Source organism: Pedobacter panaciterrae, assembly GCF_013204795.1.
In the GTDB taxonomy this organism is placed as follows: domain Bacteria; phylum Bacteroidota; class Bacteroidia; order Sphingobacteriales; family Sphingobacteriaceae; genus Pedobacter; species Pedobacter panaciterrae.
This window is the reverse complement of record NZ_JABMKW010000002.1, coordinates 1-57,671: the sequence shown is the minus strand read 5'-3', so window position 1 is coordinate 57,671 and position 57,671 is coordinate 1. Positions and strand designations below refer to the sequence as shown.

Below are 57,671 nucleotides of genomic sequence, written 5' to 3'. Positions count from 1 at the left end.
TCAGCAATGTTATAAAAGCCCTGCTTTTTTTCAAGCCATTCGGCAGCTACTACTGCACCTAATGCAAACCCTGAACGATTATGAGCAGTGTGTTTAAATTCGATCTCATCTACCTCAGAACTATAAACCACTGTATGTGTACCTGGTATATTTTCTATTCTATGCGATTCAATCAGTAATTGTTCTTTCTTTAATACATCATCGAACTCTGTACCTACAAGTTCATTTACCCATTCACGTTTTCTGTCAACATTCTCGATAATGCCTTCGGCGATAGTCATAGCTGTACCACTTGGTGAATCTAGTTTCTGCGTATGATGTATTTCCTCTACCTGGACCTCGTATGCAGGGAAGTCGTTCATTAACTTCGCCAATACCTTGTTCATGTGAAAGAAGATATTAACCCCAATGCTAAAGTTTGACCCATAAAGAAGTGCATTGTTACGCGTAAGGCACTCATTTTTTACTTCCTGCAATTGGCCATACCATCCCGTAGTACCTACAACAACAGGAACATTTGCATCAAAACAGGTATAAATATTATTTATTGCCGCATCAGGAGCACTAAAATCGATAGCTACATCGGCCTTTCGCAGATTAGCAACCGTTAAGTCATCAAGATTATCAATGCTGATTTTCAAAACTACCTCATGTCCTCTTTCTAAGGCAAAACGTTCGATAATCTGACCCATTTTGCCATAGCCTAGTAATGCTATTTTCATTGGTTTTATTCTTTTATTTGTTACAAACCAGACTTAAACATAAGACTGAATCATCTAATTTTTTATTTTTTTGCTAAAGGTATTAAAAGCCCTCATATACGAGTTCAAACTTGCGTAAAAATATACTATAATCTGATAGTAAGTTTTATCCCAGGCGTTACATTATTAAAACCATACATGGTATCAGTGTTGATTAGACCAGGAGAAATTTTCATCCCTATATCGTCTACATTAAAATATTTCAGGCGGGCATCTATATAGGCCTCGACTACATTAAGTAGATACAACCCAACGTATGAGAAAATAATTACCTCTTTATTTCTTCTGAAAAGATCCTTTGCAGTAATTAATCCAGCCTCATCCATGTTGTTATATGGGAAATCGGCACTTTTCTCATTATTATTCGCTCTACGATAAATGATTTCATCATAAAAAAGCTTGTAATTCTTACTATTGTCTATAAACGAAATCGTAAGAAGCGTTATCCCTGTATAAAGACCGGCAACTTTTGCCAGCCTATAAACGGTAACCCCATTTCTGATTTGTCCAAGTCCGGGAAGCATAAGTGAACTTAGTGCAGCTCTTCTGCCTGCAATTTTACCAAGATTTACGTAGGCCGGTTTTTTAATTGTATCTACTTTTTGAGCCCTTACAGGTTCTACTACTGGTTTTGCTTTAATCACCAGGGTATCCTTTTTAACAACAGGAGTTTCCTGGGCACGAGCTAACGCTGTCACAAAAAGAAACAAAACCGATAGCAGCAGACTTTTGTACATTACCAATCTAATAATTCCAGAATACGGCTTAGGTCATCCTCAGACATAAATGGGATCTCTATAGCCCCTTTCCCATTTTCACCGACTTTCAGCTTAACTTTAGTGGCAAATTTAGATGCTAGATCTCTCTGTAGTTTTTGATATTCAAATGAAACACTAACAGGCTGTCTGCTTGGTTTTGCTTTTACCTGAACACTATTTATGCTTCTTACTAACTCTTCAACCTTGCGCACCGACAGTCCCTTATCAATGATCTCATCATGAATAAAGAGCTGTTTTTCTGCCTGTTCTACATTTATCAGTGCACGTGCATGTCCCATAGAAATCTTTTGATCTCTTATAGAAACCTGTATTGCTGGTGGCAATTTCAGTAAGCGAAGATAATTGGTTACCGTAGTACGATTTTTACCAACTCTTTCACCTAATTGCTCTTGTTTCAAATTACATTCATCTATCATCTGCTGAAAGCTCAGTGCAATCTCAATTGCATTAAGATTTTCACGCTGAATATTCTCAATAAGAGCCATCTCCAGCATTTGCTGATCATTGGCACTGCGGATATATGCAGGAATTTCGGTTAGGCCTGCTAACTTAGAAGCGCGCAATCTTCTCTCTCCAGAGATCAACTGATATTTACCTCCAGGCTGTTTTCTTACCGTAATTGGCTGTATTAAACCTTGAACCCTGATAGATTCAGAAAGCTCATTTAAAGCAACCTGATCAAATTCAGTACGAGGTTGATACGGGTTAGTTTCAACATCATTAATATTAATATGCCCAATATTATTGTTGTTACCGCCCTCTTGCTTTGTTTCGCTTACCGGGTTCACCCCGTTCTTTGGCGGGTTTACAGCATCTGAGTCATCCAAAAGCGCACTTAACCCTTTACCTAAACCTGTTTTTCGCTGAAAAGATGTCATTAAAAATATTTTTAAATAATTGCTGTAGTTGTATTCTGTACTTCCTTAACCATTCCGTTTTTATGAACAATTTCACGGGCAAGGTTCAGGTAGTTAATTGCGCCTTTACAAGTGGCATCATGCATAATTACTGAAATACCGTAACTTGGGGCCTCACTTAAGCGCGTATTACGCTGAATAATTGTGTCAAAAACCAACTCCTGGAAATGGGTCTTAACCTCTTCTACAACCTGATTTGACAGTCTTAAACGCACATCATACATCGTAAGTAGAATTCCTTCAATTTCCAATTCAGGATTTAAACGGTTTTGAACAATTTTAATTGTGTTCAAAAGTTTCCCTAGTCCTTCAAGTGCAAAATATTCACATTGTACAGGGATAATTACTGAATCAGCAGCTGTAAGTGCATTAATGGTAATTAAACCTAAAGATGGTGAGCAGTCAACAATAATAAAATCATACTGATCTTTAACTTTTTCAAGAACAGCCTTCATCTTATATTCCCTGTTGTTCAGGTTTATCATTTCGATCTCTGCACCTACCAAATCGATATGTGCCGGAAGCAGATCAAGATTAGGAGTTTCAGTTTTCTGAATGGCGTCTACCGCATCGATATCATTAATGATACACTCGTAAATGCTATTTTTGATGCTTCTTGGGTCAAAACCAATACCAGAGGTAGAATTGGCCTGAGGATCAGCATCAACTAATAATGTTCTATATTCTAGTACGGCTAAACTTGCGGCTAAGTTAATTGATGAAGTAGTTTTCCCTACGCCACCCTTCTGATTTGCCAATGCAATAATTTTACTCATCTATCTAATTAATAATTACAATTATTCTCTAACGGCTTGTATTTACTCGACGTAAATCTATAAAAAATGCTATTTTTGTGTTTATTTAGGCATATTTTAACGAATAGCTAAGATACAAACTAAATGGCAAAATTAGTATTAAAGCCTTAAGTGTTTTAAACATCTTATTAACAATTTATACATGGTAACCATCATATCCGGAACCAACAGACCTGAAAGTAATACGCTAAAAGTCGCTAAATATTATCAGAAAACTCTGGCATTAAAAGGCTTAGAATCTACCATTTTCAATCTGGAAGATTTACCCGATAACCTTATCGCGTCTGATTTGTATGGAAAACGAAGCCCTGAATTCCAGATTATTCAGGAAATGGTAACCCAAACTACCAAGTTTCTTTTTATCATACCAGAATACAATGGAAGTTTCCCCGGAGTATTAAAAGTCTTTATTGATGCCTGCAACTTTCCAGAAAGCTTTTACGATAAAAAAGCGGCCCTTGTAGGTATATCATCCGGTAAATACGGAAACATACGTGGTGTTGATCATTTTGGTGGTGTATGCAGTTACCTGCATTTAAATGTGCTACCCCTGAGGCTCCACATTGCAACCATTAAAGCCGAGTTAAATGAACAGGGCGATTTCTTTAAAGAGGATACCCTTAAATTTACCGACCAGCAGATAAATAAGTTTATTGCGTTTTAAAACTCATCCAGGTTTTACCTTCATTTCCAAAAACAAAGTATCCCGGATATAGCATTTCCGCTAAATCTTCTAATGCGTTTACAGCCACGTCTGCCTCATCTGCCATTGCAGCTTCATCATCCCAAAGATATATTCTGTCGTACTCAACAGCAGGCCAACCCTTATCCAACAACGAGGGCACAACTCCCATCAACTGCAACATACTGGTGCTTTTTTCATAATAAATAACTACTCTGGCTGTATGAACATCATCTTGTAAGACCCCACCAGCTTCGGCAATAAGTGCTTCCAAATCTTTTTTAAGATTATTCCTGGTATCAAGACAAGCCACGGCAACTTTGTCCATAAACTTAATTTTATGCTGAATTATGTCTACTCGTTCCTGAAAATTTTCACGTAATTGTTCGTCCCCAACCCTATTTATAACCGCATTTAAAAAAGACATATCGATTTATTTATTACTTTGTGCAAAATTAGTATTCCTAAACTGATGCATCGTATTATAATAAATATTTTTTGCATACTGCTTCTACCTATTGTCTTTTCGTGCAATAGCTCTTCCTCCAATAAAGGAAAAAAGGTATTCAGCATGAACCTGGACCAGAATTTAACCTCTCTGGATCCCGCTTTTGCACGCAACCAAAATGCTTTATGGATGATTAATCAGGTATTTAATGGATTGGTACAGGTTGACAGTAACCTTAACATAATGCCTTGTATCGCAAAAACGTGGCAAATATCTACAGATGGACTAACATATACTTTTAACCTCCGCAACGATGTGTATTTTCACAACGACCCCATTTTCCCCAACGGAAAAGGCAGAAAAGCCATAGCTGCTGATTTTGTTTATAGCTTTTACCGTCTCATCGATCCTAAAGTTGCGTCTTCAGGTGGCTGGATATTTAGCGACAAAGTAAAAGACATCAATAATTTTGTAGCAATAAATGACAGCACTTTTCAGGTTAAACTCATAAAGCCATTCCCTGCTTTTATGAAATTACTTACCACTCAATATTGTTCGGTAGTGCCAAAAGAAGTTGTAGATCATTATGGCAAAGATTTTCGAAGCCATCCAATTGGAACAGGGCCTTTTAAATTTAAATATTGGAAAGAAGATGAAATACTGGTATTGCTCAAAAATGAAAATTACTGGGAAAAAGCAGGCAATACCAAACTACCTTATCTCGACGCAGTAAAGGTCTCCTTTATCACAGATAAGCAAAGCGCATTCATGAACTTCCTTAAAAAGGATCTCGACTTCTTTGACAAGGTAGACGGCAGCTATCGCGATGACATCTTAACAAAAAGCGGAAAGATGACTGCAAAATATAAAGGCAAATTCAACCTCAGAAAGAGCCCTTACCTTTGCACAGAGTATGTAGGAATACTTGTCGACACCAATATAGCCATTGCCAAACGCTCTCCATTAAAATACAAAAAAGTAAGGCAGGCCATAAATTACGCCATTGATAAGCCTAAACTAATCAAATATTTACGTAACAGCATAGGCATACCGGCAACTTCTGGCTTCATTCCTCAAGGCATGCCCGGGTTTGACAGCACAGCAGTAAAGGGGTATCACTATGAACCAGAAAAAGCTGCAGTGCTGTTAGCAGAAGCCGGCTTTCCAAATGGCAAAGGGATGCCACAGGTTACCCTCAGCACTTCTACTACTTATAAAGATCTTATAGAATTCATACAAGGTGAATTGGCCGCAATCGGTATTAAGGTAAAAGTAGATGTAAGCCCCAATGCAAGCTTAAGGGACCTCATGTCAAAAAACGAAGTGAATTTTTTCAGAGGTTCCTGGATAGCAGACTATCCGGATGGCGAGAATTATCTTGCCATGTTTTATTCTAAAAACAAAGTCCCTAATGGTCCAAATTACACAGCCTACTACAATAACGATTTTGACAGGTTATTTGAACAAAGTTACTATGTTAGCGATAATGCAAAACGCTATCTTCTTTATCAAAAAATGGATCAAATGGTAATTGATTATGCAAACATAGTTCCCATTTATTATGATCAATCAGTAATTATGACGCAAAATAACATTAGTGGGTACAATATGAATCCGCAAAACCTAATGATTCTTAAAACGGTAAAAAAGAATTAAGAACCCCATCATCTCGCTACCTCGTTAGTCCGTCATCTCTCCTATCGTCGAGATGACGGCAACTTTACACAATTTGCAATTCGCAATATCAATTATTGCACACCACCTCCCATTCCGCCTTGCTCTTCTTTCTTCAAGTCGTCATTTTTAATAGATTTCTTTTGAGTAAACTTAAGCTTACCAAAGTTATAGCTAAAGTTTAAACCAAAAGAGCGCAACGGATAATGGATATCAGTATTCTGTGTTGATGTTGCAGTATTATTTACAGTCTTAATATTCAAATCTCTGCTAAACGGATTCAATACATTTAAGCCAATAGTTGCTTTTTTATTAAGAATCTCTTTTTTCACGGCACCACCATAAAAATACATTGCATCAGTTTTTCCCTGAAAAGTCCTTCTTGGCGAGTTAATTACCCCCCAAAGTTCAGTACTCCACCCTCCAGTCAAAGCATATGCTGATCTGGCAAAAGCAGTATAATTAACAAAAGTTCCGGTATTTATATTATTATTTGCATTGCTTACATCGTAGGTATTCATTCCAAAATTGGCCATTAAGGTCCATTTCGGTTTAGGGTTGTATGAACCGAAAACGTTAAAACCATACGATTGACTGGTACCTACGTTGGTATAAGATGTTAAGTTTTTGTTTACCCCATCTTCTACAATCGGACTGATAAAACTTTCAATCACATTCTTTGTATTGCGGTAAAATACTGAGGCATTAATTACAGAACCTTTAATAAAGGTTGAGTATCCCACTTCAATGTTATCACTCAACTCTGGCGACAATTCAGGGTTACCCTGCATCGGATTATAAATATCACTTTCATTTCTAAAAGGATTCAAATAAAACAAACTTGGTCTCTGTATCCTGCGGTTATAACTCACCTTAACAGTGGTCATCCCCTTTAAAGTCTGCGATAAAACTAAGCTCGGGAACAGGTTAAAATAGTCATTTTTAAAGGGCAAAATGTTACCAGCCAATCCATCAATTTTAGTGTACTCAGCTCTTAAACCGGCTTTGGCAGTAATTTTTTTAGTTAGTTTAAAACCAAGCACACCATAAGCAGAACCTACATTCTGATCGTAGTCAAAATCCTGGGCATTCTGATCATAGTCACTTATAATGTTCCTAAAAATACCTTTCAACCCGGTTTCAAGTGTGGTTGTTTTACTAAAAGGATAAGTATAATCAGTTTGCAAAGTGTACTCATTATTTTTACCCGTATTGCCTCCAATTAAAGTAAAATCAGGCACACCCTCGCTTACAAATCTATTGGTAAAATCACTGGTATTTCTTCCTCGCGAAAGCTGTGCAGAAACACTCAATTCTTCACCTTCCTTTTTACTTGTTTTCCTGTAATCTACGTTCCAGTCCATGTTATTGAACCCCATATCCATATCTCTAATATTCTGAGAAAAAACATTATTGGTCAATATATCAGAGCTGCCTGGCCCTCCATTAGAGAATCTGTTAAATTTAACCGTAGAACTAATGTTGTGGTAACTGTTAAAATCATAATCCAAACCAGCACTCCCGTTGTATCCAACTCTGGACCATTTAGAAAAACCATTCTGCGAAACGGTATTTGTAACCCCATCTACAACAGAACTATTAAACACAACAACCTTCGAATTCTGTGGATAAGCATGATTTACACCTAGATTACCTGTTAACGATAAACGGCCTGTTTTAGCATTTAAATTAAACGCGCCATTATTTGAACGTGTACCGGCCGATGTATTTATACTTCCACTGACACCTTCAGCAGTTTTCTTTTTTGTGATGATATTGATGATACCACCCGAGCCTTCAGCATCGTATTTTGCAGAAGGGCTTGTAATTACTTCCACACTTTTGATCTGCTCAGCAGGAATCATTTTCAAAGCATCAGCCACACTGTTTGCCATTGTTCCTGAGGGTTTTCCATTTATCAAAACACGAACTGCACTTCCGCGCAACTGCACATTTCCGTTTATGTCAACAGAAAGCATAGGTACTTTACGCATTACATCAGTTGCATCTCCACCGGCATTGGTAATATCGGCCTCAGCATTGTAAACCAATTTATCAACCTTATTCTCAATCAAAGATTTTTCTCCCACAATTGCAACCTCTTTCAGGTTACTTTCTGTAGGGCTTACATAAATAGTTCCTGCGTTTAAATCAGGTTTTTCCGGGCTCGTCTTAACCGATATAGATTTTGTTTTATAGCCCATAAACCCAATAGAAAGCTTATATTGGTCGGGCGCAACATTTTGCAAAACTATTTTACCTTTCTCATCAGTTACCCCTCCATTTACAGATTTATTATCAGCTGTTTTTATTAATGATACTGTTGCATAGTCAATAGGTTTTTTGGTAAGCGAGTCTAAAATCAATGCTGTAATACGTCCAGTCACTTTAGGTTTTTGTGGTGCCCCACCCAAAGAAAACTGCGCATTAGCATTCAGCATTAACCCCAATCCCGCAAATAGTAGTATAATTCGTTTCATAAAAATTTTATTTCTTCAATTAGTCTGCGCAAAATCGGTTTTGTTACACTTTTTATCAATAGAAATTAGATTATCTGCAAACGGGAAGCGGTGAAATGCTCTTTTTTATCGGCCAAAAGCTTCAGCCAACAATTCATAAGAGCGTAATCTGGCATTATGATCAAAAATATGTGACGTAGCCATAATCTCATCAACTTCTGTCTGATCCAGAAATTGCTGCAAATCCGCTTTTATCGTTTCCTTGCTTCCTGTAAAAGTACAAGCCAGCATTTGTCCTGCCTGCTCTTCCTCATAATCTGTCCATATTCCCTCCATGCTATCAACAGGAGGTTGCAAAAGTCTGCGCTTTCCGGTTACAATTCCTCTAAACAATTGATACAACGAAGTGGCAAGTTTATTAGCCTCCGCATCAGTATCTGCAGCAACAACGTTTACACAAGCCAATACATATGGTGCAGCCAAATGCTCAGAAGGTTTAAAGTTCTTTCTGTATATATTTATTGCCGTAAGGAACTGAGCCGGGGCAAAATGACTTGCAAAGGCATACGGCAAACCCAATGCAGCAGCCAAATGTGCACTATCAGTACTCGATCCCAATATCCATATCGGAATATCAAGTCCTTCACCAGGAATTGCCCTTACATTACTTCTGTGATTATCTGGCGATAAATAGGCTTGTAACCTCAGTACATCTCCCGGGAAATCCTGAGCAGCATGCATACGCTCACCTCTAATTGCCGCGGCCGTTGCCTGATCTGTGCCTGGTGCTCTTCCCAATCCTAAATCTATTCTATCAGGATATAGTGAAGCAAGAGTACCAAATTGTTCAGCTATAATTAAAGGCGAGTGATTCGGCAACATTATACCACCAGCACCTACTCTTATTTTTTTTGTTCCACCGGCTATGTGGCCTATTACTACCGATGTTGCTGAACTGGCAACACTAATCATATTATGATGTTCGGCCAACCAATACCGGTTATACCCCCAATCTTCAGCATGGCGGGCAAGGTCTAAACTTTTCTTAAAGGTATCGGCTGGGGTCTTGCCCTCAACAACAGTTGCAAGATCTAATGCAGAAAAAGGAATGGTGTTCAGTAATTTTTTCATATTGCTTAAAAGTAGGCTGCAAAACTACACCCTATTTAAGCGAAACTTCATTTTCTAATCACTATATGACTTTAAATCCACGGAACTTCCAAAAGCAGGCAACTATTTAAAAGCCGCTAACGTATCTGTGAATATAAAGCTTAAGTAAAACCTAAATTACAAACATCATGAAAACTTATCTAACAAGTCGTGTTTGCATTTTTATAGCCATAACCGGGATCTTTTTTCTGCTTTTCTTTATCTGCAAAGTAGGTTAAACCATGCCTAACTCAATAAGCGCTTGTACTAACCTGAATTTGCTCTTATTCACAAAATATCTTTCAACTAATTCTTTTGCTTGTTGCCTATCCATTCAATTTTAGTGTTCATCAATAACTAAACGAGTGAAGGGATCCTTTAGGATAAAGAAATTTAAAAATTAGAATTACAATGTTAGAAATCCAAATGTTTATATATTTGCAACTATTTATAATAAGTCTAAATAAAATCTAATATGTATGCTTAAATCTCTAACTCTATTTTTATCTATCCTTACAGTGCAGGCATTTGCCCAAACTGGTACCATTAGAGGCACAGTAACCACTTCTGATGGTAAACCTGCTGAATTTGTAAATGTTGTTCTGGCCGGAACAAATAAGGCCAGCATAGTCAACGAAGCTGGCAATTATACCATCAACAAAGTTCCTGCAGGAACTTATACGTTAACTGCAAGTTTTACCGGGCTTCTCACACAAAAAAGCACAGTAACAGTAACAGCCGGAGAAACCAGCGTAGTCAATTTTACTTTGACAGAAGACAACCGGCAATTACAGGAGGTTGTTGTAAACAGCAACAGCCGGCAAACAAATAAGGAAACCGATTATGTTGCCCGGATGCCATTAAAAAATCTCGAGAATCCGCAAGTATATAACGTTGTCGGCAAGGAGTTAATGAAAGAACAGCTGATGACCGGCGTTAAGGAGGTTTTCAGGGCTGCCCCCGGCGTTGCGCCAACTGAATATGTTACCGGAAGCTTTGCTGTCTTATTCAGAGGCTTCACCAACTTCGATTACGCAAGGAATGGAATGGCAACATCAGTTTACAGATCTGGAACAGAAATAGCAAATCTGGAACGCGTAGAATTAATTAAAGGTCCATCAGGTACGCTGTTTGGCTCGCAAATATCCACATTTGGTGGTGCAATAAATCTGGTCACCAAAAAACCTTATGCAGCCTTTGGAGGCGAGATAGATTATAGCATGGGAAGCTTTGATCTAAGCAGGGCTACTATTGATCTGAATACACCACTAAATAATGAAAAAACAGTATTACTGAGATTCAATGCCGTAAAGCATCAGCAAAACAGTTCAAACGAATATGGCAAAAATAAAAGATACGTTATTAGCCCCAGTCTATCTTACCAGGCCAGCGACCGCCTTTCATTCCTGTTCGATTTTGAATATTTTAACAGTGATGCAAACCGCCTGGCATATACATTACTTTTTGGAGATCAAGTGCCTTTTAAATCTGCAAAAGATATTCCGCTTGGCTTTAAAAAATCTTTTTTCCAGAATGATCTGCTTAGCGACGCAGAGGCCACAAAATATTTTGGACAGGCCAAATATCAGATTAGTAAAAACTGGACATCAACTACAGGCGTATCTCATGTAAATGAATTTTTAAACCACAGCTATCAACCTTATGTAGAATGGACTAATGCGACCACGGCCGAAACCAGTATCAGGCATTTTGGTCCAAGAGAAAGAACTTACGCAAATATCCAACAGAATTTTAACGGAAGCTTTAATACCGGTAAAATTCATCATAACATATTGATTGGTGCCAGTTATGAATTCAACGATGAAACACTTACTTACAAAGCCCTTGAGCTCGACGAAATAGACATTACCCAGCCTTTCGAAAAATCGGGCCTGAGCAGGGTAACCGGTCTTTTGGCAGATAATTCAATAGCCTCATCTACTGATGCATACGGAGGAAACTCTTTTGGTGCATACGCTTCTGACGTGATCAACTGGACCGGCCGTTTGTCTACCATGTTAAGCTTGCGTTTTGATCGTTTTAAACAAACCTACGAAGGGGGCTTTGTTCAGCCATCACTTTCTCCCAAGCTAGGAATTGTGTATCAGCTGGTGAAAGACAAAGTATCTCTATTTGGGAACTTTATGAATGGTTTTCAAAACCAGGGTCCACTTGAACAGCCTGATGGCAGTCTGTTTAAACCTAAACCCGTTTTTGCCAACCAAATGGAAGGCGGTGTAAAAGCCGAATTACCGGGCGGTGTGCTTGGTGGGAGTATTAGCTACTATCATATTGGTATCGACAATGCTTTGCGTACAGATGATGCACTATATAGTTTTCAGGATGGCAAGCAAGTGAGCAAGGGAGTAGAAGTAGAGCTTACTGCTAACCCTCTAACCGGCCTGAGCATTGTAGCCGGATACGGATATAATGAAAATAAATATACTAAGGCTGATGCATACGAAGGTAAGCTTGCGACTCAAGCACCCAAACATATCGTTAACTATTGGCTGAACTATCGTCTGCCTTTTGAAAGTATTAAAGGTATTGGAGTGGGTTTTGGAGGAAATTATATTGGCGATTCGTATCTTAATTCAAGCAATACTTATACCATTCCGGCGTATCATATTATTAATGCTGCTGTTTCTTACCAAAAGGAGAAATGGAAATTTGGTTTTAAATTAAACAACATCTCTAATGTACAATACTGGGATTTGGTAGGAAACCCCCAATTTACCAGAAACTTTGCAGCTAACTTCTCTTTCAAATTTTAAGTTACTTTTAGACTCATTGACCCTTTTTTGGGCAATTTACAATTGTCATCTCCTTTGGTTACCAAAGGAGATGACAATTGTAAATTAATAAATTGCTTCGAAGTCTAGCATAACTCCATTCTTGTCATACCTGCCCTTACTGTTAAAAACCTGGAAGAACTTATTCACAGCGCCGGATATGATTGTGCCGGCATCGTCCGTTTGAATCTTTACACCACTTCTGTACAAGAATTTTTTAGTACATGCACAGACGTATACAAGGATTTTTTGCAGAAGTATGGCATAAGGCAAGCTACAACCTTACTGGAAGTCAAAGGTCTTTTTGCAACCCTAACAGTCGAACTAGAAGCTACTGTAGTAAAATAGAGAAAAAGCCAGCAAGTGTACGCTCATTTGCTGGCCTTTCCTTTTTCTGGTGTTTTTACAGCAAACTAACCAGCTCTGCAATCCTGTTGGAAATTCCAACTTCATTATCATACCAGGCGACCACTTTAACCAATTTACCGTTAGTTTTGGTCAAACTACCATCTACAATCGAAGAATGTGTGTTTCCTAAAATATCTGAAGATACCATCGGTTCTTCTGTATATTCCAGTATACCTTTAAAAGTGCTTCCTGCATAGGATTTAAATAAGTTATTCAATTCATCGGCAGACACCTCCTTATTTAAATTTACCGATAAATCCACGATAGATGCATCAATTACCGGAACACGATAAGAATATCCATCCATTTTACCTTTTAAGTTAGGAAGCACATCACCAATAGCTTTGGCGGCACCCGTAGTGGTAGGGATAATAGAATATGATGCTGCGCGTGCTCTTCTTAGGTCTTTATGAGGTGCATCTTGCAAGTTTTGATCAGCAGTAAATGCATGAACAGTTACCATATACCCAGATTCGACACCAAATTCCTTATCCAGAATTGCTAATATTGGGGCAATGCTGCCTGTGGTACACGATGCTGTAGAATAGATCAGGTCGTCCCCTATCAGCTCATTATTCACCCCGTGTACAATCGTTTTCACCCCTCCTGTGGCAGGTGCTGTAATCAATACTTTTTTTGCACCTGCATGGATATGTGATTGTGCAGAACCCTTATCGGTAAACCTGCCTGTCGATTCTATTACCACATCTATAGCCAGGTCTTTCCATGGAAGCTTTTCAGGATCTCTTTCACTCAATAACTGTATGCGTTTTCCATTTGCAATGATCATATCCCCATCACTGGTTACCTCTCCGGGGAACCGACCATGTGCCGTATCATATTTAAGTAAATGGGTAAGTGTTTTGATGTCTGTAAGGTCATTTACTGCGACAACTTCTATTTCTGGTCTATTTTGTAATGCCCTAAGGGTCATTCGGCCGATGCGTCCGAATCCATTAATTGCTATTTTCATGTTGTTATGATTAATTTGTTCTATATAAATTCGATTGAGAACTATCATTAATGCCAGGAGATTGAAGTGATGTCCTGAATGCGCGGCGATAATCGGATGGTGTAGTCATTAAATGCCTCAGAAATGTACGCCTCATGGAGACAAGATTATTAAGCCCGCATTTTTCAGCTATACTTTCAATAGAAACATCGGTATCTTCCAAATATTTCCTGGCCATTTCCACCCTTAGTTTTTCTATGAACTTGGCAGGTGGCAAACCTGTTTGCTTATGAAAAACCCTCGTAAAGTTCCTTGGGCTCATATTTAAATGTTCGGCCATCCGCGCTACATCTAAAGGCTGAGCCAGGTTCTCATTAAGCCATCCATATAATTTCTGTGCAATATTGGTGCTTTCGTAAGCTGGCAATAGGTTGCCAAACTGGGCCTGAAAACCAGGTCTCGACAAGTAAAACACCAATTTGCGTGCTACTTGAATAGCGATATCCTTGCCGTGATCTTCCTCTACTAAAGCAAGAGCGAGATCTATGCCTGAAGAGACCCCTCCTGAAGTATATATCCTCCCATCCCCCATATAAAATGGATTAGTATTGACCTCAACAAGTGGATACTCTTTCTTTAACCGATCACTCAACTGCCAGTGTGTGGTTGCTTTTTTTCCATTTAACAATCCTGCTTCAGCTAAAACAAAAGCACCACCGCAAACTGACCCAATCCTGCTGTTACTTTTTTCATTGATGGCCGATAGCCAATTACAAAAAGTAGCGTATTCTGATTTTCCTAAAGTTTGAAAGTCATTTCCAGCTACGATAACAATGTCGATAGGTGTTGTAATTTCCAGGGCACTCTGCTGGCAAACCAGTTCCGCCCCGGCTAAAGTCGGTATGTGCTTCTTTAAGGTTGGAGATGCGATTACAACATCATAACCATGTTTAGAACCAGATAAGTATAAACACTTGTCTGCATTGGTAAAAACATCTACAGGACCCGAAAAATGGAGTAAGGTACGACCAGACATCGGTACGATTACCACTTTTTTCTTTAACTGATTCCTAATGAGAGCAGATTCATCGTCATTCATATAACAAATATACAGGGTAATATATTTGTCTCAAAGGACATATTTTATACAATTTAGGACAAAAAAATTTATATATCAGATATGGATATAGGCTGTTAATATGAATTTCTCCATCGTTTTACTTTAGAAGCGCAATGCTTGCTTCAAGTTCAGATATTTCTTTTTCTCTCTCTTCAATTAAAGTTGTTTGGTTATTAACATCTTTCTTCAGATCAGATATTTCGAGTTTTATTTCAAATGTCTGAGTTTCCTTTCCCAGGTCATTAACGAGATTTTGAACTTGTTTCAAGTTACGTTGTTGATCTGCCAAACTCGTCTTTGCCGCCCCTAATGACTCGGTTAACTCCTTAATTTCCATGATTTTTCAATTAACTCACAATGTACGCATAATAAACCGTTAAAAAATTAAGGTAAAATTCTATCTTGCATTATGAGATTACTTTTTAAATACCTGCTTTTTTTTGCTGTAATCCAATTTACAGCAGTTGTACAGCCTTTATTTGCCCAGGAAATAACAGCAGTTATCCCAGGAGATTTTGCCGACCCCTCAATTATCCGAAAAGGCAATGAATACTATTCCATCGGTACTTCCTCAGAGTGGGGCCCACACTTTCCAATATTTAAATCCACCAATTTAAAAACCTGGAAACAAACAGGCTATGTTTTCAAACAAGCTCCTGATTGGGCAAATGCTTCTTTCTGGGCTCCAGAATATTATTACCACAATAAAACCTATTTTATATATTACACGGCACGACGTAAAAAAGACGGTGTTTCTTGCATCGGAGTGGCCACTTCCAAATATCCTGATAAAGATTTCAAAGATCACGGAATCATTATTGAGTATGGTAAAGAAGCTATAGATGCGTTCGTATTTAACGACAAAGGCCAGCTATACATAACCTGGAAAGCCTATGGTTTAGACGGTAGGCCAATAGAAATACTTGGCAGTAAGCTGACTAACGATGGACTATCCTTAATTGGCGATGCATTTACAATGATGAAAGACGAGAAGGGCATCGGTCTTGAAGGACAAAGCTTCCTTAAAAAAGACGATTATTATTACATGTTCTACTCTGTTGGAAATTGCTGTGGCAGTAAATGCGATTATAATGTTAGAGTCGCCAGATCTAAAACCTTTCAGGGACCATATGAAAACCATCCAAGAAACCCACTATTATATGAAAATGAATGGTGGAAATGCTCCGGACATGGCACTTTTGTAAACAGTCCTGATGGGAAATACTACTACATTTACCATGCTTATAATAAAGCCAGCAGTGTTTTCACCGGACGCCAAGGTATGCTTGCAGAGCTAACTTGGTCAGGCAAAAATGAGTGGCCAGAGTTCAAAGAATTATCACCTGCGCCAGGTAACCCGTCAGCCAATAATTTCAAGGCTAATTTCTCTACACAAAATCCATCTGTAGATTGGCAATGGGATTTCAGAAACTCCACACCTAAATTAGCACAACAAAAAGGGAACCTTTATTTATCAGGCAATATTAAAAAAGAAAACAATGCTGGTATTGCGCTAACTATCCGTCCCGCTCATTTGAACTACGAAATGACCACGACCGTTGTGAATCGCAACAACGCTTTAAAAGGCCTGGTAGTTTATGGAGATGCAAATGCCGCAACAGGCATTGGAGTAGTAGGCAATAAAGTTCAGTTCTGGATGGTAAAGGATAATAAAGAAACTGTTTTAAATACAGCTACAATTGACAATCCTGAAACCCCTATTCAATTAAAAATGCTGGTAAAACCTGACTTCACCTGTCGTGTATACTGGAGACAAAAATCGAAAGACTGGAAAGAATTATCCGTAGATGATAAAGCATATTCAATAGATTTTCTTCCCCAATGGGATAGAAGTCCGCGACCTGGCCTAAATTTCAAAGGAGCCTCTACAGCAAATGCCCAATTCTCGTCCTTTGAACTTAACTATTTAGAAAAATAATGGACTTACTTAACTCCATCCGGAAAATTGATACAAGCTCCCTGGTAGATCGCGTGGAGACAAAACTTGTTGAGCTTCTTCAGGCGAAACAACTTAAAATTGGAGATAGTATTCCTACCGAGCTCGAGCTTTGCTCTTCTTTGGGTGTAAGCAGAACTGTTGTAAGAGAAGCGTTATTACGATTAAGAATGATGGGCCTAATCGACACTAAAAAGAAAAAAGGCACCGTAATTACAAGCCCTGATATTTTTGGCATACTCAGCAAAAGTATGAACCCATATATTCTGGACGAGGAAACTTTAAAAGAAATCTTTGAGATAAGATTAACACTTGAAATTGGAATGGCCGACTTCTTATTTCGAAACATCACACCTAAGGACATCAAAGAATTAAAAGCCATTGTCGAAAATGAGCCGGCAATGGCCAAAGATTATCTTTTTGAAATTGATCATGAAATAGCCTTTCATTCAAAACTTTATGAAATAACGGGGAACAAAACCATGAAGAAATTTCAGAAAATGCTACTCCCAATATTTGACTACGTAAACAACAGTGGCATGCTCAAGAAACCAACTACTTATGGAAAGTTTGTTTCGCACAAAGGGCTGGTTGATATCCTGGAAAACGGTTCTCCTGAATTATTCAGAAATGCGATGCGCAATCATCTTGAAAACCATTTTCTAAGATTATCTTAATTACTTGCTTCTTTAGGTGCCTGCTTATAAAGGCCTATTTCCGCAATAGCAGGATTTAACCTCGATGAAACAATCCTTAATCTTATTTCAGAAGCTGTAACAGGAGCAAAACGCAACAGGCGCTTATAACCTATGGTAGTGCCTTTTGCAGCTTCCTTCCACTCATCCCCTGCTTTATATTCTAAAACAAAGTTTTCTACTCGCTGTCCTATTCTCAAATTCTCCTGCAATAGCAACAAATCAAACTTCTTTGATTTTGATAATTTAAGATCAATAACAACCGTACTGTCACCAGGTTTGGTAGCCCAAACTGTATTATCTTTACCATCAAACAATACACTTGATTTTTTTGCATTACTGCCTTTAACTACTGCACCTGCCAGCAAGTTTACTGCAAATGTATTGTCCTTTTGTTTCTTAAAACCCTGCAACGACTTAATATCGCTATCACTAATCAAGCCTCTGGTATCTGGAGGTATGTTCAATAGCAAAACGCCATTCCTTCCAACCGAGCTGTAATAGATATCCATTAATTTCTCCGGAGATTTAACATCCTTGTCTTCGGTAGTATGATAGAACCATCCTGGACGGATTGAAACATCGATCTCTGCAGGGTACCATACCAGACTTTTTGCTTTTGCAATTTTTGATCTGCTGCCCAAGTCATTTGCCATCATATCTCTCGGTGCGAATTCAACTTTCTGCTGCGAGTTTTCAGCTATTTTTTCGGTCTTTAGTTCATCACCAGGCACAACACTCCATTCAGTCTCCCTGCCATAGCCGCTTTCCGTTCCTACCCATCTTACATCTGGTCCTGAAACCGCAATAGTAGCCTTAGGTTGCAGTTTACGAATCAACTCATACCATCTGTTATACTCATAAACCTGTTTTTTACCGGAAGGGCCCTCGCCGTTTGCACCATCAAACCAAACTTCATCTATCTGTCCATATTGAGTTAACAATTCCGTAAGCTGGTTAATGAAATAGTTATTGTATTCCATGCTACCAAAATATTTCGAATTGCGATCCCATGGGGACAGATAAATTCCAAATCCGACACCGAATTCCTTACATGCATCAGCGGTTTCCTTTACAACATCTCCTTTCCCTTCTTTCCAGGGACTATTTTTCACAGAATGTTCTGTGTATTTACTTGGCCACAAACAAAAACCATCGTGGTGTTTTGCTGTTAAAATAATTTGCTTAAAACCGGCTTCCTTACAAACCTTAACCCACTGCCTCGCGTCCAGATCTTTCGGATTAAATATTTTAGGGTCTTCAGATCCATCCCCCCATTCTTTATTGGTAAAGGTATTTATCCCGAAGTGTATAAAAGCAGTTAATTCTAATTGCTGCCACCTTAATTGCCGGGCGGCAGGAACTACATTAGCAGCTTTTTTTACAATATCCTTTTCAGTATCTCCAGGATTAATTTCAACATAGTTTTTATTGGTAAAGATCTGAGCAGAACTACTGTTTGGTAAGCCCGCGCAAACAACCAACTGAAGTCCTATTAATAGAATCCAGTTTAGCCTGTTAAAATAATACCTCTTCTTCATAATCTGATTAAATTGAATAATGATCAACTTCAAAGAAAGCTTGATTTTCATTATCAATAGTGTAATTTTTTGTCAAAACATTAAGTGATTTTGTCAAAAAACAGCTTAGTCTATTTACTTAGCAAAGTATTCATAACCTCTTCAAATTCCTTTTTATACTGCACAAAATACTCGCCGGTACCAGGGCCATAAAATGAAGTGTTGATATGATTCACCAAGCCGTTTTTATCTAATATGATACTTGTAGGGAAAACTTTAATGGCGGTTAACTGAGGTAAAGTCTTTTCTGTTTTTTCAGGATCTCCGGCAGTAACGCCAGTAATTAGCATTGGATATTCAACCTTAAACTGTTGCTGAAACTTTTGCAGGCTTTTTCTCGACCTTGCCTCATCTGTACTTAATTCATAAGCTAGTGCAATCACCTCTACACCGCGGTTTTTATTCTTGCGGTAATAGTCGCTTAAAAAAGCCATTTCGTCCATACAGTTAGGGCACCAGGAGCCCATTAGCTGTAAAACAACCACTTTATCTTTAAATCTTTTATCATTTATAGATACCACATTACCTTCAAGGTCTTTAAAACTAAAATCCAGTCGGCCACTTTCTCCTTCCTTAAGCGCAGTTACTGGAGCTTCCAATTTAACATTGGAGTCCTTTACGGCAGTCCATTTTTCTAATGATGTAGCACCGCTATACAGTGTACCCTTAATGCTATCTCCCTTAATTTTAGCAGAGAAAACAAGCGCGTGTATACCATCAAAAGTTGAGATCATTAGGGAATCACCGATTATGGTGCCATCAAGATAACGGTAATCGCCAGAAGGAGTTAGCACTGAACCACCTACTTTCTGACCATTTTGCGTGAACTCTCCAATTGCCAGTCGCTCAGACTGATCAGCCCTGGTAAACTCAATCTTCCATTTCCCTTTAACAGATACCTTACCGGCACTTCCTTTTGGAAAACGGCTGGCTTTTGAGGTGGCAGAGAACGGCATAACCACATCTTTAACAGATCCGCCCTTTATCCATACACCATTTAAACTGTCCTTATTGATAATTTTAACCCTAAACGACGACTCGAATACGGGCATTTTTATTAAAAGCGAATCTTTAGAGATCCGTGTCATTTCTGTTTTAAGTCGTTCAGTATCATTTACCACATAGCAAATTGTAGTATTACCTTGCTTTTGAATTCCTAGTTCAAAAGGTATTTCGTTTCCATCTGCCCGATGCAATACTGCTTTCCATTTTCCTTGTTGCAAATTAATCTGCGCATTGCAGAATAGAGAAAAGGCCGTTAGAACAGCCAATAATGCATATCTTACCATATTTCTAGTACTCTTAGTCCATGCAAAGGTAGCTGAATCGGTACTGACGAGGGTAAAAATATTTCATACGAAAGTAAAAAACAGCCATATGAGAGAAAAAATCTACAAAAAGACTAGAGTATTAAACCTTAATAACAATCTTTCCCTGAGTTTTTCCGGTTTCGAGTGAGAGGTGCGCTGCCTTCATCTGGTCAAAATCAAATACTTGCGACACATGAGATTTGACGGCACCACTTTCCAATAAAGCGGCAATTTTTTTCATCTCCTCGCCATCGGATTGTACCATAATCGGATAACCAATCATCCCCTGTGCCTTAGCTTTTTCGGCTACTGCATCATTTTGTCCAGATGGAATGCTAATAATTGTCCCTCCCTTTTTCATTACTTTTAAAGAGTTGTCGATATTCTCGCCCCCAATTGCATCAAGTACAAAATCAATATTACCTGTAGCATCTTCAAAAGCCTGGCTTGTATAATCAATATGTTCATCAGCCCCCAGGCTTAAAACAAAATCTCTTTTAGCAGCAGATGAAGTTCCTATCACATAAGCTCCAATATGTTTTGCAATCTGCACAGCATAGTTTCCTACCCCACCCGCAGCCGCATGAATTAGTACACGGTCGCCCTTTTTTATTTTTGCATGATCAACAAGCGCTTGCCATGCCGTTAAGGCAGCTAAGGTAGCCGCAGCAGCTTCTTCGTGGGTAACATTAGCAGGCTTTAAAGCAAGATGACTTGCAGGAGCAGCTGCATACTCAGCATAGGCCTTCCCATGTCCCGGGAAATTTATCATTCCAAATACCTCATCGCCTTCTTTAAACAATGAAGATTTAGATAAACTAACAACCCCCGATACATCCCAGCCCAGAACAATAGGATTCTCGTCTTTTAGCTTTGCGGCGCGTCCTTTACCTATGCGCGTTTTAACATCAACCGGATTTATACTAATGGCCTTTATTTGTATAAGCACTTCTCCATCGTTTATTGATGGCACTGGCAACTCGGTATAAACCAAATTATCTACACTGCCAAAATCCTTTAACATGATACTTCTCATTTGCTGAACCAATTTATATTGCAAATTACAAAAATTGAGTAGGTTTGAGTTCCTATGAGATCATAAAATCAATGCAGGTATTGTCTGATCTTAGAATGCAGCTCTGTGGGACTAAATGGTTTTGCTACATAATCGTCAATGCCAGCTTCTAAAATCTGTTTATTAATTTCTGTGAGCAGAGATGCAGTTAAAGCGATTATTGGAAGCTGCTTAAATTTATCATCGCCGATAGACCTTATTACTTTTGTTGCCTCATATCCATCCATTTTTGGCATTTCCAAATCCATCAATACAAGGTCATAATGGTTGTCTATTACCTTCTCAACTGCTTCAGTACCATTTACTGCGCAGTCTATGTGGAGCCCCCATTTTTGCATAAACTTACGGGCAACAATTACATTTATCTCGTTATCCTCAACCAAGAGTATCTTATAACCCGCAAGGCTCGAAAAATCAGAGACTACCCCAGGCACAGAAATATCGCCTGCCTTCTTTTTGCTTTTCTTAAATTGCAGATTAAATAAAAAACTAGCTCCCATGCCAACAGTACTCTTAACAGAAATACTTCCACTAAGCAACTCTATTATCTTTTTTGTTATTGCAAGGCCTAAGCCTGTTCCGCCAAAAACTCTGTTTGTATCGGAACTTGCCTGGGTAAAACTCTCAAAAATATAATCTTTCTTATCTGCATCAATACCAATTCCGGTATCTGTTACCGCAAAATCTATATCCACCAAATTACCCACTGCCCTGTTCAATGATAAATCAATAATAACAGAACCCGAACTTGTAAATTTAATGGCATTGCTTACCAGGTTATTCAATATCTGGGTTAGTCTTGTTGGATCGCCAATTATCATAGTTGGCAAATCTGAGTCTACCTTTACTTTAAACTTTAGCCCCTTTTCTTTTGCTGCCAAACAATGCGTTTCTTTAACATTATTTACCAGCTCTATTAGGTTAAAGTCAATCTGCTCAAATGAAATTTTTCCGGATTCTATTTTACTATAATCCAAAACATCATTTATCAGGTCCAAAAGATTCTCACTAGAGAACTTTAAAATCTTTAAACTATCTATCTGATCGGGCTTTGGGTTTTCCTGCAATAGCAAATTGGTCATACCTATTACCGCGTTCATTGGGGTTCTTATCTCATGGCTCATGTTAGAGAGGAACTGTTGTTTAGCCAGAGCCGCATTTTCGGCTACTTGTTTTGCCATCAGAAGCTCTCGTTCTGCCTGTTTTATTTCGGTGATATCTGTTACAGCTCCAACAACTCTTATTGTTTTACCATTCTCAACTATTGGAATACCAATGCTCCTAAAACACTTCTGCGTACCCTTAGGTATAAGTTCAATATTATATGGCAACTGATTTTCAATGGCATTTTTCATTCCCTCCCTAATTAACTCTGCACCATTGTCTTCATACAAAATTGCAGCATCATTTAGGGAAGTTGTTTCCTCATTAATCCCCAGTAATAGCTTCATGTTTTTTGTTCTGTAAACCAGGTCTGCTTCTATATCGTACTCCCACCCCCCCGTCTTACTTATTTCTTCTCCGGTATTTAGCAACTCAACTGTCTGCCCCAATTTTATCTTAGCCTTTCTTAGTTCCTGCTCCACATCATTTTGCTGAGTGATGTCTAAAATGGAACCGATGACACCTCCCAAATCAAATGGATCCGGGCGAAGTGTAACATCAAGGAGTATAACTCTCCCTTTAATTTCCATGTCAGTGATAAATTTAAGCGATTCGCCTGCCAATGCACGACGCATCCGGGTGCCAACAGCCGGGTATAATTCAAAGATATTTTTTCCTACAGACTCATTGTCTTTAACTCCAAACAGCTTTAAACCCAGGCCTACCGAGCGCGTAAATATGCCTTCTTTATTTATTCTGAAAATGACAACAGGAACGTTGTCGAGTAACATTTGAAAAAGATAAATCTTTTCTTCTATTGATTCTTGCATTGTTAGCGGCCAGCAAATAACAGTTTTTTATTGAACCATATTGCAATTTGCCCGCCAAAGTTTTATAAACACAAAAGCCGGCTTTAAGAAGCTGGCTTTTGTACCTTCTGTGTATGCTGTGCCTGCCCTTCGCGGATCACCCACTCACAGGACTTTTTTGTCAAAACAGACTTGAATTATTTTATAATCTAATTTAACGAATCTTATCCCAGCTTCTAGCAAATGTTATAAACAAATTAACATTTTTAAAGTCATAAAAAAAGCAGGCGCTCCATCCGGATACTGCCTGCTTTTGAACCTAAATTTACCAATTACTTCTAATTGTATTTTCTTTATGGATATACTTCAATATTACTAAGCATATCTTTCACCATTTTTTGCAAATCAAATGCAGGTTTCCAACCCCAATCTTTACTCGCTACACTATCGTCAATGCTTTGAGGCCAGCTGTCGGCAATCTGTTGACGGAAATCAGGAACGTACGAGATCTCAAATCCAGGCACCTCTTTAGCTATTTGTTCATAAATTTCTTTTGGAGTAAAGCTCAGAGCACTCAGGTTATAAGCCGTACGTACAGACAAAGACTCCGAAGGAGCATCCATAAGCTCCAATGTTGCACGTATTGCATCATGCATATACATCATTGGCAAAGCCGTATCTTCTTTCAAAAAGCAGGTATACTTTTCGCCCTTAACTGCGCTGTGAAAAATATCTACAGCGTAATCAGTTGTTCCACCTCCCGGCGCACCTGTATAACTAATAAGCCCCGGATAGCGCACACTGCGCACATCAAGTCCATGTTTTTCAAAATAATACTTGCACCAATACTCTCCGGCAGCCTTACTGATACCATAAATTGTACTTGGCTCAGTAACGCCCTGCTGAGGGCAATTTTGTTTTGCAGAATCAGGGCCAAATACAGCTATGCTGCTCGGCCAGAAAACTTTTCCTACTTTATATTTAACAGATAAGTCCAGAATACTTAATAAGCTTTCCATATTCAGGGTCCAGGCCGCCTGAGGATTACGCTCTCCGCTTGCCGAAAGCATTGCTGCCAAATGATAGATCTGCGTAAACTTATTTTCAGCGATAAGGCTTTCAAGTGCCTCCTTATCCATCACATTTAATTGTATATAAGGCTGTTTCTCAAAAGAAACATCTTCTTTGGGTCTGATGTCCGCAGCTAATACATTTTCCTTTCCGTATCTCTCTCGTAGTTCATCGGTTAGCTCCCTTCCAATTTGTCCAAGGGCACCAATGATTAGTATATATTCTTTCTGTTTCATGTTCATTTATAAATATTGTCTGAGGCGTTTTGCTCCCTCCTCCTTACCAAGGTTATGTAACGCTTGATATTTGATCTTTCTAACACTTTCTTTACTAAGGTCAAAAAGATCAGCAATGTCTTCAAGGTGCATTGCTTCGTTACCTTGCAGTCCAAAACTGAGCTGGATTATTCTGCGCTGTCTGTCTGGCAGTTGATTTAACAATTTCCTGAGGCTGTACTTTAGATCCTGAGATTGCAGTACTGTATCTGGCGCATCTATAGTAGTATCCTCAAGAAACACCAGCAAACCAGGTTTCTCTTCGTCATCACCTGCGGTATCCAAAGAAACTGCATGGCCCGGACTGTATTGATAGGCTTTTAATTTATCAAGTGCTATTCCGGTATATTCAGAAAGTTCCTCGTCGGTAGGCAACCGTTCTAGTTTCTGCTCCATCTCCATTTCCGATCGCCACAATTCCTGTATATCATTAACCTGGTTCATCGGAAGTCTGATCATACGCTTGTAAGTACCAATGGCCATCATCATAGACTGGCGGATCCACCATACCGCAAAAGAGATAAACTTAAACCCCCGGCTCTCATCAAACCGTTCGGCAGCTTTAACCAAACCAGCATTACCTTCCGAAATAAGATCAGCAAGAGGCAAGCCCTGTCCTTCGTATTTTTTTGCTACCGAAACAACAAATCGAAGATTCGAATTTACAAGCCTTTGCAATGCTGAAAGATCTCCTGCCTGAATCTTACGTGCCAGCATTACTTCCTCTTCTGCACTCAACAATGGATACCCCGCAATATCATTCAGATACCTGCGAAGGGAATCATGGTCTCGTTTAGTAAAGGATTTCTCTATCTTGATTTCTCTCATGCTTAGCACATTGCAGCCTGCGGTTGCATGGGCTAAAGTTCTAAAGTTGATTTGTTATAACCTTGGATATTGGATTTATCCGCAAATTATTCATAACGCGCCCTTATCATCAGAATTAAATTTTGCCCTTAAAAAAAACTGTAAGTAATCCCCAAATTTTGTTGTCTTCCATTTGTTAATATGAGCTGAATGTTCTTTATTTGTATCACATCTAAACGTATATAAAGCTGTCGTGGTTATATGAATACAACCATCTTAGATCAGACCGATCTGGATATTCTTCGCCTGCTGCAAAAGGACGCAAGGCTTACTAATAAAGAATTAGCCCTTAAATTACATAAGGGGAGCAGCACTATGTTTGAGCGTGTGAGTCGGCTTAAAGATCTTGGATATATTACCGGAAGTGTCACACTAATAGACCGCAACAAATTCGATGAACTTTGGATATCCTTTACTCAGGTTCAGTTAAACGACCATAGCGGCGAAGCACTTATTGCGTTTCAAAACGAAGTAATCCGTTTTCCCGAAGTATTAGAATGCTACCATACAACAGGGGCTTTTGATTTCCTGTTAAAAATTGTGGTAAGTGATATGGCAGGTTACAATAAGCTAATTGTAGAGAAACTGGCAAAGCTTAAAAATGTAGGTTCGTTACAGAGCTGTTTTGTGGTTAATGAAGCGAAAAGAGAATTGGCCTATCCGTTAAAAGACCGAATATAAAGCCTTCGTCGAGATGACGAAGGCAGCAGAATGATGATAGCCACATTAGAACTAAGAAGGGCGTCGTATTACTCTAAATCACAATATTTACAATCCGCCCTTTTACTACAATTACCTTTTTAGGTGCTTTACCCTCAAGGTATTTCTGCACGTGTTCATCAGCTAAAACAGTTTCTTCAATCTCTTTAGGCTCTAATGCAAGGCTCAAGTTCATGTTTAAACGGGTTTTACCATTAACCGAGATTGGATAACTGAACTCGTCCTCTACCATATACGCAGGGTTAAACTCAGGATACTTAGCATAAGACAAACTTCCTGCATCGTGACCTAATAAAGCCCATAGTTCTTCACAAATGTGCGGTGCATAAGAAGCAAGTACAACAACCAAATCTTCAAGTACCTGGCGGTTCTTGCATTTTAAATCTGTAAGCTCATTAACGGCAATCATAAAGCTCGACACAGAAGTATTGAACGAGAAACGGTCAATATCATCCTGAACCTTTTTAATGATCTTGTGCAAAGCTTTCAATTCTGCTTTTGTTGGCACAGAATCACTAACATTAAACTGCCATGCCTCGTTATGGAATAGACGCCAGAATTTACGTAAGAACTTAAACACACCTTCTATACCATTAGTATTCCATGGCTTGCTTTGCTCCAATGGTCCAAGGAACATCTCGTACATCCTTAAGGTATCTGCCCCGTAGCTTTCGATCAGCACATCGGGGTTTACCACATTAAATTTGGATTTAGACATTTTCTCTACTTCCACTCCGCAGATGTATTTTCCATTCTCAAGGATAAACTCTGCATCAGCAAACTCAGGTCTAAACAACTTAAATTTCTCAATATTCAGAATCTCATTCTCTACAATATTTACATCAACATGCAAAGCAGAGGTTTTGTAATCCTTCTTTAAACCATGAGAAACCAAAGTATTGGTACCACGGCCTTCATCATCAACCACGCGGTATACAAAGTTACTTCTACCTTGTATCATCCCCTGGTTAATCAGTTTCTTAAAAGGCTCCTCTTCCTGCACATATCCTAAATCCTTTAAGAATTTATTCCAGAAACGGCTGTATAATAAATGGCCGGTTGCGTGCTCAGCACCACCAATATATAAATCAACATCTTTCCAGTAAGCAATTGCTTCTTTAGATGCAAAGTCTGAATCATTTTTAGCATCCATATAACGATACCAATACCAGCTAGACCCAGCCCATCCCGGCATAGTACTCAACTCATATTCGTACTGATCATCATAGCTCCAATCTTCTGCACGGCCCAATGGTGGCTCGCCTGTTTCAGTTGGAAGGTATTTATCAATTTCAGGAAGCATTAACGGCAGTTCCTCTTCTTTAATCAAATATGGCAGACCATTTTTGAAGTAAACAGGAATTGGTTCGCCCCAATAGCGTTGTCTGCCAAAAATAGCATCGCGCATTCGGTAATTTATCTTGGCTTTCCCTACTTCTTTTTCCTCTAACCAGGCATTTAAAGTTTGGGTAGCCTCAGTATAATTCATTCCGTTTATAAAACCAGAATTGATGTATTTACCCTCTTTGGTGGCATCTGCCTGATGCTCGATATCTTTTTGTGCATCAAGAATCTGTACAATAGGCAAATTAAAATGAGTAGCAAAAAGCCAGTCGCGCTGATCGCCACTAGGCACGCCCATTACGGCACCGGTTCCATAACCAGCAAGTACATAATCTGCAATCCAAAGTTGGATTCGTTCCCCACTTACCGGATTAATCACATAGCTACCTGTAAAAGCGCCTGATACGGTTTTTGTATCGGCCATTCGATCCAGCTCTGATTTCTTTTTTGTTTTAGCGATGTAAGCATTAATATCATCCAGTTGTGCTGCTGTAGTTAATGCAGTAACAAGTTCATGTTCTGGCGCTAAAACCAAATAAGACACACCAAATATTGTATCCACACGTGTGGTAAAAACTTCTATATAGTCTGCAATACCTTCAGGAGCATTTTCTATAGCAAATTTAACACTTGCCCCAACGCTTTTTCCAATCCAGTTACGTTGCATCTCTTTAACCGGCTCTGGCCAGTCAATTGTATTTAAGCCTTGCAGTAAACGCTCCGCATATGCAGAAATACGCATACTCCACTGCATCATTTTCTTTTGCTCTACCGGGTATCCGCCTCGTTCAGAATATCCGTCTTTCACCTCATCATTAGCAAGCACAGTTCCCAATGCAGGGCACCAGTTTACAGTACTTTCTCTTAAATAAGTAAGGCGATATTTTAATAATTCTTCCTGCTTCTCTTCGCTGGTCATAGTTGCCCAGTCACTAGGCAGGAAAGATTTAACCTCTTCATCGCAAACCGCTTTCACATCGGCACTGCCCGAAGCATTAAATTTCTCAATTAACGTAGTGATATCTTCAGCTCTGTCTGTTTCCAGGTTATACCAGGAATTAAACAATTGCATAAAGATCCATTGAGTCCATTTATAATATCCCGGATCGCTGGTACGTACTTCTCTGCTCCAATCAAAAGAAAAACCAATTTTATCCAATTGCGCTCTGTAGGTATTGATATTCGTTTCGGTAGTTAAAGCCGGGTGCTGACCGGTTTGTATAGCATATTGCTCTGCCGGCAACCCAAAAGAATCATATCCCATTGGATGCAATACGTTAAATCCTTTTAATCTTTTATACCTGGCAAATATATCGGAAGCGATGTAACCGAGTGGATGACCCACGTGTAAGCCTGCCCCTGATGGGTAAGGAAACATATCGAGAACGTAAAACTTAGGTTTTGTTGTATCTTTTTCTGCTTTAAACGTTTGATTTTGAGCCCAGAACTTTTGCCACTTCTGTTCTATTTCTTTAAATTGGTAATCCATTACTGCTAATTCCTTTATATCCCGCGAAAATAAAGAAATTAAGGTGGTTACAGAAAAGTTTGGCTAAGAAGTTTTTATTTGCCTTCGGCGATGTACATCTGTAAGCGAAAATTTACCGAACAAAAAGTGCTTTGGCGCTTTGTTTTCGGAGGCATTATAGATGCTGTGCGCTCCTGAAATAAGGTATGCAACCACACAGGCCACAACAACATAAATGCCACAGGAAATTCCAAAAAGTTCCATCGCCATTGCACAGCAAGCCAGCGGAGTTTTTGCAGCACCGGCAAAAACAGCTGCAAAACCCATACCTGCCAGGAGCCCAACAGGCAAAGGCAGCCAGAATGAAAGTGCACTGCCTAGCGTTGCGCCAATAAAAAAGAGCGGAGTAACCTCGCCACCTTTAAAGCCTGCACCAAGCGTAACTGCTGTTAAGAGTATTTTTAAAGCAAAGTCCTGAGGTTTTGAACTTTGCAAAAAAGACTCAACTATGGTGGGTATACCTAAACCAAGGTATTTATAAGAACCTAACAACGAAACAATAGCAATAACCAATAAGCCCCCTGCAAAAGGGCGCATAGGTGCGTATTTAATATTTTTAAATATCAGAGATAATTGATGGGTCAATTTTACAAATATTACCGCAGCGATGCTGAAAAACACCCCTGCAATAGCGCTGTAGGCAATTCCTGTTAAAGAAAGCCGGGGAATTGAATCGATATGATAATGGGTATGCCCCACTCCCCATAAACTGGTAACATAAGCCGCTAAAAAAGCTGTTGCAAGTGCAGGTATAACTGATTTGTACGGAATTTTGCCTAGTAACAACACCTCAACACCAAAAATGGCCCCGGCAATTGGGGTTCCAAAAACTGAGGCAAAACCAGCACTTAGACCTGCAATAAGAAGCACTATCCGCTCTTGCTTGCTCAAATGAAAAATTTTATGAAACTGATCTGCCGCAGCAGCCGACATCTGCAAAGCTGTGCCCTCCCTACCTGCAGAACCGCCAAAAAAATGTGTGGCAACAGTACCGATGAGCACCAGAGGAGCCATCCTGAATGGAATAATATCCTTAGGGTTATGGATGGTATCAAAAACAAGGTTATTACCCCGTTCAACACTTTTACCCGCATAATGGTAAATCAAACCAATTGCCAACCCTCCTAAAGGCAGTAAGTAAAGAATATACGGATGTTTGGTTCTAAAATTTGTTGCCAGATCTAATGATGTTAAAAATATTGCTGACATTGTGCCTGCCACGAAACTAAGTAAAATGATTATTAGCAACCACTTGCCTAATTTATAGATGAATTTCTTATCAATCATAATGCAAGTCAAATATAATACATTTAAAATTCTTAGGGGTAGGTCCACGTTGAGTCCACAGTGAGTCCACGTTTTTCTTAAGGAACGGTGGACTCATCCTCGAACAAGTGTAGAACCAACGTAAACTCAACACTATTTAAACACAAATTCCGTTATAAGTTTTTGAAGTTTTGAAGTATAAAAGGCATATAATTTAAATTAGTTGCTTATATTTTTTATTTTCGCAAAACATAAAGACAAATACATGGAAGAATTTGAAGTGAGCGATGCTTCTAAGAAGACAAAAACCATTTATATTTCTACAATCTTCAGTATTGCATTGGTTTTATTAATGCTGGGCATGTTGGGCTTGATATTGGTACACGCAAAAAACCTTTCCAATTACGTGAAGGAAAATATTGTGCTAAACATAATTGTAGATGAAGGCGCCAAAGAAACAGATGTGTTGCAGTTTCAAAAGGAACTTAATGCCAATCCGGCTATTAAGACCACTCAATATGTAAATAAGGAAATGGCAGCCAGAAACTTAACTAACGACCTTGGCGAAGATTTTGTTAATTTTCTTGGTTACAACCCTTTACTGTCAACAGTTGATGTATACTTAAAAGCAAATTACGCAAACAACAAAAGTATCGACACATTAAAGGCAAGTATAGCTAAAAACCCTGTGGTTAAAGAAGTCATTTACCAGAGCTCATTAATTGATATGGTAAATAAAAACATCAATACCATAGGATTAATTATTCTGGGCTTTGCTGCTATTTTGTTAATTATATCTGTTGCATTGATCAACAATACAATAAGACTTGCCATTTATTCTCAGCGTTTTTTGATTAAAAGTATGCAACTGGTTGGGGCTACAAGAAGCTTTATCCGCAGACCTTTTATTTTATTAGCTGCTTTACACGGATTAATTGCGGCATTTATTGCCATCCTGATCTTACTAGGCATATTATATTATGCGCAGAGAGAGATCCCGGAAATTGTAATTCTTAGAAATTATACTGAATTTGGTATTGTTTTACTTGGCCTTGTGGGGGTAGGTATTTTTATTACTGCTATAAGTACCTCATTTGCCGTTAGCAAATATTTACGTTTAAAAATTTACGACCTTTACAGATAATGATAGAAAAAAAATCTACTCCTGTACATCAGGATTCAAAATCAGAATTAGTTTTCACAAAAAAGAACTATCAGTTATTGCTTATTAGCATAGCTATTGTTGTATTCGGCTTCATTTTAATGATAGGCACAACAGATATATACGACTTCAGAAAAACATTGCTTGCCCCTATGGTGGTATTAGCCGGTTTCGGTTTTGGAGTTTATGCCATATTAAAAAAATAGGTTAGCACATGAATTATTTACAGGCCCTTATCCTAGCTATAATAGAAGGGCTAACGGAGTTTTTGCCGGTTTCATCAACCGGCCACATGGTTATTGCCAGTTCCTTTATGGGAATTGGGAAAGATGAATTTGTAAAGCTTTTTGAAGTAGCCATACAACTAGGCGCAATCTTAGCCGTAGTGGTACTTTACTGGAAAAAGTTTTTTGATTTCAGTAAATGGCAGTTCTATATTAAACTAATCATTGCGGTTATCCCCGCTTTATTTTTTGGGTTCTTATTAAACGACTTTATAGACAACACTTTAGGCAATCCTATATTTATTGCAGTGGTATTGCTGCTTGGTGGTATTGTATTGTTGTTTATTGATAAGCTATTCAAAAATCAGACTGTCAATCACGAAAGCGAGATCAGTAACCTGACTGCTTTTAAAATTGGATGTTTTCAGGTGCTTGCTGTTGCATTTCCGGGTCTAAGCAGAAGTGCGGCAACAATAATTGGAGGTATGCAGCAAAAATTAACAAGACATGCTGCAGCAGAGTTTTCTTTTTTCCTTGCTGTACCTACTATGTGCGCTGCTACCGGCTACAAGCTTTTGAAAGGATATGAATTACTGAATGCTGAAAACGTTAAACTGTTGCTTTTCGGAAATGTTATTGCATTCATTGTAGCGATAATTGCAATAAAATCATTCATCGGATTTTTATCTAAACATGGGTTTCGGATTTTTGGCTGGTATAGAATTATTATAGGTGTTCTGCTTCTTGTACTATATTTTTCGGGAGTTGAAATGAACGTATTGTAATGAGTGAGGATAAAGAAGAACCGATAGTAACAAAAACATTTCCTGATTTTAATTTTGCCGAAGGTGAGCTATTACTCATCAATAAACCATACAAATGGACAAGTTTTGATGTAGTTGGGAAAATCCGCAACTCATTAAAACCTTTGAAATTAAAAGTTGGCCATGCCGGCACTTTAGATCCGCTGGCTACAGGTTTATTGATACTTTGCACAGGGAAACTGACTAAACAAATTGATACTTTTCAGGCCGAAGAGAAAGAGTATACCGGCACTATGGTTTTAGGTGCTACTACCCCATCCTTTGATCTGGAAACTGTTGCTGATCAGGAATTTCCTTTAGATGGAATAACAGAAGAAGCCATTTATGCCGCTACGGCTCCATTTATTGGCGATATACAACAATACCCACCTGCACACTCTGCTGTAAAAGTAAATGGAGAACGTCTTTATGTGAAAGCAAGAAGAGGCGAAGAAACTGAATTGCGTTTACGTAATGTGACCGTTTCTGCGTTTGAAATTACCAGAATAGCACTTCCCGAAATTGATTTCAGAATTGTTTGCAGTAAAGGAACCTACATCAGGTCATTGATTTCTGATTTCGGTAAGCAGCTTAACAATGGCGCATACCTGTCAAAACTTACCCGCACACGTAGCGGAAACTTTTTACTTGAAAATGCTTTTGAGGTAGCAGATTTAGTTAGCTATCTTAGACTTAAAAAAGAATAGCTATGCGTGGACAGATGAAATCCAAAAAACTTAACATCGCCAAAAACATATTTTTAATAATATGTGGCATTGTTTCGGCTTGTTTTGGATTGAAAAGCTTTTTGCTGCCTAGCGGATTTATAGATGGCGGAGTAACTGGTATATCGCTGCTAGTTAGCAACATTACTAAACTCAACCTTTCCTATCTGATCATCATTATTAACATTCCCTTTGTTATTTTGGGATATAGGCAAATCGGGAAAGTATTTGCCATTAAAACATCTGTTGCAATATCATTACTCGCTATTTTACTTATTGCAGCCCCGTTTAAACCGATTACTCATGATCCCCTGCTGATTGCTTTTTTTGGAGGTCTGTTTTTGGGAGGCGGGATTGGATTGGCCATGCGTGGCGGCTGTGTAATTGATGGCACAGAGGTATTGGCCCTATACATCAGTAAAAAGAGTACCCTAACTGTAGGTAATATCATTCTGATTTTAAATATCATCATCTTCGCAATCGCTGCAATATTTTTAGGTATAGATAAGGCATTGTACGCTATCCTAACTTATTTATCTGCATCGAACACGGTTGACTATATTGTAAATGGTATTGAGCAGTATACCGGTGTTACCGTGATCTCAGAAAAAAACGACCGCATTAAAAAATTCATTATCAACCAAATGAAACGGGGGGTAACAATTTATAAAGGCGAAGGAGGATACGGAGAAAAAAAGGATATAGACATACTTTATACTGTGGTTACCAAACTTGAAATGAGCAAGTTGCAAACTGCAATAAGACAGATCGATCCGGATGCGTTTGTGATTCAGCAACAAATTGCCGACATAAAGGGTGGCGTAGTAAAACGCCAGGCTTTACATTAATTTAAAACTACCTTGAAAATATATAATCACTTTTCGGAATTTAAGAAGCTAAACAACGCAGTTGCAACTATAGGAACTTTTGATGGCGTACATTTTGGCCACCAGAAAATTATTAAGCGACTGTGTGAACTTGCAAAATCAACTGGCGGTGAAAGTGTGATATTAACCTTTTTCCCCCATCCAAGGTTAATTATTGACCCAGAGAATCAGGATTTAAAAATGATCAACACGATTAATGAAAAGGCTAAAATATTAGATAGTCTTGGTGTAGATCACCTAATTATTACACCTTTTACACGTGATTTCTCTAATCTGACACCTGCAGAATACATCCAGAACATTTTAGTTGATACAATTGGTATCAAACACCTGATTGTTGGGTATGACCATCGTTTTGGTAAGGATAGAAAAGGTGGTCTTCAGGATTTGGAAGCTTTCTCTAAGAATTTCAACTATAAAATTGAACAAATACCGGAACAGGATATTAATGATGTTGCGGTAAGCTCTACAAAAATACGTACGGCGCTGCTGGATGGCGACGTTGCACTTGCTGCCAATTACCTTGGCTACAACTTCTCTATTTATGGCAGGGTTATTAAGGGCGATAAAATTGGACGTACTATTGGTTTCCCTACTGCAAATATATTTGTTGAAGAAACTTATAAGCTAATTCCCTCTGATGGGATTTATGCGGTAACCGTTGAACTGAATAATCAGGTATTTAAAGGAATGGCATACATTGGTCAGCGCCCGACAATTAATGGAATGACCAGAAACATTGAAGTAAATATATTTGATTTTAACCAGGAAATTTATGGACAGGATATCAAGATGACCTTCCTCGAATTCCTCAGACACGACGTTAAATTTACAGGTCTGGAAGCATTAAAAGTGCAGCTACAAAAAGACAAAGAAGCAACTTTAGAATATTTCAGAAAATCGTCATAACCTCATTTAAAGCCACTTTTATTCTAAATAAGGGCTTTTTTTTCGTATATTTACGACAATGAGGCCATTATTTACTCTTATACTAATCGTTTTTCTCCATCTTCTTTCTTTCCACGTAGTAAATGGGAAAGGTCTTGACGCGGAAAAAACTAAACATAGGGGATTGAGTATTAATGCAAAAAAAACGTTGGTTTTTAGCAAGAAAGGCAAATCATCACTTCAGAAAATATCATTCGAAGATCTTCCCGCGCTGCAACAAGTTGTAAAGAAAACCGCTTTTGGAATTTTTCTTCCTTTTAAGCGGCAGGACAATCACTTAGCCCTATGCCCACTGATTGGAAACTATTATAATTCTTTTTCATTTTCTAGTTACTCCTATATTTTTAATTTTTTGTACCCAAAACATGTTTTTTGGTAATTATAATTTATACTGCTGTTACACAATAAATTATACATTAAAAAATACGCGTTTCTATGATACATTTACCAGTATTAATTACTGATTTAGGTTTAATCCTTGCTGCCGCAGGGATAACTACTCTGCTTTTTAAAAGAATTAAACAACCACTAGTACTTGGCTATATTCTGGCCGGACTGCTTGTGGGCCCTCATATTAAATTTATACCGACTGTTACTGATAATGAAAGTATTCATATCTGGGCAGAGATTGGGGTTATCTTCTTATTATTCAGTTTAGGACTTGAGTTTAGCTTTAAAAAGCTGGTAAAAGTGGGCGGCTCCGCCTCTATAACGGCTATTGTTGAGGTTGTATTTATGTTGCTGATTGGGTTTGTAGCCGGTTTGGCTATGGGCTGGTCTACAATGGATAGCATATTCCTCGGGGGTATATTGTCCGTATCCTCTACTACAATTATCATTAGGGCCTTCGAAGAACTGGGAGTAAAGCATAAAAAGTTTGCAGGGCTGGTTTTTGGTGTGCTCATTGTTGAAGATCTTGTGGCTATTTTATTGTTGGTATTGCTATCAACGCTGGCCGTTAGTCAACAGTTTGCAGGAGCAGAGATGTTGATATCGATTCTGAAACTTTGTTTCTTCCTGGTCTTGTGGTTTATAGGAGGTATCTTCCTTGTTCCTACTTTTCTAAAGGCTACAAAGAAATTAATGAACGATGAGACCATGCTTGTGGTTTCTATCGCTTTGTGTTTACTTATGGTATTACTTGCTGTTAAGGTAGGCTTCTCTCCTGCTTTGGGCGCATTTATCATGGGATCAATATTGGCTGAGACCACGCAGGCCGAAAGGATAGAGCACCTTACAAAATCGGTTAAAGACTTGTTTGCTGCAATTTTCTTTGTGTCGGTCGGTATGTTGATCAATCCGAGTATTCTGATTGATTATGCTGTTCCAATTGTTGTAATTACTTTGGCCACTGTTTTAGGGAAGTTCTTAAGCTCCGGATTGGGCGCATTGGTTTCTGGCCAGCCTTTAAAAACATCGGTACAAACAGGTTTAAGCTTAGCTCAAATTGGAGAGTTCTCTTTCATCATCGCGACCTTAGGATTAACTCTTAAGGTAACCAGCGACTTCCTATACCCTATTGCAGTTGCAGTATCAGCCATTACAACTTTTACTACTCCTTATCTGATTAAGTCTTCTGAACCTTTCTATTTATTTCTGGAGCGCAAACTTCCTAAAAAATGGGTGGAAGGCATCAACCGATATAGCTCAAGCACTGCCGGTATTACTACATTAAGTGATTGGAAAACGCTGCTCAAATCGTACACCTTTAACCTTATTATACACTCGGTTATTCTTATCGCCATAGTATTTTTGGGTTCCAAATACCTTCAACCATTTATAACCCAGAACCTGATTAATGGTAATAACGGCATTGTGATCAGCTTAATAGTTACCCTATTTATAATGACCCCATTCTTATGGGCCCTTGCCATAAGAAGAATTGAAAGAAAGGCTTATTCTCATTTATGGCTGAATAAGAAATATACCCGGGGGCCGCTAATTGCGCTTGAAATTTTACGTATTTCTTTGGCTATTTTCTTTGTTGGCATTTTAATTTATCAGTTCTATAGCACCTGGATTTCTATTGTTATTGCAATTGCCCTTATTGTGCTATGTATGTTTGTTTTCTCAAGAAGATTACAAGGTTTTTATAACAAACTTGAAAGCAGGTTTCTACTTAATCTGAATGCCAGAGAAGCTCAAAATGCACAGCCTGAAATATTGCCATGGGATACCCACCTGGTAGAGCTTACGGTTGCACCTGAATCAACACTTGTTGGAAAAACCCTTATCGACTTATCTGTAAGGGAAAAATATGGAGTTAATATTGCATTAATTGAACGCGGAAAAATTATGATCCCGACACCGGGAAGAGATGAACGGTTGTATCCTAATGATAAGGTTTTGGTAATAGGGACAGATGATCAGCTTGCGGCTATAAAAGAGCTATTTGAAGGAAGTATAGATGACAATTTGCAATCTAGCTTCCCTAAAGAAGATATGGCACTCCAAAAAATAGTGATCAACAGCAGCTCCCCTGTTTATGGGCAGACCATTCGCAATTCGGGAATACGGGAAATGACCCAGGGCCTTGTTGTGGGAATCGAAAGAAATGGCGAGCGGATACTAAATCCAGATTCGACACTTACATTTGAGAATGGCGACATTGTGTGGATTGTAGGAAACAATAAGAAAGTTCCTGAACTACTAAAGTAAATTACAGATTTTGATTTTAGGGTAACAGGATGTACCTTGTATCAAAATGAAAATTGATCAGGAAAAGAGTGACTTTTTAGACGAGATGCTAAATCATTGGCAAGAAGAAAAACTTTTGTCGCCGGATGACGTGAGCAGATTGCGAGGAAGTTACGAAACCAAAAGTTTCGACTGGCGCCGATTGGCCCAGTATTCTTTTTGGATAGCAATGGCCTGCGGTGTAATTTCGTTGGGCGCCCTTTTAATTGACAATAAGATTTTAAACTATCTGGAGCGGATTTTCACGGCCTCGGATGTAATGATTAGTGTTTTATCGGCAGCTGGTGCAGCTGCCTTATACTATTTCAGCTTTAAAAGAAAAAGACTCAAATCGCACCTTGTATTTAGTAATGAGGCATTGGTTTTTACAGCGGTAATGTTAACAGCCAATGCTATTGCCTACCTGGGTAAAGCTATTGACAACGGCAATTCGCACTTCTCTTTGCTCATTTTAGCATCTGTATTTATATACGGCATATTGGCATATGTATTTAAATCAAGGCTGATATGGGCATTTGTATTGATATCATTAGGTGCCTGGTTTGGCACTGAAACGGGTTACCTATCGCGTTGGAACTGGTATTTTGTGGGAATGAATTATCCACTTCGCTTTGTGCTTTTTGGTTTATGCCTAACTGCCTTTTCTTTTATCATTAAGGACAATAAAAAGATGGGTATCTTTTTTCAGGTAAACTATGTCTGCGGCATGGTGTACCTTTTTGTTTCTTTGTGGCTGCTTTCGGTATTCGGTAACTTCGGCTCACTGGAAGAATGGTATTCTGTAAAGCAGCTAAGCTTGTTTTATTGGGGCATACTATCAGCTGCATTTTGTCTGATAAGTATTTACATCGGCTTAAAATACAGAGACGATATTGCAAGGGAATTTGGAATTACCTTTCTATTTATAAACCTTTACACCAGGTACTTTGAATACTTCTGGGATAGCTGGCACAAAGCCCTCTTCTTTTGCGTACTGGCGGCCTCATTCTGGTTCATTGGGCGCAGAGCAGAAAAGATCTGGAATCTTGAATTTTTGAAGAAGTAGTATACTTATTTTATAAAGTGTATATATACTATTTTACATACGTGATAGGCTGACAATGCAAAGAAAAGCAGCGCAATTCCTTTGTTTACAATATAGCTACTTAGCGCAAATTTCTCTTGAATGTACTGGGCAAAGCGGGCAAAACCATATAATGCCAGGCCGGCACCAATACCCGACCCAATACTAAAAACAGATAAAGAAAGATAACCAATATCTATCCACTCGTGCGATATTAAGTACGTACCTACGAATAGCCAGTAGGGTATTTGCATTGGGTTAACAACACCCAAAAGTAAACCATATTTTATGCTGTCTTTCTTTGAGTAATCGGCTTTAGGCATTTCCTTACGCGACCTCCAGGTAATTACACCTAATATCCCAAACATGAAAACCATGATTACATCAATGATGTTATCCAGCTGAATTTCGCTGGATAGCCATTGCACAAAACGCATCACCCCAAAAGTAAAAAGTATTTCGACAGTTGAAAACGCCATGATAAAGTACAATGCCTGGCGAAGCCCCCTTGTTATCGTGATCTGAACTACAGTAAGATTAATATTCCCCGGTGGTATGTATCCAACCATATTCAAAATTATCCCGAGAAAGAGTGTTAAAAAAAGCATGCGCGAAGATACAATTATTTCAAATGGGCTTTTAAATACTTGGCAGTGTAAGATGATTTTACTGGTAAAAGATCTTCAGGTGTGCCTTCAAAAACAATGTTACCTCCTTTATCTCCACCTTCCGGACCAATGTCTATTACCCAATCAGCAGATTTTATCATGTCCATATTATGCTCTATAACCATAATTGTATTCCCCTGCTCTATTAGAGTATTAAGGGCAATTAAAAGTTTTTTAATATCATGAAAATGCAATCCTGTGGTCGGTTCATCAAATATAAATAATGTTTTATTGGCATTATTTCCTTTAATTAAGAATGAAGCAAGCTTGATACGCTGCGCTTCTCCACCAGAAAGTGTATTAGAAGATTGGCCCAAATGAACGTAGCCTAAACCTACATCTACCAGAGGTTGCAGCTTGTTTAAAATTTTGGGTTCGTTTTTAAAGAAGTCAACTGCTTCTTCGATTGTTAAGTCCAGAATGTCGGCAACGTTTTTATCCTGATAGGTGATATCAAGTACCTGTTGTTTAAATCTTCGGCCCCCACAGGTTTCGCATGGCAGGTAAATGTCTGCCATAAACTGCATCTCTATTTTCACCTCTCCTTCTCCCTGACAAACATCGCAACGGCCACCTTCAACATTAAACGAGAAAGCTGCAGGCTTTAGTCCGGAGGCTTTAGCTGCCGGCAATGCCGAAAATAGCGCCCTAACATCGTCCCAGGCTTTTACATAGGTTACCGGATTTGACCTTGATGATCGGCCAATTGGATTCTGGTCTACCATTTCAACCTGGCTAACCAGCTCGTAATTCCCGTAAATACCATCGTAGGCCCCGGTTTGCTCTCCGGCATAATTACCTATTGCCTTTTGCAGCGCGGGGTATAGTATTTTTTTAATCAGACTTGTTTTTCCAGACCCCGAAACACCACTCACCACTGTGAATACGCCCAAAGGAAATTTTACATCTATATTTTTAAGGTTATTTTCTCGGGCTCCTTTAATTAGAATATGATCTTTCCAACTTCTTCTTTTTTTAGGTACAGCAATTTGTTCTTCGCCGGAAAGGTATTTGCCGGTTAAGCTTTTTTTGTCTTTTATGATCTGCTCGTATGTACCACTAAAAACCAGGTTACCGCCATGCGTTCCGGCTTCCGGACCAATATCAATAATATGGTCGGCGGCCTTCATCATTTCTTCTTCGTGCTCTACTACAAGAACGGTATTCCCTACATTTCTAAGCGATACCAATACCTCGATAAGCTTATTCGTATCTCTTGGATGTAATCCTATACTTGGTTCGTCAAGAACATAAATGGAGCCTACCAAGCTACTTCCTAAAGAGGTAGCCAGGTTAATACGCTGAGACTCGCCACCAGAAAGTGTATTAGACAACCTGTTGAGCGTTAAATAGCCCAGGCCAACATTATTAAGGTATAGCACACGACTGCTCACCTCGGCCAATAGACGTTTGGCTATTTTCTCGTCATTTGACGAAAGGTTTAAATTATCAAAGAAATCAAGTATGGTCGATAAAGGCATCAAAACGATGTCGATTATCGACTTGTCATTGATCTTTACATAAGAAGCATCTTTGCGTAACCTGGAGCCTTTGCAATCAGGACATGATGTTTTTCCCCTGTAGCGAGATAGCATTACGCGATATTGGATTTTAAAAGTCTGCTCTTCCAGCTCTTTAAAAAAAGCATCCAAACCTTCAAAATACTTATTACCAGTCCATAATAGCTTCTGTTCCTTTTCGGTTAATTCATTAAATGGCCTGTGAATCGGAAAATCAAATTTGGAAGAGGCTTTAACAAGTTTGTTTAGCCACTCCTTCATTTTCTCGCCGCGCCATGGCGCAATTGCATTATCAAAAACGCTTTTGCTTTTATCGGGGATAACTAAGTCCTCATCTATTCCTATTACATTTCCGTATCCCTCGCACCTTTTGCAGGCTCCGTATGGGTTATTGAAACTAAAGAAATTTGGTGTAGGCTCATCAAAACGGATTCCATCGAGTTCAAAACGGTCGCAGAAGTTAGTTAATTTACCTTCATGCTCCACATAACAATCGCCCTTTCCTTCAAAGAAGGCTGTTTGTACTGAGTCGGCGATACGGCTTAATGTCTCTTCATCAGAGTTGACAACAATCCGGTCAATCAGAATCTTGATGGTATTTTCGTCTTTTAATTCGAAATCTTTGAAGGTCTCATCCTCAAGGATCGTTTCAATCTTATGAACTTTGTCCTGATATGAAATTCTAAGAAACCCCTTTTGTAAAAGTACAGCCAGCTCTTCTTTTACAGATCTGTTATTGTGCGGAAATAATGGGCAAAATATTGTAACTGTACTGTCCTCCTCCAGTTTAGATATAAAATCAACGACGGTAGTAACTGTATCCTTTTTTACTACTTTACCAGAAACGGGAGAATATGTTTTACCTATTCTTGAAAACAGAAGTTTAAGATAATCGTAAATTTCTGTTGAGGTACCTACAGTTGACCTGGGGTTTGAGGTAATTACTTTCTGTTCTATAGCAATAGCCGGGGCAATTCCTTTTATATAATCTACATCAGGTTTATTCATTCTTCCCATAAACTGACGAGCATAAGAAGACAAACTCTCAACGTATCTCCTCTGACCTTCAGCATATAGTGTATCGAATGCCAAAGACGACTTGCCCGACCCCGACATTCCGGTTATTACAACCAGCTTATTTTTGGGGATGGCTACATCTATATTCTTTAGGTTGTGAACCCTGGCACCTTTTATGATAATATTTTTGTGTGGATCTTTGTCGATTTCGTTGCTCATTGATTTCGTGATAGAATATTGCTAATATACCCCAAAAAACGAATATTTGGCTTTTTGGGTGAATGCAAAAATAAGGCTCTGAGACCACTTTTATTTTTTTTTAACACTTTTTCTATTGAATTCTAATAAAAAAATGCTTCTTTTGAAATATATTAACTGAACAAAACACACCACCATCTTAAAAAACAATAGGAGAAATTATATCGAAACAAACATCTACTAAGTATTTTTTAGCATTTAAAGCAAGGGAATTTAGTTAGGATACTCCTATGAAATTACAACAATATAGTGATCAAGATTTGGTGAAGTTGTACCTTACTGGTGATGAAGCCGTTTTGGAAGAACTTTTAAGAAGACACAAATCAAAAATTTATACCTCAATCTATTTATTGGTTAAAGACCAGTATTTGGCTGAAGACATATTTCAGGATGCCTTTATTAAGGTAATTAACACGTTACGATCTGGACGTTATAACGAAGAAGGTAAATTCTTGCCATGGGTAATGCGTATTGCACATAACCTGGTGATAGATTACTTTAGACGTGAAAAACGAGGACCTGTAATTACAAGCGCCGATGGCACTGATGTGTTTAATATGCTTCAGTTTCATGAAGAAAGCGCGGAAGACAGGATTTTGAGAGAACAAACTCATTTTGATCTAAGAGCGATGATTCATTTGTTGCCTGATGATCAGAAAGAAGTATTGATTATGCGTCATTATGCCGATCTAAGTTTTAAGGAAATAGCCGATTTAACTGACGTAAGTATTAATACTGCTTTAGGACGTATGAGGTATGCTTTGAGCAATCTTCGGAAGATGATGAAGGTTAAAGAAATATCCTGATATAGCCAAAAAAAGAAAATATAAAAAATTGTTGTTAGGGTTAAAATAAATTAATAATAATAGCGTTAATTAGTAAAACTAATATACGTTTATTGCTTATGATGGAAACCTCTACTTCAGTTAACAAACTAAATTACGGACAGAAAAAACAGGAAACAGTTCCTGCAGATGATGTTGAACCACAGGATTTATCGTTCTATGAGAACATTAAACCACAGTTGGACAGCTTAGCCAAAAACCCTTCTGAGACAACGATTTCGAAGATTTTAGCTTACTCAAGAGCCAAGTAATTTACAAACGAATTAAAGCTGCCAAAGGTTTGGCAGCTTTTTTTTTATGTCTCTATTTGAAATTCTTTTCATTTAAGAAAATAAAAAAATATATTTTGCCCGTTTTAAAAGGCAAGAATATCGTTAAAATGAAATTTAGCTTTTGTGTTTTAACGGGGATTCAATTTGTTCAAAATTGAAAATTAAAGGCAAAATTATATAAGTTTGCAAATGCTCAAAAAAGAAAGATATAAACTTTTTGTGTCTCATTTTTCTGCCAGGCAGCCAGACGCCGAAACAGAATTACACTACAACAATCCGTTCCAATTACTTGTGGCAGTAATATTATCTGCCCAATGCACTGATAAAAGAATAAATCAGGTAACACCTGCATTATTTCAACGCTTTCCTGATGCCAAAGCATTGGCTGATGTTACACCAGACATTGTATTTGATTACATTAGAAGTGTTAGCTACCCAAATAATAAAGCAAAGCACTTAGTTGGTATGGCTAAAATGTTGCTTAACGATTTTAACAACGAAGTCCCATCTGATATAGATGATTTGCAAAAAATGCCAGGCGTTGGAAGAAAAACGGCTAATGTAATTGCATCGGTTATTTATAATGCCCCTGCTATGGCTGTAGATACGCATGTGTTTAGAGTTGCGAACCGAATTGGATTAACTACCGGAAAAACTCCTTTAGCTGTCGAAAAGGATTTAGTGAAGAACTTGCCTGAAGAAACAATACATGTTGCACACCATTGGTTGATATTACACGGCAGATATGTTTGCTTAGCGAGATCTCCAAAATGCAGTATCTGCGAAATCACAAGTTTTTGCAAATATTATCAAAACAATAATAAAATAACTAAAATATTTAGTGATTCAGAGCCAACAATAAAAAAATAATAATTTTATTTGTTATTTTAAATTAAATAATAGTTATATTTGCTAATATAATTAGTAAAAAGAAAATCATTTTACGTTAAGAAATGTAAGTAGTTACTTTCTTACAGAATTTAATAATATGAGCACAAACGCAGACAAATTAAAAGCATTACAACTTACCTTGGATAAGTTGGAAAAATCATATGGTAAAGGTACCGTTATGAAATTGGGTGACAATGCTGTAGAACCGATAGAATCTATTTCGACAGGATCGATTAGTTTAGATATTGCCTTAGGAATTGGCGGAGTACCAAAAGGAAGAGTTATTGAGATATACGGCCCGGAATCATCAGGTAAAACAACTTTAGCGACTCATATTATTGCCGAAGCACAAAAAAAAGGCGGCTTAGCAGCTATTATTGATGCTGAACATGCATTTGATAAAGGCTATGCAAAAAAATTAGGCGTAGATGTAGATAATTTATTGATCTCACAACCAGATAATGGTGAACAAGCTTTGGAAATTGCTGATAACCTAATCAGATCAGGTGCAATTGATGTGATCGTTATTGACTCTGTTGCGGCTTTGGTACCTAAGGCTGAAATTGAAGGAGAAATGGGTGACTCCAGAATGGGGCTTCAGGCTCGTTTGATGTCACAAGCTTTACGTAAACTAACAGGAACGATTTCTAAAACCGGATGTTGCTGTATATTCATTAACCAATTACGTGAAAAAATTGGTGTAATGTTTGGAAACCCGGAAACGACTACTGGTGGAAATGCATTAAAATTCTATGCGTCTGTTCGTTTGGATATCAGAAGAACTTCTCAAATTAAAGACTCTGATGAAGTTGCAGGTAACAGGGTTAAAGTAAAAATTGTTAAAAATAAAGTTGCACCACCTTTCCGCGTTGCAGAGTTTGACATTATGTTTGGAGAAGGTATATCTAAAACCGGCGAAATTATCGACTTAGGTGTTGACTTTAATATCATTAAAAAAGCAGGCTCTTGGTTCTCTTACGGGGATACAAAACTTGGTCAGGGTAGAGATGCAGTTAAACAGTTATTACTTGACAATCCTGAACTATCTGAAGAGATTGAAGCTAAAATTAGAGCTGAAGTAACTGGCGATAAGCTAGAGGATAAAGCTTAAAATATTATTTCAAATAAAAGGGGGTATTTCTTTATTGAAAATACCCCTTTTTTATTTTCGATTCTTTCTTATTTATAACTCGGTGCCTGAGACTTATCTGGCATACCTGATCTAGACTCCATAAAAGTGGAATCGAACTTAACAATTGCAATAATCGCAATAATAGCCATCGCCACCAAAACCACAAGCCCTAAATAGTTTCTGTTTTTATCCTTTTTGATTAACCAGATTAAAAAAATGATTAATGGCAATAGCATTAGCCCAAAGAAAACAAAACTCATTGTACCCATAACTCTACTTTTTATATATTAAAATTCCATTCTGGACAAAGGTGCAACATCTTGCTCCACGAAATCCTTATTTAAATATTTATAATAACCTGCAATAGCAATCATAGCCGCATTATCGGTACAATATTCAAAAGCAGGTATATATACATTCCAATTTAACTCCTCGGCAAGAGCAGTTAAGCCTGCTCTTAATCCACTATTTGCAGATACTCCTCCTGCTATGGCAATCTCCTTAATTCCATACTGCTTAGCTGCTTTCTTTAGCTTATTAAGCAATATATGCACTATACTATGCTGAACCGAGGCACAAATGTCGTGTAAATGCTCAGAAACAAAGTTAGGATTTTCCTTTTCCTGATTTCTGATGAAATACAAAATTGAGGTTTTAAATCCACTAAAGCTGTAATTCAGATCTTTGATCTGAGGCTCCCCAAATTTATATGCCAAAGGGTTTCCCTCTTTAGCATACTTATCTATAAGTGGCCCGCCAGGATAAGGTAAATTTAGAATTTTGGCAGTTTTATCAAATGCCTCACCTGCTGCATCATCTAAGGTTTCGCCTACTATCTCCATATCGAAATGACTTCTTATCACAACAATTTGAGTATGTCCGCCAGATACAGTTAAGCAAATGAAAGGGAATTGGGGCATTGGATCATCAATAAAATGAGCCAGAATATGAGCGTGCATATGATTTACCGAAATTAAAGGTAAATCTAACGCAAGCGCAAATGATTTCGCAAAGGAAACACCTACTAACAATGAGCCTAATAATCCAGGCCCCTGTGTAAAAGCAACTGCATTTAGCTCCTTTTTATTAACTTTAGCATCATTTAATGCCTGTTGTATTACTGGCACGATATTTTGTTGATGTACCCTTGAAGCTAGCTCAGGAATTACACCTCCATAATTTTGATGAATTGTTTGGTTTGCAATAACATTGGCAGTAATTTTGCCGTTGTTACATATAGCAACGGAGGTTTCATCGCAGGAAGATTCTATAGCAAGTATTACAGACACGTTTATTATTATTAAGCTACAAAATTATTAAAAAACTATTAAAAATACTTCTTTGGGTCGTTGCATCAGTATTATTACTTGCTGGTGTCATTCTATTTGCAATCCAATTTAAGCCTATTCAGACTTTCGTAGCTAAAAAAGCGGCAGCATACCTATCTAAAGAGCTTAATACAACCATTTCTTTAACCGGCATATATATAAAACCTTTTAAGTATGTTGTGATAGAAAACCTGCTTGTATTGGATCGGCAGAAAGATACCATACTTAATACACCCAAATTTTTAGTAGACATCAATCAGATTTCAATTAAAAAACGAATAGTTGACATTAATACGGTGCAGATTAATAACGGCTCTTTTTATTTAAAATCATATAAAGACAGATCGACGAATTTAGATTTCATTATCGATTACTTTGACTCTGGCACTCCCACAGTTAAACCTAAAAAGAAACCGTACAAGATATCATTTGACAGAGTTATCCTGAACAACATCAGCTTTAAATACAAAAACCAACGAGTTGACACCGTTATGAAGGGGGTAAATTTTGATGACATATACCTAACCAGCTTTAACGGAATTTTTGAAAAATTAAATACTACAGATCATATCCTGCAGGCCGACATTAAAAACCTGACTTTTAAGGAAAAGAGTGGATTTTATTTAAAAAACCTGACAGCCTTTACTACTGTGGATACCAATAGCATTGAATTAAAGAATTTGATGTTGGTTACCAATAAGAGCAGGCTATCTGATTACTTTCAAATGCGGTTTGATAAATACCGCGACTTTAGAGATTATGTCAATAAAGTAAGAATGAAAGCTAATTTCAAGAATAGCTATTTAGCATCGCGCGATGTTGCCTATTTTGCTCCAGAATTGGATCAAATGAATCTTGAGATTGAAGTTGACGGAAGGATTACCGGTTTGGTTAATAATCTTAAAGCAAAAAAACTATCCGTTAAAGCCGGAAAAGCGACTTATATAAAAGGGGACTTTATTGTAAAAGGGCTTCCAAATCTTAAAGAGACTTTTATGGATCTTAAAATAGAGATGGCCGGAACAAATAAAGCTGATCTGGATGAGATATTAACAAGCACAACCGGGAAAAAGACTAAAGTGATCCCAGTAGTTATCGGAAAATTTGGCAACATTAATTTCAACGGCTCATTTACCGGATTCCAAAACGATTTTATTGCCTATGGGGAGTTTAAGACAAAACTAGGCAGATTGGTTTCTGATGTTAATATGAAAATAGATAAGAAGGGTGTCCCCTCTTATTCAGGTAATGTTAAAGCCTACGATTTTAATTTAGGAAACCTTTTAGATGAGAATGATCTTGGTAGAATATCTGCTTCCTTAAATGTTGAAGGCAGAGGCACAGAAATAAAAAACCTTTCCGAGAAGCTAAATGGAGATATCGATTACATCGACTTTAACCAGTATAGGTATAGAAATGTTAAAATTGATGGAACCTTTGATAAAAAATATTTCGACGGTCGCCTGCAAATTAACGACAAAAATGTTCAGCTTGTTTTTGATGGCGGGGTAAATCTGAACCCTAAGTTGCCGGTATTTAATTTTAAAGCCCAAATAAACAATGCAAAGCTAAAGGCCTTAAAACTATATAAGGACTCTTTAAAAATTGATGCTACTTTTAGCACCAATTTCTCCGGCACCAACCTAAATAACATACAGGGTAAACTTCTAATTCAACAAATTAGGTTAGACAATGTTAAAGGCATTTACAACATTGATTCTGTAGAACTAAAGGCTGCAGGTATAGGAAAAGACAGAGACCTTACCATTCATTCAGATATTCTGGATGCCAGCTTAAAGGGGCAATACAACTTAAACACCATTCCTTCATACTATAAAGCATTAGCGAAAAAATACATACCATCCCTCAAAACTACCATTCTTCCATATGGAGACCAGATCTTTCAGTTCAATTTAAAAATAAAAAGATTTGAGCCCATTGCAGAACTTCTTGCTCCAGGCTTAGAGATCGATGATCAAGCGGTCTTTATTGGTAATTTTGATTCTCCAAACAACATAGCCACATTAAATGGCTTTGTGAAAAAGCTAAAATACAAAGGCATTATAGCCAACAATATTATTATCGATGAGAATACTTCCGTAAATCAATTACAAGCTATTATAACATCGGATAGAGTTGACTTAAATGATAGTTTGTACATTAAGAATGTCAACATATCCAACATATTGAGAAATGACAGTCTTTCTCTTAACTTAAAACTTGCCAATTCAGATGACGCTAACCAACTGGATTTAAACGGATTGGTCGAGTTTGCAAACGACACCACAGCAAGGGTTAGCATACTCCCATCTCAGCTTAAAGTAAATAATGAGGACTGGAAGATTCAGGAAAAAGTGAGAATTAGTTTTCATGAAGGAAAAACCGAGATTACCAATTTTGATTTAAGCAATGGCAATCAACTCTTAACTATTGATGGTATTCTGTCTGACGACCCCAAAGATTTACTTCTTGTCGGATTTAAAGAATTTAGCTTAAAAACAATAAATCCGTTTGTTAAGGCATTTGGCGTGCAGTTAGCAGGTAACGTTAATGGAGAAACAAAACTCTATAATATCTTAAAATCGCCTAGGATATCTGATAATCTAAAAATAGATTCTTTAACCTTTAACAATACTCATATTGGTAATTTGACCGATACTTCTTCTTATGATCGTGCAAATAATGTAGCCAACATTTTCACTAATATTGTTTCTTCCGACAGAGAAACACTTCGGGCTTTGGGCGTTCTTGATCTGGAAAAGAAAGAGATGGATATAAGCGTAAAGCTTGATAATAGTGAACTAGCTGTACTGGAACCATTTGTTAATGAACTTGTATCAGATCTTAAAGGTCATGTTTCATCATCATTAACGGTTACAGGTCCATTTGAAAAACCGGAAATTAACGGGCAGGTATCTTTTGACAAAGCTGAAGTGACAGTTAATTATCTTAAAACAAGATATACACTAAACGACCAGGTAGAAGTTGAAAACAGCATTATCAAAATTAATGACTTGAAATTGCTTGACGTTGATGATAACCAGGCCATCGCAAATGGTACGGTTGACCTCAATAACATCAATACACCAACGCTAGATATTGATATTAATGCTAAAGATTTCATGGCCCTGAATACTACGGAAAAAGACAACTCTATATATTTTGGAAAGGCTTATGGAACAGGTACCTTCAGATTTAAAGGTCCAACAAACAAATTATTTATAGACATTAATGCCAAGACAGAGAAAGGGACGGTATTTAATCTTCCACTTAACAGCTCTGAGACCGTATCAAATAAAGATTTTATAACATTTGTGAATAAGGACACGACTAAGGTTGTAAAAAAACAAACCAGTTTTGACGGACTTACAATGAACCTGAAACTTGAGGTTGATGCAAATAGCACTGCAAATATTTATACCACTTTAGGAAATCTAAGTGGGAAAGGCTATTCTAAAAATTTAGCGCTTAACATTAATAGTCTTGGTGATTTTGAGATGTCGGGTGATTATATCATTGAATCAGGGAGTTTTGATTTTACTGCTCAGGAAATTATAAATAAGAAATTCAACATCAGACAAGGTGGTACTATCCGATGGACAGGAAACCCCACAACTGCGCAAATAAATTTAAAGGCAATTTATTCCCTTCGTGCTGGTCTGAGCGACCTCTATACTGCAGCTAATAGAGATGGCGGCAATAATGCCAACGAGCGCGTTCTTACTGAAGTAGAAATGGGCTTAACCGGTTCACTATTAAAACCGGATATTAAACTTGATATCTTCTTCCCTTCAAACCCTGCTATTAAAGAAGAGATGCAATCTTATTTTAATGACGACAACAACAGGAACCTCCAGGCGCTTAGTTTGATTATAAGACGTAGTTTTGCTCCAGGAACAGGAAAAGAAGCCCTTGGCAAGCAATTAACATCAGGAGTAGCGAGTACTGCTACAGAGCTTTTGTTTAATCAGTTTAATAATGTCTTATCTTCACTCAACCTCGATTTTGTGGACATTAACATCCGCTCTTTGAGTGAAGCGAATGCCTCTTTTAGATTTTTTAATGACCGCATAGTATTAAATGCCGGGATAGTAGATAAACGTAGTACAAACGATTTGTCGCCAATTGGCTTTACCAGAAATAATGTAGGTGGTGAAGTTGAAGTTTTAGCCTTAATTAGAAAAGATGGAACTTTAGTAGGTAAGCTTGCCAATAAACCTCCTACACAGCAAAACACCTTCTTTAACACTGGGGTAAGCCAAAATAACAATGTAACATCCTTAGGTCTGATCTATACACAGCAATTTGACAGCTTTAGAGAGTTTGTTCAAAGAATATCAGGTAAATACAACAGAAACTTGAAGAAGAAGGCTGAGGAAGAGAAAAAGACACCTCCCGTTAGTAAACAGCCAGTTAACAAAGAGGCTGTTCCTCCAGAAAAAAAGAACAAAAAAAAGTAGGTTATAAATAACCTACTTTTTTTTAGCCTTTCATTATTTGATGCCCCATCTTATCACGTTTTGTTTTAAGATATTGCTCATTATGAACATTACTTTCTATTTCAATTGGAATATTTTCTACAATCTCTAAACCATAGCCAATTAAACCAGCGCGTTTAGTAGGGTTATTAGACATCAGTCTCATTTTAGTGATGCCCTGTGCTCTTAGTATTTGAGCTCCAACTCCGTAATCTCTTTCGTCGCCTTTGAAACCCAATTTTATATTTGCTTCAACAGTATCCAGGCCAGCATCTTGTAGATTATATGAACGCAATTTATTAACAAGGCCAATACCTCTTCCCTCCTGATTCATATAAACGATTACTCCTTTGCCTTCCTTATCGATCATCTCCATTGCTTTGTGCAATTGAGGCCCACAATCGCATCTGCACGATCCAAAAATATCACCAGTAACACAGGAACTATGTACTCTTGTTAATACAGGCTCATCAATAGTCCATTCGCCTTTACTAATTGCCAAATGTGTGGCTCCTGTATCTATTTGGGTATAGGCAGTCATCTTAAAATCACCCCATTGAGTGGGTAGATTTACCGTTACCTCCTGCTCTATTAAACTTTCTTTGCTTAATCTATATGCAATAAGATCTTTTATACTAATTATTTTAAGCTGATGTTGTGCTGCAATCTTAATCAGGTCAGGCAATCTGGCCATCTCTCCGTCATCCTTCATAATCTCAACCAATACACCGGCAGGTTCCATGCCTGCAAGTTTAGCTAAATCTACAGATGCTTCGGTGTGTCCCGAACGTCTTAATACTCCCCCATCTTTAGATCTTAATGGAAAAATGTGACCTGGCCTACCCAACTCAGCAGGATCAATATTAGGATCGATTAAGGCCTTAATGGTTTTTGATCTGTCGGACGCAGAAATGCCAGTTGTACAGCCATGACCTCTTAAATCAACGGAAACAGTAAAGTTAGTTTCGTAAGCGGCGGTATTTTTTCCCACCATTAGATCTAAACCTAATTCATCACATCTTTCTTCGGTTAAAGGCGCACAAATTAAGCCTCGGCCATAAGTGGCCATAAAATTTATCATTTCAGGAGTAGCGTTGGCTGCGGCAGTAATAAAATCACCTTCATTCTCCCTATCTTCGTCATCTACAACAATAATAGCTTTACCCGCTTTTATTTCTGCAATAGCTTCTTCTATTGTATCTAGTTTGATTTCCATTTTTCTGAATATATCAATAATCAAGTAACAAATAAGTAACCTGATTAATTAGTAAGATTTACGGTGCAAAGTTACAATCTTCAAAACCAATATTACGTTATAAACTATCATAAATAAGTAATGAATATTAGGTGTTTACCCCTATTAAAGGATACAAATATTATTAACTGTTAATATTTGATTTTTTCTTTTTGAAGAGATTTATAAATATTTGTTTAAAATAACCTACATCAAATAAAGCAGAATCCACTGTTGCTTTATAAGTTAAGAATGCACCCAGGGGAGATAAAATAAATATTGCAAGCCACATTCCGAAGAAAGGCCTTAAAGATCCTGTTGTTGCAGATTTTTCAGAAACAGTAGCAATGATGTGGTACAAAAGGAAAAACACAATAGCCATTACCACAGGCAAACCAAGTCCACCTTTTCTTATAATAGCGCCTAGCGGTGCACCAATAAAGAACAATAAGAGACAGGACACTGCAAGTGTAAACTTTCTCTGATATTCCAATTGTACTTTTATTATACTTCTGGTTCTATCCTCATAATCCGTAACCCGTCCAGATGTAGTTTGTTTTACTGAAGTTGCCAGGTCCAATGCACTCTGAATAATTGCCAGTCTCTGTTTCTCAGGAAGCATTTTCAAAATGTCTCCCTTTATTACTTTTGCAGGGGTTTTAACAGCGGTATATCCCTTAGAGTAGTTGTTTTGCCTGTAATAGCTATTTATAGTGGTTGAGGAGAACTTATTTACACTATCCAACTCTTTGGTTAAGGAATCTCTTTTCCTTGTTAGGCCCTTTAAATTCAGCATTTGAGTGTTATTCCTAAAATCCTGCTCATCAGTTCTATTCATTTTAAAACTGGAAATATCAAACTTCTGATCAGTCTCAGTAAACCTCATCCTAGTTAACTCCTGTCTCGGATTGTTATAGGTATTACGGCCACTCGATTCTTCATATCTAACGCCATTTTTTAGCTTTAGAAAAAGGAACTTATCATTGCTATACATTTTACCTTCTTTAGCAATGATGATCTTTGCCATTCCGTTTGTATTTGTATGATCATAAATCATTACATCATACAATGAAACACCATCATCCCCTTTTTTATTAACTCTAATGGAATAACCTGGAATACTATTATTAAAAACCCCCTCCTTAATTAAAAAGGATAATTTTTTGTTTGTTATATCCCATAAAAGCGATCCATACTTCAAATTGGCTTTAGGCAGCATATAATCTGAAAATATGAAGGAGCTTATTGCAATAAATATTATGAGTACAAAAAGAGGTCTCATTGCCTTTTGCAACGACAACCCTGCTGATTTAATAGCTACCAATTCGTAGTTCTCCCCCAGCGTCCCAAAAGTCATTATCGATGATAATAAAATGGACAATGGGAGCGCCATAGACACATTTGCCGCAGAGGCATAATACATTAACTCAAGTATAATATACCATTCAAATCCTTTTCCTATTAAATCATCAACATATTTAAATAGAAAAAGCATTAGCAAAATAAACATCACAATAAAAAATGTGACGAAGAAAGGCCTTATAAATGCTTTGAGTAGAAGTAAATGAATCTTTTTCAATATACAAATGTAGACAAAGCTATTGAAAAACTAGGCACCAATTACACTGTGCAGGTAGTTAATCTGATTATCCCAAATAAGTGTACGCTCAGCTAATGTGTCATCAGTAGCAAAATCGGTTATTGAAAGGGCTACGTCATTTGTTAATTCGTCCTGTACAATTTCCATTTCAAAGTAACAGTGTGGTTCATCTTCCACCCATTTAAATTTTACAGATTTATTTTCTTTTATGCTAAGCAACTTTGCTTTCTGTATTTCATCGTCCCATGTGAAAGTATATACCTGATCTCTGAAAATCACATCATCTGCAAACCATTGAGACAGTCCATTTGGCTCACTAATAAAACTAAATAAAATACGTGGAGACGACCTCAATTCATATTCTAACGTAAATTTTTTCTTTTCCGACATCGTTAAACACTTATATTCTGAATTATTAGACTATTTTTTTAATATTTGTTTCTAAAGAAAAGTAATTTATTCTATATTTGCAACTCTTTAGAAAAAAGACGCCCGGCGGGGTAGCTCAGATGGTTAGAGCGCAGGATTCATAACCCTGAGGTCGGCAGTTCGATCCTGCTCCCCGCTACTGAAAAAAGCCTTGTCAATTATTTGACAAGGCTTTTCTATTTACTACTCTTACTACTATTTTAATTTTGACACCAATAGTGCTTCTAAATCAATCCTGAGATCAATTGGGATTACCTACTGAATCATTGCGATTTATTCGTAACATGTAATGATTAAATGCGATTAGCGTTAAGGACAACAGAGGAAAGCAAGAATCGGGTACCATCTTATTGATTGATTCCTTATTTTTAGGAAATATTAGATCATGCAAACGCTGAAGTATTTACTAAAATAAAAGCTGGCCTGTTAAAAATTAAATTCGACAATAAACATGAATAATACATCTCTCACTGACATTACAGGTTTTGCTGATCGGTATCCGTGGATATTTGAAAAATCCTCAATATCCTCTGATAAGGATGCCATAATAAACATGACGGAGATTTCTACTCCCTTAGGTCCTATGCTGGCAGGCGCTACATCAAAAGGTGTCTGTCTGCTCGAATTTACCAACAGGATCAGATTAGAAAAAGAATTCGCTGAGTTACAAAAGCTACTTAATGCAGTGATGGTAGCAGGAAGAAATTCGTATCTAGATCAATTGGAAAATGAGTTAACTGAATACTTCGAAGGAAAACGAAAAACCTTTTCAGTTCCATTACACACTCCTGGCAATGATTTTTCGCAAGCAGTCTGGAAAACACTTCAGGAAATTCCTTATGGAAAAACATGTTCTTACAAAGAACAGGCAGAAATGATGAACAATCCGAAAGCGATTCGCGCAATTGCCTCAACAAATGGGCGAAACCGCTTAGCAATTATAGTACCTTGCCACCGCGTAATAGGCAGCGATGGAAATATGACCGGCTATGCTGCCGGAATAGACAAGAAAAAGTGGCTACTTAAGTTTGAAAGGAATAATTCAGAAATAGAAGACGGCTATTTATTTTGATTGATAACGCTCTGCAAGCTTTAAGGCCTCATAAGCATTTACTATTCCTCCGCTAACACAAAGATCGGAGAAGGGTACTCGGACAGTCTCACCTCTTTCATTTTTGTATTTAACTTTCTGTAAAACCTTAGACACGGATTTCATTATGATCTCTCTGACCTGGTTAGGCTTAAGGTCCGGATAATAGCTCAAAATCAGGGCTGAAAGACCAGATACAACAGGAGCTGCCATACTAGTTCCATCAAATTCTTCATATTTTGAGCCTGGAACTGTTGAATTAATCATAAAACCAGGCGCAAATACGTCTACATTATACTTTCCATAATTTGAAAAAGATGCTTTTAAATTTGCATCATTAGCATATGCACTTGCTCCAACTTCTATCCAATTACTCGCATGTGGCAGTTTAAATTTAGCCGTATCTATAACTGCTTTTTTAATAACGACAGAATTAGGCCCCCTTCTCATACCCTGATTTTGCGCTTGATTTTGCTCGATCTTAAATGGCAATGCTGAAAGTGCATCTTTTTTGATCGATTTCTTATAAGCAGCAGCCTCTGGTCCATCAAAGTATTTATTTGGATAATTCTCTTTAACATCTACATCTTCGTTATCATTTCCGGCCGCATGAACTAACAATACGCCTTTCTGTTCAGCATATTTTACCGCTTCGTCAACAACTTCTTTATTCCATTTATAACCTTTGCCAAAGCTCATATTAATTACCTTAGCACCGTTATCTACTGCATATCTAATTCCATTGGCAACATCTTTATCTCTCTCATCCCCTTCTGGTACAACTCTAATTGCCATTATACTAACACTATTGGCTATTCCATTAATTCCAATTGAATTGGATCTGTTTGCCCCTATTATGCCCGAAACATGTGAACCATGTTCTGCATTAGGTCCGGCAACATCATTGTTCCCATATAAACGTTCTTTTGCGTTTGTATAATCGTCGCCAACTAGCTCCTGCCGCTGATCATACTTCACATTCAGATTATATTTAAGCATTACATCATATTGCTTATAGGCATCTTTCATTTCCTTGTAGAATTTATCAATTCCTCCACTGTCCTTAGATCCGCCTCTTATAATCTTTTTTACTTGCTCCTCATCTTCATTATCAGCCACGTATTTATCAATATCTTCCAATGATGGAATCTTCTTATTGTTAATAGCTGCCACTGAATCCAGAACCTTATTAATGATACTTACAATCCCAAATGTATAGTGAGCATCGTTATACTTCTTTCCAAATTCTGCATTAGCTTTAAGATATAGGGCATATTCTTCTTTTTGAGCACTATCTAATACTGTAGATCGAATGGTTGATACATACTTAGGGCCATACACTCTAAGTATCCGCACCAACTCCAGATTATCATATGCTAGATTACCTTTTTTTGATCCTATAAAATTCCAGCCATGTATATCATCTACATATCCATTACCATCATCATCAATTCCGTTACCTGGAATCTCTTTTTTATTAGTCCACAGTACATCCTTTAAATCCTCATGATTAATATCAACGCCTCCATCAATTACGGCAACAATCACATTTTGTTTAGGCTTTTTATTGCTCAATAATTCCTTATATGCTTTTTCGGTACTTATACCAAAGTACCCATCAGCAACTAAATCCAGATTGTACCAATTAGAAGGAAGCTTGACATCTTTACTTTGCGAAAATGCAGAGTTGCTCAAGATAAAGCTAAATGCAAAAAGCAATATATATCTTAATTTCATCAAAAGTGCTTTTTATAAGATTAACGTAAAATACAATTATACGGTTTTATTGTATCTCTGATGAAGATTTAGCATTTTTTAACATTGTATTTTCATCAGGAAGTTT

Annotated in this window: 47 protein-coding genes and 1 tRNA gene (1 of these 48 running past the window's edge); 22 read left to right on the top strand and 26 right to left on the bottom strand. The window is 37.8% G+C overall.

Going from position 1 to position 57,671, the window contains the following annotated elements; genetic code table 11:
• The 4 genes from dapB to HQN86_RS00230 form a co-directional block, all read right to left on the bottom strand.
• Window positions 1-722, bottom strand: the 5' portion of a protein-coding gene (gene dapB, locus HQN86_RS00245) for a 4-hydroxy-tetrahydrodipicolinate reductase (protein WP_048906372.1). The gene continues 19 nt to the left of window position 1, outside the view; only the first 722 of its 741 coding nucleotides appear in the window; its start codon is at window positions 720-722; its stop codon lies beyond the left edge, outside the window.
• A gap of 125 nt (window positions 723-847) precedes the next feature.
• Window positions 848-1,498 carry a DUF5683 domain-containing protein gene (locus tag HQN86_RS00240; protein ID WP_172659051.1) on the bottom strand — a complete coding sequence of 217 codons (651 nt, stop codon included), beginning with the start codon at window positions 1,496-1,498 and terminating at the stop codon, window positions 848-850.
• Window positions 1,498-2,418: a ParB/RepB/Spo0J family partition protein gene (locus HQN86_RS00235; protein ID WP_172659050.1), complete on the bottom strand. Its 921-nt coding sequence runs from the start codon at window positions 2,416-2,418 to the stop codon at window positions 1,498-1,500. Before HQN86_RS00235 ends, HQN86_RS00240 begins: the two co-directional genes overlap by 1 nt.
• An 11-nt stretch (window positions 2,419-2,429) precedes the next feature.
• Entirely contained in the window at window positions 2,430-3,233 is an 804-nt protein-coding gene (locus tag HQN86_RS00230) for a ParA family protein (protein ID WP_048906375.1), read from the bottom strand.
• A gap of 181 nt (window positions 3,234-3,414) precedes the next feature.
• Here HQN86_RS00230 and HQN86_RS00225 point away from each other — a divergent pair, with 181 nt between their 5' ends.
• On the top strand, window positions 3,415-3,936 hold the full coding sequence (locus HQN86_RS00225) for an NADPH-dependent FMN reductase (RefSeq protein WP_172659049.1): 522 nt from the start codon (window positions 3,415-3,417) through the stop codon (window positions 3,934-3,936).
• Here the strand turns inward: HQN86_RS00225 and HQN86_RS00220 are convergent.
• Complete coding sequence (locus HQN86_RS00220) at window positions 3,923-4,381, bottom strand: hypothetical protein (RefSeq protein WP_172659048.1); 459 nt, start codon at window positions 4,379-4,381, stop codon at window positions 3,923-3,925. The two genes, HQN86_RS00225 and HQN86_RS00220, sit on opposite strands and share 14 nt — an antisense overlap.
• A gap of 144 nt (window positions 4,382-4,525) precedes the next feature.
• Here HQN86_RS00220 and HQN86_RS00215 point away from each other — a divergent pair, with 144 nt between their 5' ends.
• Window positions 4,526-6,058: an ABC transporter substrate-binding protein gene (locus tag HQN86_RS00215; RefSeq protein WP_317171619.1), complete on the top strand. Its 1,533-nt coding sequence runs from the start codon at window positions 4,526-4,528 to the stop codon at window positions 6,056-6,058.
• A 92-nt stretch (window positions 6,059-6,150) separates the two neighbouring features.
• Here HQN86_RS00215 and HQN86_RS00210 read toward each other — a convergent pair whose 3' ends face one another.
• Window positions 6,151-8,556, bottom strand: coding sequence for a TonB-dependent receptor domain-containing protein (locus HQN86_RS00210; RefSeq protein ID WP_172659046.1), 2,406 nt, complete (start codon window positions 8,554-8,556; stop codon window positions 6,151-6,153).
• 105 nt (window positions 8,557-8,661) lie between these two features.
• Entirely contained in the window at window positions 8,662-9,666 is a 1,005-nt protein-coding gene (locus HQN86_RS00205; RefSeq protein ID WP_172659045.1) for an LLM class flavin-dependent oxidoreductase, read from the bottom strand.
• 497 nt (window positions 9,667-10,163) lie between these two features.
• Between HQN86_RS00205 and HQN86_RS00200 the strand changes: the two genes are divergently transcribed.
• Entirely contained in the window at window positions 10,164-12,458 is a 2,295-nt protein-coding gene (locus HQN86_RS00200; protein ID WP_172659044.1) for a TonB-dependent receptor, read from the top strand.
• Between the two features lie 117 nt (window positions 12,459-12,575).
• Window positions 12,576-12,824, top strand: a complete 249-nt coding sequence (locus HQN86_RS27110; protein ID WP_172659109.1) for a RidA family protein — start codon at window positions 12,576-12,578, stop codon at window positions 12,822-12,824.
• A 55-nt stretch (window positions 12,825-12,879) separates the two neighbouring features.
• Here HQN86_RS27110 and gap read toward each other — a convergent pair whose 3' ends face one another.
• The 3 genes from gap to HQN86_RS00180 all read right to left on the bottom strand — a co-directional run bounded on the left by gap (window position 12,880) and on the right by HQN86_RS00180 (window position 15,293).
• Entirely contained in the window at window positions 12,880-13,857 is a 978-nt protein-coding gene (gene gap, locus HQN86_RS00190) for a type I glyceraldehyde-3-phosphate dehydrogenase (protein WP_172659043.1), read from the bottom strand.
• 10 nt (window positions 13,858-13,867) lie between these two features.
• Window positions 13,868-14,935, bottom strand: a complete 1,068-nt coding sequence (locus HQN86_RS00185) for a GlxA family transcriptional regulator (RefSeq protein ID WP_172659042.1) — start codon at window positions 14,933-14,935, stop codon at window positions 13,868-13,870.
• 118 nt (window positions 14,936-15,053) lie between these two features.
• Complete coding sequence (locus HQN86_RS00180) at window positions 15,054-15,293, bottom strand: hypothetical protein (RefSeq protein WP_172659041.1); 240 nt, start codon at window positions 15,291-15,293, stop codon at window positions 15,054-15,056.
• A 72-nt stretch (window positions 15,294-15,365) separates the two neighbouring features.
• Here HQN86_RS00180 and HQN86_RS00175 point away from each other — a divergent pair, with 72 nt between their 5' ends.
• Both HQN86_RS00175 and HQN86_RS00170 read left to right on the top strand, forming a co-directional pair.
• Entirely contained in the window at window positions 15,366-16,895 is a 1,530-nt protein-coding gene (locus HQN86_RS00175; RefSeq protein ID WP_172659040.1) for a glycoside hydrolase family 43 protein, read from the top strand.
• Window positions 16,895-17,590 (top strand): FadR/GntR family transcriptional regulator, encoded by a 696-nt coding sequence (locus HQN86_RS00170; RefSeq protein WP_172659039.1) that lies wholly within the window; start codon window positions 16,895-16,897, stop codon window positions 17,588-17,590. Before HQN86_RS00175 ends, HQN86_RS00170 begins: the two co-directional genes overlap by 1 nt.
• On the opposite strand, the gene HQN86_RS00165 is transcribed toward HQN86_RS00170, so the two are convergent.
• The 6 genes from HQN86_RS00165 to HQN86_RS00140 form a co-directional block, all read right to left on the bottom strand.
• The gene (locus HQN86_RS00165; RefSeq protein ID WP_172659038.1) at window positions 17,587-19,149 is read right to left on the bottom strand and encodes an alpha-L-fucosidase; all 1,563 of its coding nucleotides are present in this window, start codon (window positions 19,147-19,149) and stop codon (window positions 17,587-17,589) included. The two genes, HQN86_RS00170 and HQN86_RS00165, sit on opposite strands and share 4 nt — an antisense overlap.
• A gap of 110 nt (window positions 19,150-19,259) precedes the next feature.
• Window positions 19,260-20,477, bottom strand: a complete 1,218-nt coding sequence (locus tag HQN86_RS00160; RefSeq protein WP_172659037.1) for a TlpA disulfide reductase family protein — start codon at window positions 20,475-20,477, stop codon at window positions 19,260-19,262.
• Between the two features lie 121 nt (window positions 20,478-20,598).
• Window positions 20,599-21,534 (bottom strand): NADP-dependent oxidoreductase, encoded by a 936-nt coding sequence (locus HQN86_RS00155; protein ID WP_172659036.1) that lies wholly within the window; start codon window positions 21,532-21,534, stop codon window positions 20,599-20,601.
• A gap of 68 nt (window positions 21,535-21,602) precedes the next feature.
• Window positions 21,603-23,507 carry a hybrid sensor histidine kinase/response regulator gene (locus HQN86_RS00150; RefSeq protein ID WP_172659035.1) on the bottom strand — a complete coding sequence of 635 codons (1,905 nt, stop codon included), beginning with the start codon at window positions 23,505-23,507 and terminating at the stop codon, window positions 21,603-21,605.
• Between the two features lie 332 nt (window positions 23,508-23,839).
• The gene (locus tag HQN86_RS00145; protein WP_246269348.1) at window positions 23,840-24,793 is read right to left on the bottom strand and encodes an NAD-dependent epimerase/dehydratase family protein; all 954 of its coding nucleotides are present in this window, start codon (window positions 24,791-24,793) and stop codon (window positions 23,840-23,842) included.
• 6 nt (window positions 24,794-24,799) lie between these two features.
• Entirely contained in the window at window positions 24,800-25,660 is an 861-nt protein-coding gene (locus HQN86_RS00140) for a sigma-70 family RNA polymerase sigma factor (RefSeq protein ID WP_172659033.1), read from the bottom strand.
• A gap of 240 nt (window positions 25,661-25,900) precedes the next feature.
• On the opposite strand from HQN86_RS00140, the gene HQN86_RS00135 reads away from it, so the two are divergent.
• Window positions 25,901-26,380: an Lrp/AsnC family transcriptional regulator gene (locus HQN86_RS00135; RefSeq protein ID WP_172659032.1), complete on the top strand. Its 480-nt coding sequence runs from the start codon at window positions 25,901-25,903 to the stop codon at window positions 26,378-26,380.
• Between the two features lie 73 nt (window positions 26,381-26,453).
• Here the strand turns inward: HQN86_RS00135 and leuS are convergent, their stop codons facing one another.
• Together leuS and HQN86_RS00125 are read right to left on the bottom strand one after the other, a co-directional pair.
• Window positions 26,454-29,252, bottom strand: coding sequence for a leucine--tRNA ligase (leuS, locus tag HQN86_RS00130; RefSeq protein WP_172659031.1), 2,799 nt, complete (start codon window positions 29,250-29,252; stop codon window positions 26,454-26,456).
• Window positions 29,253-29,315: 63 nt separating this feature from the next.
• Complete coding sequence (locus HQN86_RS00125) at window positions 29,316-30,578, bottom strand: chloride channel protein (protein ID WP_172659030.1); 1,263 nt, start codon at window positions 30,576-30,578, stop codon at window positions 29,316-29,318.
• A 244-nt stretch (window positions 30,579-30,822) separates the two neighbouring features.
• Between HQN86_RS00125 and HQN86_RS00120 the strand changes: the two genes are divergently transcribed.
• From HQN86_RS00120 to HQN86_RS00085, 8 genes are all read left to right on the top strand, one after another.
• On the top strand, window positions 30,823-31,701 hold the full coding sequence (locus HQN86_RS00120) for a cell division protein FtsX (RefSeq protein ID WP_172659029.1): 879 nt from the start codon (window positions 30,823-30,825) through the stop codon (window positions 31,699-31,701).
• Window positions 31,701-31,925, top strand: a complete 225-nt coding sequence (locus HQN86_RS00115; protein WP_048906395.1) for a DUF3098 domain-containing protein — start codon at window positions 31,701-31,703, stop codon at window positions 31,923-31,925. Before HQN86_RS00120 ends, HQN86_RS00115 begins: the two co-directional genes overlap by 1 nt.
• Before the next feature lie 8 nt (window positions 31,926-31,933).
• On the top strand, window positions 31,934-32,728 hold the full coding sequence (locus HQN86_RS00110; RefSeq protein WP_172659028.1) for an undecaprenyl-diphosphate phosphatase: 795 nt from the start codon (window positions 31,934-31,936) through the stop codon (window positions 32,726-32,728).
• Window positions 32,728-33,453 (top strand): tRNA pseudouridine(55) synthase TruB, encoded by a 726-nt coding sequence (gene truB / locus HQN86_RS00105; protein WP_172659027.1) that lies wholly within the window; start codon window positions 32,728-32,730, stop codon window positions 33,451-33,453. The genes HQN86_RS00110 and truB overlap by 1 nt, the downstream gene beginning before the upstream one ends.
• Before the next feature lie 14 nt (window positions 33,454-33,467).
• Window positions 33,468-34,319, top strand: coding sequence for a YitT family protein (locus tag HQN86_RS00100; protein ID WP_246269346.1), 852 nt, complete (start codon window positions 33,468-33,470; stop codon window positions 34,317-34,319).
• A 12-nt stretch (window positions 34,320-34,331) separates the two neighbouring features.
• Window positions 34,332-35,267 carry a bifunctional riboflavin kinase/FAD synthetase gene (locus tag HQN86_RS00095; RefSeq protein WP_172659025.1) on the top strand — a complete coding sequence of 312 codons (936 nt, stop codon included), beginning with the start codon at window positions 34,332-34,334 and terminating at the stop codon, window positions 35,265-35,267.
• 474 nt (window positions 35,268-35,741) lie between these two features.
• Entirely contained in the window at window positions 35,742-37,964 is a 2,223-nt protein-coding gene (locus HQN86_RS00090; protein WP_172659024.1) for a cation:proton antiporter domain-containing protein, read from the top strand.
• A gap of 46 nt (window positions 37,965-38,010) precedes the next feature.
• On the top strand, window positions 38,011-39,048 hold the full coding sequence (locus tag HQN86_RS00085) for a DUF2157 domain-containing protein (protein ID WP_172659023.1): 1,038 nt from the start codon (window positions 38,011-38,013) through the stop codon (window positions 39,046-39,048).
• Window positions 39,049-39,053: 5 nt separating this feature from the next.
• On the opposite strand, the gene HQN86_RS00080 is transcribed toward HQN86_RS00085, so the two are convergent.
• Window positions 39,054-39,635 carry a LysE family transporter gene (locus tag HQN86_RS00080; RefSeq protein ID WP_246269344.1) on the bottom strand — a complete coding sequence of 194 codons (582 nt, stop codon included), beginning with the start codon at window positions 39,633-39,635 and terminating at the stop codon, window positions 39,054-39,056.
• A 53-nt stretch (window positions 39,636-39,688) separates the two neighbouring features.
• Window positions 39,689-42,490 (bottom strand): excinuclease ABC subunit UvrA, encoded by a 2,802-nt coding sequence (gene uvrA, locus HQN86_RS00075; protein ID WP_172659021.1) that lies wholly within the window; start codon window positions 42,488-42,490, stop codon window positions 39,689-39,691.
• A gap of 269 nt (window positions 42,491-42,759) precedes the next feature.
• Between uvrA and HQN86_RS00070 the strand changes: the two genes are divergently transcribed.
• The 4 genes from HQN86_RS00070 to recA all read left to right on the top strand — a co-directional run bounded on the left by HQN86_RS00070 (window position 42,760) and on the right by recA (window position 45,648).
• Window positions 42,760-43,335, top strand: a complete 576-nt coding sequence (locus HQN86_RS00070; RefSeq protein WP_048906404.1) for an RNA polymerase sigma factor — start codon at window positions 42,760-42,762, stop codon at window positions 43,333-43,335.
• Between the two features lie 98 nt (window positions 43,336-43,433).
• Entirely contained in the window at window positions 43,434-43,625 is a 192-nt protein-coding gene (locus HQN86_RS00065; protein WP_152542359.1) for a hypothetical protein, read from the top strand.
• Between the two features lie 210 nt (window positions 43,626-43,835).
• Window positions 43,836-44,516, top strand: coding sequence for an endonuclease III (gene nth, locus HQN86_RS00060; RefSeq protein ID WP_172659020.1), 681 nt, complete (start codon window positions 43,836-43,838; stop codon window positions 44,514-44,516).
• Between the two features lie 118 nt (window positions 44,517-44,634).
• Window positions 44,635-45,648: a recombinase RecA gene (recA, locus tag HQN86_RS00055; protein ID WP_048906407.1), complete on the top strand. Its 1,014-nt coding sequence runs from the start codon at window positions 44,635-44,637 to the stop codon at window positions 45,646-45,648.
• Between the two features lie 68 nt (window positions 45,649-45,716).
• Here recA and HQN86_RS00050 read toward each other — a convergent pair whose 3' ends face one another.
• Entirely contained in the window at window positions 45,717-45,938 is a 222-nt protein-coding gene (locus tag HQN86_RS00050) for a hypothetical protein (protein WP_172659019.1), read from the bottom strand.
• Window positions 45,939-45,956: 18 nt separating this feature from the next.
• On the bottom strand, window positions 45,957-46,958 hold the full coding sequence (gene tsaD / locus HQN86_RS00045) for a tRNA (adenosine(37)-N6)-threonylcarbamoyltransferase complex transferase subunit TsaD (RefSeq protein WP_172659018.1): 1,002 nt from the start codon (window positions 46,956-46,958) through the stop codon (window positions 45,957-45,959).
• A gap of 218 nt (window positions 46,959-47,176) precedes the next feature.
• Here tsaD and HQN86_RS00040 point away from each other — a divergent pair, with 218 nt between their 5' ends.
• Window positions 47,177-51,457, top strand: coding sequence for a translocation/assembly module TamB domain-containing protein (locus HQN86_RS00040; protein WP_317171618.1), 4,281 nt, complete (start codon window positions 47,177-47,179; stop codon window positions 51,455-51,457).
• A gap of 22 nt (window positions 51,458-51,479) precedes the next feature.
• Here HQN86_RS00040 and HQN86_RS00035 read toward each other — a convergent pair whose 3' ends face one another.
• From HQN86_RS00035 to HQN86_RS00025, 3 genes are all read right to left on the bottom strand, one after another.
• The gene (locus HQN86_RS00035; RefSeq protein ID WP_172659017.1) at window positions 51,480-52,691 is read right to left on the bottom strand and encodes a bifunctional 3,4-dihydroxy-2-butanone-4-phosphate synthase/GTP cyclohydrolase II; all 1,212 of its coding nucleotides are present in this window, start codon (window positions 52,689-52,691) and stop codon (window positions 51,480-51,482) included.
• Window positions 52,692-52,854: 163 nt separating this feature from the next.
• A complete protein-coding gene (locus HQN86_RS00030; RefSeq protein ID WP_172659016.1) occupies window positions 52,855-54,288 on the bottom strand; it encodes an LptF/LptG family permease in 1,434 nt (477 codons plus the stop codon).
• A gap of 30 nt (window positions 54,289-54,318) precedes the next feature.
• Complete coding sequence (locus HQN86_RS00025; protein WP_172659015.1) at window positions 54,319-54,699, bottom strand: START-like domain-containing protein; 381 nt, start codon at window positions 54,697-54,699, stop codon at window positions 54,319-54,321.
• A gap of 104 nt (window positions 54,700-54,803) precedes the next feature.
• Between HQN86_RS00025 and HQN86_RS00020 the strand changes: the two genes are divergently transcribed.
• Window positions 54,804-54,877 (top strand) — tRNA-Met (locus HQN86_RS00020).
• A 312-nt stretch (window positions 54,878-55,189) separates the two neighbouring features.
• Window positions 55,190-55,810 (top strand): methylated-DNA--[protein]-cysteine S-methyltransferase, encoded by a 621-nt coding sequence (locus HQN86_RS00015; protein ID WP_172659014.1) that lies wholly within the window; start codon window positions 55,190-55,192, stop codon window positions 55,808-55,810.
• Here the strand turns inward: HQN86_RS00015 and HQN86_RS00010 are convergent.
• Window positions 55,802-57,565 carry a S8 family peptidase gene (locus HQN86_RS00010; protein ID WP_172659013.1) on the bottom strand — a complete coding sequence of 588 codons (1,764 nt, stop codon included), beginning with the start codon at window positions 57,563-57,565 and terminating at the stop codon, window positions 55,802-55,804. The genes HQN86_RS00015 and HQN86_RS00010 overlap by 9 nt on opposite strands.
• Between the last annotated feature and the right edge of the window lie 106 nt (window positions 57,566-57,671).

Excerpts from the sequence above, each read along its gene's own strand:
- HQN86_RS00240 (WP_172659051.1), bottom strand. The coding sequence starts at position 1,498 with ATGTACAAAAGTCTGCTGCTATCGGTTTTGTTTCTTTTTGTGACAGCG.
- HQN86_RS00235 (WP_172659050.1), bottom strand. The coding sequence starts at position 2,418 with ATGACATCTTTTCAGCGAAAAACAGGTTTAGGTAAAGGGTTAAGTGCG.
- HQN86_RS00230 (WP_048906375.1), bottom strand. The coding sequence starts at position 3,233 with ATGAGTAAAATTATTGCATTGGCAAATCAGAAGGGTGGCGTAGGGAAA.
- HQN86_RS00225 (WP_172659049.1), top strand. The coding sequence starts at position 3,415 with ATGGTAACCATCATATCCGGAACCAACAGACCTGAAAGTAATACGCTA.
- HQN86_RS00220 (WP_172659048.1), bottom strand. The coding sequence starts at position 4,381 with ATGTCTTTTTTAAATGCGGTTATAAATAGGGTTGGGGACGAACAATTA.
- HQN86_RS00215 (WP_317171619.1), top strand. The coding sequence starts at position 4,526 with ATGAACCTGGACCAGAATTTAACCTCTCTGGATCCCGCTTTTGCACGC.
- HQN86_RS00210 (WP_172659046.1), bottom strand. The coding sequence starts at position 8,556 with ATGAAACGAATTATACTACTATTTGCGGGATTGGGGTTAATGCTGAAT.
- HQN86_RS00205 (WP_172659045.1), bottom strand. The coding sequence starts at position 9,666 with ATGAAAAAATTACTGAACACCATTCCTTTTTCTGCATTAGATCTTGCA.
- HQN86_RS00200 (WP_172659044.1), top strand. The coding sequence starts at position 10,164 with ATGCTTAAATCTCTAACTCTATTTTTATCTATCCTTACAGTGCAGGCA.
- gap (WP_172659043.1), bottom strand. The coding sequence starts at position 13,857 with ATGAAAATAGCAATTAATGGATTCGGACGCATCGGCCGAATGACCCTT.
- HQN86_RS00185 (WP_172659042.1), bottom strand. The coding sequence starts at position 14,935 with ATGAATGACGATGAATCTGCTCTCATTAGGAATCAGTTAAAGAAAAAA.
- HQN86_RS00180 (WP_172659041.1), bottom strand. The coding sequence starts at position 15,293 with ATGGAAATTAAGGAGTTAACCGAGTCATTAGGGGCGGCAAAGACGAGT.
- HQN86_RS00175 (WP_172659040.1), top strand. The coding sequence starts at position 15,366 with ATGAGATTACTTTTTAAATACCTGCTTTTTTTTGCTGTAATCCAATTT.
- HQN86_RS00170 (WP_172659039.1), top strand. The coding sequence starts at position 16,895 with ATGGACTTACTTAACTCCATCCGGAAAATTGATACAAGCTCCCTGGTA.
- HQN86_RS00165 (WP_172659038.1), bottom strand. The coding sequence starts at position 19,149 with ATGAAGAAGAGGTATTATTTTAACAGGCTAAACTGGATTCTATTAATA.
- HQN86_RS00160 (WP_172659037.1), bottom strand. The coding sequence starts at position 20,477 with ATGGTAAGATATGCATTATTGGCTGTTCTAACGGCCTTTTCTCTATTC.
- HQN86_RS00155 (WP_172659036.1), bottom strand. The coding sequence starts at position 21,534 with ATGAGAAGTATCATGTTAAAGGATTTTGGCAGTGTAGATAATTTGGTT.
- HQN86_RS00150 (WP_172659035.1), bottom strand. The coding sequence starts at position 23,507 with ATGCAAGAATCAATAGAAGAAAAGATTTATCTTTTTCAAATGTTACTC.
- HQN86_RS00145 (WP_246269348.1), bottom strand. The coding sequence starts at position 24,793 with ATGAAACAGAAAGAATATATACTAATCATTGGTGCCCTTGGACAAATT.
- HQN86_RS00140 (WP_172659033.1), bottom strand. The coding sequence starts at position 25,660 with ATGAGAGAAATCAAGATAGAGAAATCCTTTACTAAACGAGACCATGAT.
- HQN86_RS00135 (WP_172659032.1), top strand. The coding sequence starts at position 25,901 with ATGAATACAACCATCTTAGATCAGACCGATCTGGATATTCTTCGCCTG.
- leuS (WP_172659031.1), bottom strand. The coding sequence starts at position 29,252 with ATGGATTACCAATTTAAAGAAATAGAACAGAAGTGGCAAAAGTTCTGG.
- HQN86_RS00125 (WP_172659030.1), bottom strand. The coding sequence starts at position 30,578 with ATGATTGATAAGAAATTCATCTATAAATTAGGCAAGTGGTTGCTAATA.
- HQN86_RS00120 (WP_172659029.1), top strand. The coding sequence starts at position 30,823 with ATGGAAGAATTTGAAGTGAGCGATGCTTCTAAGAAGACAAAAACCATT.
- HQN86_RS00115 (WP_048906395.1), top strand. The coding sequence starts at position 31,701 with ATGATAGAAAAAAAATCTACTCCTGTACATCAGGATTCAAAATCAGAA.
- HQN86_RS00110 (WP_172659028.1), top strand. The coding sequence starts at position 31,934 with ATGAATTATTTACAGGCCCTTATCCTAGCTATAATAGAAGGGCTAACG.
- truB (WP_172659027.1), top strand. The coding sequence starts at position 32,728 with ATGAGTGAGGATAAAGAAGAACCGATAGTAACAAAAACATTTCCTGAT.
- HQN86_RS00100 (WP_246269346.1), top strand. The coding sequence starts at position 33,468 with ATGAAATCCAAAAAACTTAACATCGCCAAAAACATATTTTTAATAATA.
- HQN86_RS00090 (WP_172659024.1), top strand. The coding sequence starts at position 35,742 with ATGATACATTTACCAGTATTAATTACTGATTTAGGTTTAATCCTTGCT.
- HQN86_RS00085 (WP_172659023.1), top strand. The coding sequence starts at position 38,011 with ATGAAAATTGATCAGGAAAAGAGTGACTTTTTAGACGAGATGCTAAAT.
- HQN86_RS00080 (WP_246269344.1), bottom strand. The coding sequence starts at position 39,635 with ATGGTTGGATACATACCACCGGGGAATATTAATCTTACTGTAGTTCAG.
- uvrA (WP_172659021.1), bottom strand. The coding sequence starts at position 42,490 with ATGAGCAACGAAATCGACAAAGATCCACACAAAAATATTATCATAAAA.
- HQN86_RS00070 (WP_048906404.1), top strand. The coding sequence starts at position 42,760 with ATGAAATTACAACAATATAGTGATCAAGATTTGGTGAAGTTGTACCTT.
- HQN86_RS00065 (WP_152542359.1), top strand. The coding sequence starts at position 43,434 with ATGATGGAAACCTCTACTTCAGTTAACAAACTAAATTACGGACAGAAA.
- nth (WP_172659020.1), top strand. The coding sequence starts at position 43,836 with ATGCTCAAAAAAGAAAGATATAAACTTTTTGTGTCTCATTTTTCTGCC.
- recA (WP_048906407.1), top strand. The coding sequence starts at position 44,635 with ATGAGCACAAACGCAGACAAATTAAAAGCATTACAACTTACCTTGGAT.
- HQN86_RS00050 (WP_172659019.1), bottom strand. The coding sequence starts at position 45,938 with ATGGGTACAATGAGTTTTGTTTTCTTTGGGCTAATGCTATTGCCATTA.
- HQN86_RS00035 (WP_172659017.1), bottom strand. The coding sequence starts at position 52,691 with ATGGAAATCAAACTAGATACAATAGAAGAAGCTATTGCAGAAATAAAA.
- HQN86_RS00025 (WP_172659015.1), bottom strand. The coding sequence starts at position 54,699 with ATGTCGGAAAAGAAAAAATTTACGTTAGAATATGAATTGAGGTCGTCT.
- HQN86_RS00015 (WP_172659014.1), top strand. The coding sequence starts at position 55,190 with ATGAATAATACATCTCTCACTGACATTACAGGTTTTGCTGATCGGTAT.
- HQN86_RS00010 (WP_172659013.1), bottom strand. The coding sequence starts at position 57,565 with ATGAAATTAAGATATATATTGCTTTTTGCATTTAGCTTTATCTTGAGC.